At 43.2% G+C, this 57671-nt stretch carries 51 protein-coding genes; 24 read left to right on the top strand and 27 right to left on the bottom strand.

Features of this window, described 5'->3' with window-relative positions; genetic code table 11:
- The first annotated feature begins 48 nt into the window (after nucleotides 1-48).
- Both ACESQI_RS08400 and folE read left to right on the top strand, forming a co-directional pair.
- A complete protein-coding gene (locus ACESQI_RS08400) occupies nucleotides 49-495 on the top strand; it encodes an SPOR domain-containing protein (RefSeq protein WP_251237336.1) in 447 nt (148 codons plus the stop codon).
- 7 nt (nucleotides 496-502) lie between these two features.
- Entirely contained in the window at nucleotides 503-1084 is a 582-nt protein-coding gene (gene folE / locus ACESQI_RS08395; RefSeq protein ID WP_002562578.1) for a GTP cyclohydrolase I FolE, read from the top strand.
- Nucleotides 1085-1172: 88 nt separating this feature from the next.
- Here the strand turns inward: folE and dnaG are convergent, their stop codons facing one another.
- The 9 genes from dnaG to ACESQI_RS08350 form a co-directional block, all read right to left on the bottom strand.
- Complete coding sequence (gene dnaG / locus ACESQI_RS08390; RefSeq protein WP_002562577.1) at nucleotides 1173-3188, bottom strand: DNA primase; 2016 nt, start codon at nucleotides 3186-3188, stop codon at nucleotides 1173-1175.
- Between the two features lie 109 nt (nucleotides 3189-3297).
- Entirely contained in the window at nucleotides 3298-4071 is a 774-nt protein-coding gene (locus ACESQI_RS08385) for a prephenate dehydrogenase/arogenate dehydrogenase family protein (RefSeq protein WP_002562576.1), read from the bottom strand.
- A gap of 118 nt (nucleotides 4072-4189) precedes the next feature.
- Nucleotides 4190-5251, bottom strand: a complete 1062-nt coding sequence (locus ACESQI_RS08380; protein WP_044166762.1) for a bifunctional 3-deoxy-7-phosphoheptulonate synthase/chorismate mutase type II — start codon at nucleotides 5249-5251, stop codon at nucleotides 4190-4192.
- A 283-nt stretch (nucleotides 5252-5534) separates the two neighbouring features.
- Nucleotides 5535-6725, bottom strand: a complete 1191-nt coding sequence (locus ACESQI_RS08375; RefSeq protein WP_320908675.1) for an aminotransferase class I/II-fold pyridoxal phosphate-dependent enzyme — start codon at nucleotides 6723-6725, stop codon at nucleotides 5535-5537.
- A complete protein-coding gene (locus ACESQI_RS08370) occupies nucleotides 6700-7548 on the bottom strand; it encodes a prephenate dehydratase (protein WP_002562573.1) in 849 nt (282 codons plus the stop codon). Before ACESQI_RS08370 ends, ACESQI_RS08375 begins: the two co-directional genes overlap by 26 nt.
- 480 nt (nucleotides 7549-8028) lie before the next feature.
- Entirely contained in the window at nucleotides 8029-8988 is a 960-nt protein-coding gene (locus tag ACESQI_RS08365; RefSeq protein WP_195571830.1) for a tetratricopeptide repeat protein, read from the bottom strand.
- Nucleotides 8989-9144: 156 nt separating this feature from the next.
- The gene (locus ACESQI_RS08360; RefSeq protein WP_002562571.1) at nucleotides 9145-11055 is read right to left on the bottom strand and encodes an ATP-dependent DNA helicase RecQ; all 1911 of its coding nucleotides are present in this window, start codon (nucleotides 11053-11055) and stop codon (nucleotides 9145-9147) included.
- Nucleotides 11056-11175: 120 nt separating this feature from the next.
- Nucleotides 11176-12894 (bottom strand): single-stranded-DNA-specific exonuclease RecJ, encoded by a 1719-nt coding sequence (recJ, locus tag ACESQI_RS08355; RefSeq protein ID WP_002562570.1) that lies wholly within the window; start codon nucleotides 12892-12894, stop codon nucleotides 11176-11178.
- Nucleotides 12895-13689: 795 nt separating this feature from the next.
- Nucleotides 13690-14139, bottom strand: coding sequence for a thioesterase family protein (locus tag ACESQI_RS08350; RefSeq protein ID WP_195350739.1), 450 nt, complete (start codon nucleotides 14137-14139; stop codon nucleotides 13690-13692).
- Between the two features lie 79 nt (nucleotides 14140-14218).
- On the opposite strand from ACESQI_RS08350, the gene ACESQI_RS08345 reads away from it, so the two are divergent.
- The 12 genes from ACESQI_RS08345 to ACESQI_RS08290 all read left to right on the top strand — a co-directional run bounded on the left by ACESQI_RS08345 (nucleotide 14219) and on the right by ACESQI_RS08290 (nucleotide 26855).
- Entirely contained in the window at nucleotides 14219-14782 is a 564-nt protein-coding gene (locus ACESQI_RS08345) for an L-threonylcarbamoyladenylate synthase (protein ID WP_373125750.1), read from the top strand.
- Nucleotides 14783-15352 (top strand): sugar transferase, encoded by a 570-nt coding sequence (locus ACESQI_RS08340; RefSeq protein ID WP_195350741.1) that lies wholly within the window; start codon nucleotides 14783-14785, stop codon nucleotides 15350-15352.
- 8 nt (nucleotides 15353-15360) lie between these two features.
- Nucleotides 15361-17151 (top strand): chloride channel protein, encoded by a 1791-nt coding sequence (locus ACESQI_RS08335; RefSeq protein ID WP_007486904.1) that lies wholly within the window; start codon nucleotides 15361-15363, stop codon nucleotides 17149-17151.
- 142 nt (nucleotides 17152-17293) lie between these two features.
- Nucleotides 17294-18262 carry a methionyl-tRNA formyltransferase gene (fmt, locus tag ACESQI_RS08330; protein WP_081504756.1) on the top strand — a complete coding sequence of 323 codons (969 nt, stop codon included), beginning with the start codon at nucleotides 17294-17296 and terminating at the stop codon, nucleotides 18260-18262.
- A gap of 351 nt (nucleotides 18263-18613) precedes the next feature.
- Nucleotides 18614-19207, top strand: coding sequence for an RNA polymerase sigma factor (locus ACESQI_RS08325; RefSeq protein WP_007486906.1), 594 nt, complete (start codon nucleotides 18614-18616; stop codon nucleotides 19205-19207).
- A gap of 78 nt (nucleotides 19208-19285) precedes the next feature.
- On the top strand, nucleotides 19286-19459 hold the full coding sequence (locus ACESQI_RS08320; protein ID WP_002562562.1) for a hypothetical protein: 174 nt from the start codon (nucleotides 19286-19288) through the stop codon (nucleotides 19457-19459).
- A gap of 68 nt (nucleotides 19460-19527) precedes the next feature.
- Nucleotides 19528-20178, top strand: a complete 651-nt coding sequence (rpe, locus tag ACESQI_RS08315; RefSeq protein WP_007486907.1) for a ribulose-phosphate 3-epimerase — start codon at nucleotides 19528-19530, stop codon at nucleotides 20176-20178.
- A 3-nt stretch (nucleotides 20179-20181) separates the two neighbouring features.
- Nucleotides 20182-22290, top strand: coding sequence for a ComEC/Rec2 family competence protein (locus ACESQI_RS08310; RefSeq protein WP_373125747.1), 2109 nt, complete (start codon nucleotides 20182-20184; stop codon nucleotides 22288-22290).
- 161 nt (nucleotides 22291-22451) lie between these two features.
- Nucleotides 22452-23489, top strand: a complete 1038-nt coding sequence (locus ACESQI_RS08305) for a bifunctional oligoribonuclease/PAP phosphatase NrnA (RefSeq protein ID WP_007486910.1) — start codon at nucleotides 22452-22454, stop codon at nucleotides 23487-23489.
- A gap of 218 nt (nucleotides 23490-23707) precedes the next feature.
- On the top strand, nucleotides 23708-24418 hold the full coding sequence (locus ACESQI_RS08300) for a DUF4827 domain-containing protein (RefSeq protein WP_373125745.1): 711 nt from the start codon (nucleotides 23708-23710) through the stop codon (nucleotides 24416-24418).
- A 46-nt stretch (nucleotides 24419-24464) separates the two neighbouring features.
- The gene (gene glmM / locus ACESQI_RS08295) at nucleotides 24465-25853 is read left to right on the top strand and encodes a phosphoglucosamine mutase (RefSeq protein WP_002562557.1); all 1389 of its coding nucleotides are present in this window, start codon (nucleotides 24465-24467) and stop codon (nucleotides 25851-25853) included.
- Between the two features lie 459 nt (nucleotides 25854-26312).
- Complete coding sequence (locus ACESQI_RS08290) at nucleotides 26313-26855, top strand: glutathione peroxidase (RefSeq protein WP_373125743.1); 543 nt, start codon at nucleotides 26313-26315, stop codon at nucleotides 26853-26855.
- Nucleotides 26856-26858: 3 nt separating this feature from the next.
- Here the strand turns inward: ACESQI_RS08290 and ACESQI_RS08285 are convergent, their stop codons facing one another.
- Both ACESQI_RS08285 and ACESQI_RS08280 read right to left on the bottom strand, forming a co-directional pair.
- Nucleotides 26859-27368, bottom strand: coding sequence for an NUDIX domain-containing protein (locus tag ACESQI_RS08285; protein ID WP_195660218.1), 510 nt, complete (start codon nucleotides 27366-27368; stop codon nucleotides 26859-26861).
- Nucleotides 27369-27388: 20 nt separating this feature from the next.
- On the bottom strand, nucleotides 27389-28609 hold the full coding sequence (locus tag ACESQI_RS08280; RefSeq protein WP_373125741.1) for an S-adenosylmethionine:tRNA ribosyltransferase-isomerase: 1221 nt from the start codon (nucleotides 28607-28609) through the stop codon (nucleotides 27389-27391).
- Between the two features lie 80 nt (nucleotides 28610-28689).
- Between ACESQI_RS08280 and ACESQI_RS08275 the strand changes: the two genes are divergently transcribed.
- A complete protein-coding gene (locus tag ACESQI_RS08275; protein ID WP_195660219.1) occupies nucleotides 28690-29742 on the top strand; it encodes a DUF2027 domain-containing protein in 1053 nt (350 codons plus the stop codon).
- Between the two features lie 89 nt (nucleotides 29743-29831).
- Here the strand turns inward: ACESQI_RS08275 and ACESQI_RS08270 are convergent, their stop codons facing one another.
- The 10 genes from ACESQI_RS08270 to hemW form a co-directional block, all read right to left on the bottom strand.
- Nucleotides 29832-30188: a hypothetical protein gene (locus ACESQI_RS08270; RefSeq protein ID WP_002562552.1), complete on the bottom strand. Its 357-nt coding sequence runs from the start codon at nucleotides 30186-30188 to the stop codon at nucleotides 29832-29834.
- Between the two features lie 248 nt (nucleotides 30189-30436).
- A complete protein-coding gene (locus ACESQI_RS08265; protein ID WP_007486937.1) occupies nucleotides 30437-31039 on the bottom strand; it encodes a lysine exporter LysO family protein in 603 nt (200 codons plus the stop codon).
- Nucleotides 31036-31320 carry a LysO family transporter gene (locus ACESQI_RS08260; protein ID WP_002562550.1) on the bottom strand — a complete coding sequence of 95 codons (285 nt, stop codon included), beginning with the start codon at nucleotides 31318-31320 and terminating at the stop codon, nucleotides 31036-31038. Before ACESQI_RS08260 ends, ACESQI_RS08265 begins: the two co-directional genes overlap by 4 nt.
- Nucleotides 31321-31357: 37 nt before the next feature.
- Nucleotides 31358-32161 carry a hypothetical protein gene (locus tag ACESQI_RS08255; RefSeq protein ID WP_195660220.1) on the bottom strand — a complete coding sequence of 268 codons (804 nt, stop codon included), beginning with the start codon at nucleotides 32159-32161 and terminating at the stop codon, nucleotides 31358-31360.
- A 5-nt stretch (nucleotides 32162-32166) separates the two neighbouring features.
- Complete coding sequence (locus ACESQI_RS08250) at nucleotides 32167-33222, bottom strand: DUF4249 domain-containing protein (RefSeq protein ID WP_007486939.1); 1056 nt, start codon at nucleotides 33220-33222, stop codon at nucleotides 32167-32169.
- A 5-nt stretch (nucleotides 33223-33227) separates the two neighbouring features.
- The gene (locus ACESQI_RS08245; protein ID WP_373125738.1) at nucleotides 33228-35909 is read right to left on the bottom strand and encodes a TonB-dependent receptor domain-containing protein; all 2682 of its coding nucleotides are present in this window, start codon (nucleotides 35907-35909) and stop codon (nucleotides 33228-33230) included.
- 212 nt (nucleotides 35910-36121) lie between these two features.
- On the bottom strand, nucleotides 36122-37003 hold the full coding sequence (locus tag ACESQI_RS08240; protein ID WP_195660222.1) for a FecR family protein: 882 nt from the start codon (nucleotides 37001-37003) through the stop codon (nucleotides 36122-36124).
- A 67-nt stretch (nucleotides 37004-37070) separates the two neighbouring features.
- Nucleotides 37071-37496, bottom strand: a complete 426-nt coding sequence (locus ACESQI_RS08235; RefSeq protein WP_002562545.1) for a hypothetical protein — start codon at nucleotides 37494-37496, stop codon at nucleotides 37071-37073.
- 89 nt (nucleotides 37497-37585) lie between these two features.
- Complete coding sequence (locus ACESQI_RS08230; protein WP_002562544.1) at nucleotides 37586-38143, bottom strand: RNA polymerase sigma-70 factor; 558 nt, start codon at nucleotides 38141-38143, stop codon at nucleotides 37586-37588.
- A gap of 16 nt (nucleotides 38144-38159) precedes the next feature.
- On the bottom strand, nucleotides 38160-39293 hold the full coding sequence (gene hemW / locus ACESQI_RS08225) for a radical SAM family heme chaperone HemW (protein ID WP_007486946.1): 1134 nt from the start codon (nucleotides 39291-39293) through the stop codon (nucleotides 38160-38162).
- A 1138-nt stretch (nucleotides 39294-40431) separates the two neighbouring features.
- Between hemW and ACESQI_RS08220 the strand changes: the two genes are divergently transcribed.
- The 3 genes from ACESQI_RS08220 to ACESQI_RS08210 all read left to right on the top strand — a co-directional run bounded on the left by ACESQI_RS08220 (nucleotide 40432) and on the right by ACESQI_RS08210 (nucleotide 45107).
- Complete coding sequence (locus ACESQI_RS08220; RefSeq protein ID WP_002562542.1) at nucleotides 40432-42588, top strand: translation factor GTPase family protein; 2157 nt, start codon at nucleotides 40432-40434, stop codon at nucleotides 42586-42588.
- A 262-nt stretch (nucleotides 42589-42850) separates the two neighbouring features.
- Nucleotides 42851-44404 (top strand): sensor histidine kinase KdpD, encoded by a 1554-nt coding sequence (locus tag ACESQI_RS08215; protein WP_002562541.1) that lies wholly within the window; start codon nucleotides 42851-42853, stop codon nucleotides 44402-44404.
- Nucleotide 44405: 1 nt separating this feature from the next.
- Entirely contained in the window at nucleotides 44406-45107 is a 702-nt protein-coding gene (locus ACESQI_RS08210) for a response regulator transcription factor (protein WP_002562540.1), read from the top strand.
- 383 nt (nucleotides 45108-45490) lie between these two features.
- Here the strand turns inward: ACESQI_RS08210 and ACESQI_RS08205 are convergent, their stop codons facing one another.
- Nucleotides 45491-45937, bottom strand: coding sequence for a MarR family winged helix-turn-helix transcriptional regulator (locus ACESQI_RS08205; RefSeq protein ID WP_002562538.1), 447 nt, complete (start codon nucleotides 45935-45937; stop codon nucleotides 45491-45493).
- 160 nt (nucleotides 45938-46097) lie between these two features.
- Between ACESQI_RS08205 and rpsF the strand changes: the two genes are divergently transcribed.
- The 3 genes from rpsF to rplI are packed head-to-tail and all read left to right on the top strand — an operon-like array spanning nucleotide 46098 to nucleotide 47175.
- A complete protein-coding gene (gene rpsF, locus ACESQI_RS08200) occupies nucleotides 46098-46442 on the top strand; it encodes a 30S ribosomal protein S6 (protein WP_002562537.1) in 345 nt (114 codons plus the stop codon).
- A 2-nt stretch (nucleotides 46443-46444) separates the two neighbouring features.
- Nucleotides 46445-46717, top strand: coding sequence for a 30S ribosomal protein S18 (rpsR, locus tag ACESQI_RS08195; RefSeq protein ID WP_002562536.1), 273 nt, complete (start codon nucleotides 46445-46447; stop codon nucleotides 46715-46717).
- 14 nt (nucleotides 46718-46731) lie between these two features.
- Entirely contained in the window at nucleotides 46732-47175 is a 444-nt protein-coding gene (gene rplI / locus ACESQI_RS08190; protein ID WP_002562535.1) for a 50S ribosomal protein L9, read from the top strand.
- 470 nt (nucleotides 47176-47645) lie between these two features.
- On the opposite strand, the gene ACESQI_RS08185 is transcribed toward rplI, so the two are convergent.
- Nucleotides 47646-47861, bottom strand: coding sequence for a hypothetical protein (locus tag ACESQI_RS08185; protein ID WP_002562533.1), 216 nt, complete (start codon nucleotides 47859-47861; stop codon nucleotides 47646-47648).
- 158 nt (nucleotides 47862-48019) lie between these two features.
- On the bottom strand, nucleotides 48020-49693 hold the full coding sequence (locus ACESQI_RS08180) for a long-chain fatty acid--CoA ligase (protein ID WP_221649516.1): 1674 nt from the start codon (nucleotides 49691-49693) through the stop codon (nucleotides 48020-48022).
- Between the two features lie 174 nt (nucleotides 49694-49867).
- Here ACESQI_RS08180 and mtaB point away from each other — a divergent pair, with 174 nt between their 5' ends.
- The 3 genes from mtaB to ACESQI_RS08165 are packed head-to-tail and all read left to right on the top strand — an operon-like array spanning nucleotide 49868 to nucleotide 52748.
- Nucleotides 49868-51184: a tRNA (N(6)-L-threonylcarbamoyladenosine(37)-C(2))-methylthiotransferase MtaB gene (mtaB, locus tag ACESQI_RS08175; protein ID WP_025866705.1), complete on the top strand. Its 1317-nt coding sequence runs from the start codon at nucleotides 49868-49870 to the stop codon at nucleotides 51182-51184.
- Between the two features lie 5 nt (nucleotides 51185-51189).
- Nucleotides 51190-52221 carry a glycosyltransferase family 2 protein gene (locus ACESQI_RS08170; RefSeq protein WP_373125732.1) on the top strand — a complete coding sequence of 344 codons (1032 nt, stop codon included), beginning with the start codon at nucleotides 51190-51192 and terminating at the stop codon, nucleotides 52219-52221.
- Nucleotides 52222-52226: 5 nt separating this feature from the next.
- On the top strand, nucleotides 52227-52748 hold the full coding sequence (locus ACESQI_RS08165) for a methylglyoxal synthase (protein WP_122201878.1): 522 nt from the start codon (nucleotides 52227-52229) through the stop codon (nucleotides 52746-52748).
- 227 nt (nucleotides 52749-52975) lie between these two features.
- On the opposite strand, the gene folB is transcribed toward ACESQI_RS08165, so the two are convergent.
- The 3 genes from folB to ACESQI_RS08150 all read right to left on the bottom strand — a co-directional run bounded on the left by folB (nucleotide 52976) and on the right by ACESQI_RS08150 (nucleotide 57245).
- A complete protein-coding gene (gene folB / locus ACESQI_RS08160; protein WP_373125730.1) occupies nucleotides 52976-53347 on the bottom strand; it encodes a dihydroneopterin aldolase in 372 nt (123 codons plus the stop codon).
- Between the two features lie 63 nt (nucleotides 53348-53410).
- Nucleotides 53411-54421, bottom strand: a complete 1011-nt coding sequence (locus tag ACESQI_RS08155) for an acyltransferase family protein (RefSeq protein WP_195660228.1) — start codon at nucleotides 54419-54421, stop codon at nucleotides 53411-53413.
- Between the two features lie 121 nt (nucleotides 54422-54542).
- Entirely contained in the window at nucleotides 54543-57245 is a 2703-nt protein-coding gene (locus ACESQI_RS08150; RefSeq protein ID WP_025866708.1) for a 4-alpha-glucanotransferase, read from the bottom strand.
- Nucleotides 57246-57671 lie beyond the last annotated feature (426 nt).

The following is a 57671-nucleotide window of genomic DNA, read 5'->3' as shown; positions in this document are numbered from 1 at the left end:
AACTTTATCACCTTACCACCTTATCACCCTATAACTTTATATTGCCTTATGAGAAAACTTGGTTTACTTTTGTTGTTGTTTGCTTTTGCCGGTGCAATGCAAGCCCAGAATATAGTGAAGAGCCTGGAACGAAATGTTCCCGGACAGGGCAAGGTGACTATCCACCAGGATCCTCGTATTGAGGCATTGTTGGGAACGGAACATACTGCTACCGGAGAGCAGAAAGTACTTAAAGCTTCTGGTTTTCGTGTGCAGACGTATGCCGGTAATAACACCCGTCAGGCAAAGACTGAGGCCCATAATGTGGCAGCGAAGATAAAAGAGTTCTTCCCGGAATTGCCTGTTTACACCCCTTTTAATCCTCCCCGCTGGCTATGTCGTGTCGGAGATTTCCGTAGTATTGAAGAAGCAGACGCCATGATGCGCAAATTGAAAGCAACCGGCGTATTCAAGGAAGTTTCTATTGTTAAAGATCAAATAAATATCCCTTTATAATCTCATTATGTTAGGAAAAGAAGAAATTGTCTCTCCGGCTTTGGAGGATTTGAAAAGTCACTATCGCAGTATTATTACTTTATTGGGCGAAGATGCCGAAAGGGAAGGGCTTTTGAAAACTCCCGAGCGTGTAGCCAAAGCCATGCTCAGTTTAACAAAAGGATATCATCTGGATCCTCATGAAGTGCTTCGTTCTGCTAAGTTCAAGGAAGAATATAGCCAGATGGTGATAGTGAAAGACATTGATTTCTTCTCTCTCTGTGAACACCATATGCTTCCGTTTTATGGAAAGGCACATGTGGCTTATATTCCCAATGGCTACATCACGGGGTTGAGTAAGATTGCCCGTGTAGTCGATATCTTCTCTCATCGTCTGCAGGTGCAGGAGCGTATGACATTGCAAATTAAAGAATGTATTCAGGAAACTCTCAACCCATTGGGAGTAATGGTTGTGGTAGAAGCCCAGCATATGTGTATGCAAATGCGTGGTGTGGAGAAACAAAACTCAATAACAACTACATCTGATTTTACCGGAGCTTTCAATCAGGCTAAAACCCGGGAGGAATTTATGAATCTGATAAACAGGTAAGCAGTGATTAGCGGGGTAGTGATTAGTACCATGCGGTATAATAGCGCAGCCACTAATCGTTAATCATTAATCACTACTGCACTGATCCCTATCTTAACACCACTCTATCTCCAAGTCTTTTTGCCATCAGACTTTGGATTTCTTTCATCTCTTTGTAGCGTTGCATAAGGGCAGCGCATTTCTCATCATCGTCTTCGTTGGCAGGATCTTGCAGGGCATACATGATGTGCTTTAACTCTGCTGCTACAATTGCATTCTTAAAGTTTATCATCAATGTAGGAACCAGTTCAAAGAGGCGTTCCTCGTCTGTAACTATTTTCTGTGTTTTGGAGTGAAATTTACTCAGTTGATACCGGTCACTTGCCAGTTCGGTAGCAATGGAACTGATTTCTGGATCGGAGTGGGCTATAAAATAGCGTTCGGCTATAAATCCGGGATTATGGATATGGGATGCTGCTTCTGTAAGGATACGTCGGTGCAAGGGATTGTGAAATGCGAGTTCATCTTCTTTTAAGTCATGAACGATGTATTCAATCACACTGACCGGAGTTTCCTGTCCCTCTTCATCCTCCATGTTGCACATTATCTTTTCCCCATAGCGCACTATTGCCTGAAGAATCAGCCGTTCGTACCGATAAAACTCCTGGCCTTCTTTTCCTTCCTGGGGGATGTAAGACTGATAAGAATCTTCCAATTCGTCAGGTGGGAAAGGAGGAGGGAAATCTCCATTTTGCATTTCTGCCGGAGCGCCGGATGAATTGTTAGCGTTGAGTATCGGTTTATTCTCTTTTTCGGCTTGTATTTCTCTTCGTTTGGCAACTTCCGAAACGAGCAGTTTATCTTCTACCCGCAACAATTGTCCGCACTCTTTGATATACACATCGCGTACAATTGCTTCCGGAATCACTGAGATACTTTGTACGATGTTATTAATGAGTTCCGCCCGTTTGATCGGGTCTTTACCGGCATCTTCCAGCAGTAGGTTGGTCTTGAAACGAATAAAGTCGGTTTCATGTTCCTTGATGAACGCCTGAAATTCTGTAGCATTGTGTTTCCGGGCAAAGGAGTCAGGGTCGTCACCATCGGGTAGAAGGCAGACCTTAATATTCATTCCTTCTTCCAGCAACATATCAATACCACGGATGGAAGCCTTGATACCGGCCATGTCGCCATCATAAAGTACGGTAATGTTGTTGGTAAAGCGATGGATCAAACGGATTTGCCCGGGAGTTAATGAGGTTCCTGATGAAGCAACAACATTTTCCACTCCCGACTGATGCATGGAGATAACGTCCGTATATCCTTCTACAAGAAAACAGCGGTCTTGTTTTACAATGGCCTGCTTTGCAAAATAGATACCGTATAGTTCATTACTTTTATGATAGATTTCGGACTCCGGAGAGTTGACATATTTGGCGAGCTTTTTGTTTTCTGTACTGAGTACGCGCCCTCCAAAAGCTACGACTTTTCCCGAAAGTGTATGTACGGGAAACATTACACGCCCCCAAAAGCGGTCACGCAGACGCCCATCATCTGTTTCGTAACAAAGCCCGGTCTTGACAAGGTATTCCTTTTTGAATCCTTTGCGTATAGCCTCTTGTACCAATGCGTCATGACTCTCGGTACTGAAACCAAGCTGAAATTTTTCAATGATATCATCCCGGAATCCACGCTGGCGGAAGTAAGCCATACCGATGCTTCTCCCATCTACATGGTTTTTCAATATATTCTGGAAATAGTCGCGGGCGAAGTTATTAACGATAAACATACTTTCGCGTGTACTTTGCGCCTGCTTCTCTTCATTGGTCAGTTCCCGTTCTTTTATTTCGATGTTATACTTCTTAGCCAGGTATTTTAGTGCTTCGTAGTATGACATTTGTTCGTGTTCCATGACGAAATGCACTGAATTACCACCTTTGCCACAGCTAAAGCATTTGCATAGCCCTTTTGAGGGGGAAACACTGAAAGAGGGGGTCTTTTCGTTATGGAACGGGCACAAGCCTACATAGTTCACACCACGTTTTCGTAGCGTGACGAATTCGGATACCACATCAACGATTTGTGCAGCATCGAGTATACGGTCTATGGTTGCCTGATCTATCATGGATTCTCCTTTGTTTTTTAGCGGATACAAAGTTACTATAAAATTAGCCCTTATCAAAAACTTATTTGATAAGGGCTGATTAATTTTTCTCTAAGATCTCTTTTACAGGTTATTTGATCTTTTCTCGTATCTTAGTCAGATACTTTTTCATGCCTTCGGCGTCTTTATTCTCTATTATCTCTAAAAGATTTTTTAGTTCTGTCCGTATATTGGCCACTTGTGCCGGAGTGCGGGGATTGAAAAGAATCTCTTGCAGCAGATAATCGTCTTCACTCAAAAGTCCTTTGGCAATAGCCATATGTTTCTTGAAAGTGGTTCCCGGAGCTTCCTGATGCTTCATAACGGCAGCGAACACAAATGTTGAAACAAATGGTATGGAAAGTGAATAAGCCACTGTCTCATCGTGTTCGTCGAATGTATATTCAAAGATATTCAATCGAAGACTGTTGTACAGATCCTTGAAGAATACTTTTCCCAAATGGTCGCTTTCGCTGATGATAATAGCGCTTTCGCTACTCAGATTGCTGAGGCTGGCGAAGGTCGGTCCAAACATCGGATGGGTGGATACATAGCGGAAACCACTCTCTTCGTAGAACTTTTTCAGTCCGGTTTTTACGGAAGCGATATCACTAAGTATACAGTCTTTAGGTAGTGCAGGCAGGATTTTGCGAAAAGCATCCAGCGTATACTTCACTGTTGCTGCGTTGATAACCAGTTCCGGTTCAAAGTCTTTAATCTCTTCCAGCGTAGTGAAACGATAGGTGTTATAAACAAAACGCAACTGGTGTGGGTTGACGTCAAACACGGCCGTCTCGTGCTGAAAACTCAGTATATCAGTGAAAAAAGAGCCCATCTTGCCGGCTCCGAGAATTAAAATTCGCATGTGATTAGTGATTAGCGATTAGTGATTAGTGATTAGTGATTAGTGATTAGTGAGGGGGTAGTAGTGATTAATCATTAGCTGCTAATCATCAATCACTATCCCGCTAATCACTCACTAATCATTTATTAATAATTTCCATTTGCTGGCGAACCGATTCTTCGTGTATCGCTTCGAATATTCTTTTCATGAATTCTCCGTCCATACCGCATTGTTCACCTTGTGCACCGCGTTTCTCAAGAATTTCATTGTAACGTCCTCTTTGAAGCACCGTGATATCGTGCTCTTTTTTGTACGTACCAATTTCGCGGGCTACACGCATACGTTTTGCCAGTTCCTGAATGATGTTATCATCACATTCGTCAATCTGTTTGCGGAGCTGGCTCAGGTTTTCGGTAGTCTGAGTCTCTTTACGGATAACGAGTAAGTTCAGGATATAATCCAATACGTCTGGTGTCACTTGTTGTGAAGCATCACTCCAGGCACAATCCGGATTGCAGTGACTTTCTACAATTAGTCCGTCGAAATTGAGGTCCATTGCTTGTTGGCAGAGCGGAGCTATCAGTTCGCGTTTACCTCCAATGTGACTTGGATCGCAGAAGATGGGCAATTCCGGCAGACGACGGCGCAGCTCAATGGGGATATGCCATTGCGGCAAGTTGCGGTAGAGTTTTTTGTCATAGCTGCTGAAACCGCGATGAATAGCTCCCAAGCGTTTCAAGCCCGCATTATTGATACGTTCCAAAGCACCAATCCAAAGTTCAAGATCGGGGTTCACCGGATTCTTTATCAATACAGGGACGTCCACACCTTTCAGTGCATCGGCTATTTCCTGTACGGCAAATGGGTTGGCAGTCGTACGGGCACCTACCCATAGCATGTCAATGCCTGCTTTCAGGCACTCGTATACATGTTTGGCTGTAGCTACTTCGGTAGATACATACATGCCTGTTTCTTTTTTTACTTCTTTCAACCATGCCAGTCCGTCAACACCTACACCTTCGAAACCACCCGGTTTGGTACGGGGTTTCCAGATTCCGGCACGAAATATTTTCATTCCTTTGGCTGCCAACTCTTTGGCGGTAGTCATCACTTGTTCTTCTGTTTCTGCACTACATGGGCCGGCTATGACAACGGGTCTTTTTGCTTCGATGCCCGGCAGTAAAATTGATTCGAGTTCCATAATTGAATAGTGTGCCAATATGCCAATGTGCTGATATGCCAATTGGCTGGCGCTTTAATTGGGTTATTATTTATTTTTCTATTAAGTAGTACTTCAAATTTAGTTCATATAATGACAGTGCTTTATTGAAACGCAAATGATCGCAGATTTTCGCAGATTAAATGGCTGCGCTATACTTGAGCGATGATATGCTTTGCGTGAATCTGCGATAATCTGCGTTTCAATAATGGCATCATCTAATTTTGAACGATTACTTATTCTCTTTAATTGGCACATTGGCATATTAGCACATTGAGCCATTATTTTTAATTCGTTCCAGCGCTTCCGCCAGTTTTACATCTTTGCAACAAAGAGAGATACGGATGTATCTTGCTCCGTTACTTCCGAAGATGAATCCCGGAGTGATAAATACACGCGCCTCGTGAAGTATTTTTTCTGTCAGTTCTTCTACATCGGCATATGTATCGGGTATTTTTCCCCAAAGGAACATGCCCACTTGTTGGTCGTCATAAGTACATCCCAGCGTTTTCATGATTTCCCCTGCCAGGTGGCGGCGGTTACGATAGTTGTGGTTGTTCCCTTCGTACCATTCGGTATCGGCTTCCAGCGCTTTGGCAGCAGCCAGTTGCATGGCGCGGAACATTCCGCTGTCTATATTACTCTTCACTTTCAGTATCCACTGTACAAATTGTGCATTGGATGCGAGCATACCGATACGCCAGCCCGGCATATTGTGGCTCTTACTCATGGAGTTGAATTCGATGCAACAATCTTTAGCTCCCGGTACGCTGAGAATACTCAAAGGACGATCATTCAGGATGAAGCTGTAAGGGTTGTCGTTCACTATAACAATACCTTTACGACGGGCGAAATCTACCAGACGTTCATACATCTCCATGGTGGCATTGGCTCCTGTCGGCATGTTGGGATAGTTGGTCCACATCAGTTTTACGCGACTCAGATCCATCTTTTCCAGTTCATCGAAGTCGGGCATCCAGCCGGCATCTTCTTTCAGATTGTAATTTACGACTTCTGCACCCAGGATTTTGCTGAGTGAAGTATAGGTAGGATAGCCCGGATTCGGTACTAACACCTGTTCACCCGGATTAACGAAAGTCAGGGTTACGTGTAAGATACCCTCTTTTGAACCTATCAGTGGCTGTATTTCCGTAGCGGGATCCAGTTCAACGTTGTACCATTTCTTATACCAGCCGGCAAAACCTTTGCGCAATTCCGGGATACCTACGTAAGGTTGGTAACCGTGTCCGTTCGGGTTTTGTGCTTCGTTGCACAGTGTTTGGATCGTCTCTTCGGAAGGAGGCATATCAGGACTTCCGATCCCTAAGCTGATCACATCTTTACCTTCTGCATTCATCTGCGCTACTTCTTTCAGCTTTTTAGAGAAGTAGTATTCGCTTACGCTGGCCAGCCGATCGGCGGGAGCAATGTTATATGTTTGATTTACCTTCTGCATATTCGCCTAATATTTTAAGTTCTTTGGTTAGTGGTGTGATTGCGGTGATTGATTGTTTATATCTCAGATAGTCGTTGAATGATACATCTACATAAAACTGATATTCCCATTCCCTTCCGATGATGGGGAGTGATTGTATTTTAGTCAGGTTGATGTTGTAGAATGACAGGATAGAGAGCACTTGTGACAGACTGCCTTCTGTGTGTGGCAAAGTGAATACCATGCTTGCCTTATTGATTACTACTGAGTGGTGGCGGCTGAGTTCGTCTACTTGCCAGGGATCGGCTACTATCAGGAAACGGGTGAAGTTGTGTTTGTTTGTCTCAATACTTTCTTGTAGAATTTTCATTCCATAACGCTCGGCGGCTACTTTGGAACAGATGGCGGCATGTCCTTTCAGATCCCCTTCTTTTATCATTTCGGCACTGCGGGCGGTGTCTTCGCCTTCTACCACTTTGATATTGGGATGTTGTTGCAGGAATTCGCGGCACTGCATAAGCGCGATGGGGTGGGAGTTGACTTCTGTGATGTCACTCCAATCTTCCTCGGGCAGGCAGACGAAGCAATGTGAAATACGCAGTTTATGTTCGCCGATAATCTGTGTACCACTTTGACGCAGTAATTCGTTGTTGTGCAGCAGGCTTCCTGCTATGGTATTTTCAATAGCTAACATGCCGATTACCTGGCTGTCTTTGCGGATGGCCTTAAACACGTCTTCAAAAGTAGTGCAGCAGATTAATTCTATTTCTTCTCCTTCGAAGTACTTGTGAGCGGCGATATCGTGATACGAGCCGAGTGTTCCTTGAATTGCTATCTTTTTCATTCCTTCTTAATGTGTATTATATAAAAAAATCCCGCGTCCATAATGGAGCGGGATTCATATGATTGATTCTTTCCTTTCAGTCCTTAAGCATCACTGTCACTTGATACATACAAACTCCCGCTCTACTTTCTGGCTAAAGTAAAAGTAAAAAAAGAAGTAATATGTAAAATTAAATACGTTCATACTAACAGTGCTTTTGTTTTAATTCGGGGACAAATGTAATACTTTTCTTTTAAATGCAAGCAAAAAGAGACTTTTTTTTGCATTGTAAAGGCTAATATTAAGAATTTGTTATGATTCGCTGTGTTTTGGTTACTGTTAATCCGGATATAAATCTATTTACGATTAGACGATTTACGATGTACGATTGGGATTACTCTGTCTCTATCAGCGCTGAAACAGGCTTTTAAAAGAGTAACTTCAATCGTACATCGTAAATCGTCTAATTGTAAATAGATTCATTATTGATCAGAAAGCACACTATAATCCCAATACATTGGTTGATGAGGCTGACTGGTTATTAAATTGTCCGTTCAGATTTTCTCCCTCTTTCGGATTGATCTCAAGCGCTTTCTTCATATCTTCTATTGAACCATCTTTGTCGCCATTCAGCAATTTGGCACGGCCGCGTTCGTGATAGGCTGCTCCGAAGTTCGGATTCAGTTCTATGGCTTCGTCGAAAAGACTGATAGCTTCGGTTAGTTTTTTCTGAGTGATAAAGAGTTGACCCAGATAGAGGTATGCCTGTTCATTAAAGGGGTTCATCTCGGTGACTTTCAAGTAATCGGTTTCTGCCTCTTCGGGAGCTCCTTCTGCTTCTTTTAGTTTACCATGCAGCAGGATAGCTGCCTCTTCATCCGGGCTCTGAGTCAGAATTGCGGCTATATCTTCAGCAGATTCTTTGAGCTGATTCATCTTTAGCAAAGCTTCGGCGCGTAACAGGCGTGCTTCGGTGAAATCGTCTTTTAACACAATGGCTTTTGTCAGGTGGGCAATGGTCATGAGGTCATCATTCATACCCATCATAGCTTTTCCCAGCAAGAAATGGGCAACTGCATTACCTTCCTCTATCTGAATAGCTTTGTTTGCCGCAGCCTGCATTGCCTGATAGTCTTCTTGCATATAGCATATGTTGGCTATAGTAAGATATGTACTGGTCAGTTCGGGTTCAAGTTCCACCATGCGATTCAGTATTTCACGGGCTTTGTCCAGTTCGGCAGATTGTATGTAGAGCTGGCTGAGGTATCCCAATGTTTCGAAGTCTTCCTCGATAGCAAGGGCTTCGGTAAAGCATTTTATGGCATAGTCCGGTCTGCCCATACGTTGAGCACGCAATCCGTCATATTTGAATATCTCAAAGTTCTTTTGTGCAGCTTTCTGCTTTTCGCTTTCCGGGCTTTCGGACTTTCCCGAAAAGAAAGATTTAAAGAAGTTCGGCATGATTTATGATGTTATAATGTTATAAAGTTATAGGGTTATAATGTTATAGAGTTATAAAGTTATAGTAGCTATAATCCGCAACACTATAATTTGCAAATTTATAACTTTTATAACTCTATCGCTTTATAGTCCTGTAATTTTTACAACTCTATAACATTATAACCCTATAACCTTACTCAACATTCCATCCTCTGTTTTTATTATTTCCTCTTCCAATAAATATTGAATGACTTGTGCCAGTATGTCTTTATCTTCTTCCATTCGTTTGCTGACTTCTGCGGGAGTCAGAGGGCGCTCTTTCAGTAAATCCAGCAGTTTTTCCTTTACTTCTTCGAAGGTATTGTCTGACAAGTCTTTACTGGCTTTCCCGCTGAGGCATACGTCACACTGCCCACAGTTATGTTCATTTTTCTCACCGAAGTAACGGAGAAGCATACGGCTACGGCAGGCAGTTTCGGAGGTGACGTATTCTACCATTGCTTCGATACGGGCTACGTATCGTTTCTTACGTTCTTCGTATACGGATGGCGGGATATGCAGGCGGTCAGGTTCTACCCGTTCGCGCGTGTATATTATATAAGGTGTTTTCTTACGAGGAATATAATCAATAATGCGACGTTTGGACAGCATCATTAGCAGATTGTATATCTGCGAACGTGTCAACCCGGTACGCAGGCTCAATGCTGTTTCGCTGATGTAAGCGTAATCCGTGAAGATCCCGGTATACGAACGAAGGACGGTTTGCATCAGTGCTTCTGCCTCTTTACCCATTTCGCGAAGCTTATACAGTTCATCGCGACGGATGGTAAAGAGGATACGTGAGGCGTTGTCCTGTTCATCGGTATATTCTATGTACCCTGCCTGGGTCAGTATTTTCAAAGCACTGTCTGCCGGAACCGGAAAATGCTTGAACTTGCGGCAGAATTCCTCCAGGTTGAATTCCTTTGTACAGTCGAGTCCGTCTCCCATTGCCATCTGATAATAATATTGCAGATGTTCATATACCTTTATGATATAATCCTTATCAGGGAAGGTGTCCGGGACCCGTTTGTGGAGGGCCGTTTTGTCCAATGAGGTGTGGAGAATAACGGCGTATGCCTTTTCTCCATCGCGTCCGGCACGTCCTGCTTCTTGAAAATAGGCTTCGGGAGAGTCGGGCAGATCGAGATGGATTACCAGACGTACATCGGGTTTGTCAATGCCCATTCCGAAGGCATTGGTTGCTACCATCACACGGCATTCGCCGCTTTGCCAGCGTTTCTGGCGGATATCTTTGACGGCATTGTCCAGTCCGGCATGATAGAAGTCGGCGGTGATACCTTCGTTGATAAGCAATTCGGTGATTTCTTTGGTACGGCGACGGCTACGAACGTAGACGATAGCGCTTCCCTGCATCCGTTGAAGAATATGTAGTAGTTCGGCCGTTTTGTTATCTACCTTGCGTACGATATAGGCAAGATTCTTTCGCTCGAAGCTCATCCGGAAAACGTTTTCTTCCTTAAACTTCAACCGGCTTTGGATGTCTTTTACTACTTCCGGTGTGGCTGTGGCAGTCAGTGCCAGTACGGCTACTCCGGGCAATAGTTCGCGTATATCGGCTATTTTCAGATAGGCAGGCCGGAAGTCATATCCCCATTGGGAGATGCAATGGCTTTCGTCTACCGTAATCATGCTGATCTTCATGGCACGGAGTTTCTGTTTGAAGATGTCCGTGTCCAGTCGTTCCGGTGAGATATAGAGGAATTTATAATCGCCGAAGATACAGTTTTCCAGCGCAATAAGAATTTCCTGCCGCGTCATGCCCGAGTAGATGGCTACAGCTTTGATCCCCCTTTGACGGAGATTCTGCACCTGGTCCTTCATCAGGGCGATGAGTGGAGTGATAACGATGCACAAACCCTCTTTGGCGAGTGCCGGGACCTGGAATGTAATGGATTTCCCACCGCCGGTAGGCATTAATCCCAGTGTATCACGCCCTTCGCCAATACTATTGATAATCTCCTCCTGTACACCACGGAAGGAGTCATAACCCCAGTATTGTTTGAGTATATCGCGGTAAAACACCATTTTGATTTACGATTAGACGATTTACGATTAGACGATTTACGATTAGACGATTTACGATTGAGTAATCTTAGAGAATTAAGAGTAATTTCAATCGTAAATTGTCAATCGTCTAATCGTAAATCATTCAATGGGTTTAATATCCTCAATCTGCAACTGTACTTCGCCACGCTTGTGCGTGTTTTCTTCGATTGTGTAGCAGATGTCGAATGAACGCTTTGTCTTGATATAGCGTACGTGTGAACTTTGACCAAAGGCGATGCCGTTCATTACGTTGTTCGATTTGTTATCTACCAACTCGAGTTTGATATGCTCCTGGTCGCGTCCCACCACTTTACTTGTACCATAGTCATAAACATGGTGCGTGCAGAATATGGGTTTTTGGTTGTCCGGGCCGAAGGGATTGAATTTCTTCAGATCACTAAAGAATTTCGGAGTGATGTCTCTGAAGTCTATTTCAGCATCGATATCTATTACGGCACTGGTTTGTTCCGGCAGGATGTGTTGTGATACGAATGTTTCAAAACGCTCGGTAAATGCCGGTACATTTTCCACTTTCATTGACAATCCCGCAGCATACGTGTGTCCGCCGAAGTTCTCAAGCAAGTCACGGCAATGTTCTATGGCTTTATATACGTCAAAACCCGAAACCGAGCGGGCCGATCCCGTTGCCATATCATCTGTACGTGTCAATACTACGGCCGGCCGGTAATATATTTCCGTCAGCCGGGAAGCCACAATTCCGATCACACCTTTGTGCCATTCCTCATTGTAGATGACGATAGAACGGCGGTCTGCCAGTCCTTCAAGATTGGCTACAATCTGGTTGGCCTCTTCGGTCATGCTCTTATCCAGATCTTTGCGGGTCTCGTTGTACTGATTTATCTGATTGGCCTTTTCAAGAGCTACGGAGAAATCTTTCTCTGTCAACAGATCCACAGCTTCCTTACCGTTCTGAATACGTCCGGAGGCATTGATACGGGGGCCTATTTTGAACACGATATCGCTCACGGTGATATCCTTCTCTGCCAATCCGCACACATCGATGATGGCTTTCATTCCTATGCTGGGATTACTGTTCAGTTGTTTCAGCCCATGATGTGCTAAGATGCGGTTCTCCCCCATAATGGGCACAATGTCCGAAGCTATGCTGACGGCCACAAGGTCGAGCAGAGGAATGAGGTGGTGAAATTCAATGCCGTTGTTGATTGCAAATGCCTGCATAAACTTGAAGCCGACACCGCAGCCTGAGAGGTGTTCATAAGGGTAGGTGTTATCCGGACGCTTGGCATTGAGAATAGCTACGGCGGGTGGCAGTATATCGTCCGGTACATGGTGGTCGCAGATGATAAAGTCAATTCCCCGTTCGCGGGCATAGGCTATTTCATCTACGGCTTTTATACCGCAGTCGAGCACAATAATCAGGCCTACACCGGTTTCGGCAGCATAGTCTACTCCTTTTCGTGAAATACCGTAACCTTCGTTGTAACGGTCAGGAATGTAATAGTCCAGGTTTGAATAAAACTGCTGGATGAACTTATAGACCAGTGCCACGGCTGTGGTACCGTCTACATCATAATCTCCATAAATCAGAATGCGCTCTTTCTTTCCCATCGCCTTGTTCAGACGTTCCACTGCTATGTCCATGTCCTTCATCAGGAATGGGTCATGCAGGTCGGGCAGTTGCGGACGGAAGAATTTCCGGGCATCATGTACCCGTGTGATTCCCCGCTGCACCAGGAGCCGTCCCAGGATAGGACTAATGCCTAATTCCTGAACCAATGTCTGGCTTATCTCTGCCTGTTCTGATGTGATGGGTTGATAATTCCATTTGTGATTCATTTTATATATTGTTTTTTCTTTTTCGTATCTCGGGATGGGAGAGAATGACATTTTCCCCCAAGAAGCTGTAAAAGTACGAAAAAAAGATGAAGCATGGCTGTAATCAGATGAAAATATTTCAGAGGGATTACTTCGGTATGAAAAGGATATTTACAAAGAGAACGGGGCATTTCTTGCTTGGGAGGGTGGATAATGTGGCAATTGGGATATGTTATACCGATAAGTATTCAAACCTGTTCAGACATGAATCAGTTCACCACAGAGGACAAGGAGGGCACAGAGATCTTGTTTTCTCTGATGAAACGCGGATGATCGCAGAACGCAGATTAAAAAACAGTAGTTCTTTATTTTATCGTTATTTCCCTTTGCGAGAATTTGCGTTCATCTGCGTTTCAATAAAGATTTAAACTCTGTGCCCTCTGCGACCTCTGTGGTGAAATACCGATAAAGAATAAACACCCTGCAATAGAAATATGCTGTTTGAATAATTATTACATCAGAGTAAATGCTTCCCGTTGTCAACTCTGCTTCTCTAACCCCCGGCAGACTTTCGGCTGTCCCGGCTCCGGGGAGCAACGTCCTCGGCTCCGGGGAGCAACGTCCTCGGCTCCGGGGAGCGCACCCTTCGGCTCCGGGGAGCAGTCTCCTCCCCGGAGCCGGGAAATATGTTTTGTAATACGTTGATAAATAGCGGTTTAAAAAGATCGGTTTTTACCTGTTTTCTCACTTCTTTACTCTGTCCGCCTCCTGCTTTTCAGAACTTGTATGTATTAAAATATTAACAAATGCGGTCCTCTAATCCTTGCTCTCCTGTCTCTTTTTCCTCACATCTCTGCCCTCATATTTGCAAATCGCATCGATCCACTCTTCGGTGAGCGCTTTCGATTCGTGCTTATCCAGATCGAATGCTACCATCACGGATGTGCAGATGCACTTTACCTCTCCGGTTTCTACATCGATCACCCGCTGAATGAGGTGAAAACTCTTTGTTCCGATCTCCGAAACAGCCGTTTGTACGGCAATGTGGTCTGATGCAAAGATCTGAGCCAGGAAGTCAGCCTCTATATGGACAACGACAATTCCATCCTTTTCCCAGTCCACTCCGGGGCAGACAGAGGCAAAATATTCTGTTTTGCCAAGATCATAGAATGAGAAGTAAACCGTGTTGTTGACATGACCGAATTTATCTACGTCATTGAATCGTAGTTGTATAGGCAGGGTGTGGCGAAACTTAATTTCTTCCATTTGTTTTCTCTTAAACTTTGTTATTACCATGCAAAAGTAGTATTTTTGCGCGTTACTCTTATCAGATATAAATCAAGAAATGATAGAAGATATTAAAAAAGCCTGTCAGGTGATGCAGGAGGGGGGGGTTATCCTTTATCCTACCGATACGATTTGGGGACTGGGCTGCGATGCGACCAATCCTGATGCAGTGCGCCGTGTGTACGAAATCAAGAAACGTGCAGACAGTAAGGCGATGTTGGTTCTGGTTGACTCATCCGTAAAGGTGGATTTTTATGTACAGGATGTGCCCGAAGTGGCATGGGACTTAATAGAACTGGCCGACAAACCACTTACTATAATTTATTCGGGAGCCCGCAATCTGGCTCCGAACCTGCTTGCCGAAGATGGTAGCGTAGGTATCCGTGTGACCAGTGAGGACTTTTCCCGTCGTCTTTGCCAGCAATTCCGCAAGGCGATTGTGTCGACATCGGCCAACATCAGCGGACAGCCTTCGCCGGTCAATTTCAGTGAAATAAGTGATGACGTTAAATCACAGGTAGATTATATTGTAGGCTTTCGCCAGGATGACATCAGTCGTCCCAAACCATCGAGCATTATTAAACTTGATAAAGGCGGAGTGATAAAGATTATCCGTGAATAGATGAAGCAGTTGGTGGATTATATGGTGGCAGCGTTGGTGTTGTTGCTATGTTGCCCATTACTGCTCTATATTGCTATCCGCATTCGCATACAGGGAGCGGGTAGCGTTTTTTACCAGCAAGAGCGGTTGGGAAAGGGAGGTGTCCCCTTTCGGATGGTGAAATTTCGTACCATGGTGACAGGTGCGGAAGATGGGACGCCGTTGCTTGCTGTTTCTGATGATCAGCGGGTGACAGCTTTTGGCCGGACACTGCGTAAACATCATTTGGATGAACTGCCGCAGTTCTGGAATGTTTTGAAGGGAGATATGTCCATTGTCGGACCACGCCCCGAACGCGCCTGGTTTGTACAACAAATATTGGAGAAGACCCCGGACTATAAACGGATATTTAACCTGAAACCAGGGATTACCTCTTTAGGAATGGTGAAATTCGGGTATGCTAACACGATAGAGAAAATGATTGAACGTTCCCGTTACGACCTTTATTATTTAGAACACTATAGCTTTTGGCTCGACGTGAAAATTCTACTGGCAACCGTCAGAGAAGTGTGGATCGGCAAAGGCATTTAGACAGAAATATGGAAAAAGAAAAGATTAGTCTGCTACAGCATTTTATTCATTGGCGTGAAAACAATATTAAGGAAAAGCAATTCATTCTTATCCTTAGTTTTTTAGTGGGCATTTTCACAGCGATTGCTGCATTGATATTGAAGTTCCTGATCCACTCGATACAGAATTTCCTTACCGACAACTTTAGTGCAACGGGGGTGAATTACCTCTATCTGGTATATCCGGTAGTAGGTATCTTTCTGGCCGGATGGTTTGTGCGGAACATTGTGAAAGATGATATCAGTCATGGAGTTACCAAGATCCTCTATGCCATCTCCCGGAGGCAGGGACGTATCAAACGGCACAACGTGTGGTCGTCCACCATTGCCAGCGCCATCACCATCGGCTTTGGCGGGTCGGTTGGAGCGGAGGCACCTATTGTGCTGACAGGATCGGCCATTGGTTCCAATCTGGGAAGCGTGTTTAAGATGGAACACCGCACGCTGATGCTGCTTGTGGGATGTGGTGCTGCCGGTGCCATTGCCGGTATCTTCAAAGCGCCTATTGCCGGGTTGGTATTCACGCTGGAGGTACTCATGATCGATCTGACGATGTCCTCACTGCTACCCCTGCTCATCTCCGCAGTGACGGCTGCTACGGTCTCTTATATCACCACCGGCACGGAAGCGATGTTCAAATTCCACCTCGATCAGGCGTTTGAACTGGAACGTATCCCTTTTGTCATTCTGCTGGGCATCTTCTGTGGGTTAATCTCGTTGTATTTCACCCGTGCCATGAATTCGGTGGAAGGTGTCTTTGGCAAACTCAACAATCCTTATAAGAAGCTGGCCCTGGGAGGGGTGATGCTGAGCGTACTCATCTTTCTTTTCCCACCGCTTTATGGCGAAGGCTACGATACGATCAACCTTTTGCTGAACGGTACGAGCAATGCCGACTGGGATACGGTGATGAACAACTCCCTGTTTTATGGATACGGCAATCTGCTGCAAGTCTATCTGATACTGATTATCCTGTTGAAAGTCTTTGCCTCCAGTGCAACGAACGGAGGCGGGGGGTGCGGTGGTATCTTCGCACCTTCGCTCTACTTAGGTTGTATTGCAGGATTTGTCTTTTCGCACTTCAGCAATGACTTTGCATTCTCAGCCTATCTGCCCGAGAAGAACTTTGCATTGATGGGGATGGCTGGCGTGATGAGCGGAGTGATGCATGCCCCGTTGACGGGGGTATTCCTCATCGCCGAGCTGACGGGTGGATATGACCTCTTTCTGCCATTGATGATTGTCTCCGTCAGTTCCTATCTGACTATCATTGTTTTCGAACCGCACAGTATCTATTCCATGCGTTTGGCAAAGAGGGGGCAGCTATTGACCCATCATAAGGACAGAGCTGTACTGACGCTGATGAAGATGGAGAATGTGGTGGAGAATGATTTCGTAACCGTCCATCCGGAGATGGATTTGGGTGAACTGGTTAAAGCCATTGCTGCTTCGCATCGTAATATCTTTCCTGTGACAGATAAGAACGGTGTATTGCTCGGCATTGTCTTGCTGGACGATATCCGTAACATCATGTTCCGGCAAGAACTTTATCATCGTTTCACGGTGAATAAACTGATGACATCGGCCCCTGCCAAACTGTTTGACACGGATGGTATGGAGCAGGTGATGCAGACCTTTGATGATACAAAGGCCTGGAATCTGCCTGTGGTGAACGAAGAAGGCAAGTATCTGGGCTTCGTTTCGAAATCGAAGATATTTAATTCGTACCGGCAGGTACTGGTACATTTCTCGGAAGACTAGAATAATTATTCAATGTGCCAATTGGCTGCGTTATAATAGAGTTGTAATATAACTGGCCTATTGCCACATTGTCGTATTGTCACATTATTGTTTTCACTTAATTGACTTATTGCTACATTAGCCTATTGTCACATTATTATTTATGAAGAAAGAAGATTTAAGAATCGTTTATATGGGAACTCCCGATTTTGCAGTGGAGAGTTTGCGTTGCCTCGTCGAAGGTGGTTACAATGTGGTGGGTGTGATTACCATGCCCGATAAACCGGCAGGCCGTGGTCATAAAATCCAGTTCTCCCCTGTCAAACAGTTTGCATTAGACCATAATCTGCCTTTGTTGCAGCCTGAGAAACTGAAGGATGAAAGCTTTGTGCAAGCTTTGCGTGAATGGAAAGCCGACCTGCAAATCGTAGTTGCTTTCCGCATGCTGCCGGAAGTTGTCTGGAATATGCCCCGTTTGGGAACATTTAACCTGCATGCTTCTCTGCTTCCCCAATATCGTGGTGCTGCCCCTATCAATTGGGCGGTTATCAACGGCGATACGGAAACAGGTATTACCACTTTCTTCTTGAAGCACGAAATCGACACGGGAGAAGTCATCCAGCAAGTTCGCGTTCCGATTGCAGATACGGATAATGTAGAAGTCGTGCATGATAAACTAATGATGTTAGGTGGCAGGCTTATAGTAGAGACAGTAGATGCCATTTTAGCGGGTACTGTGAAACCTATTCCACAGGAAGAAATGGCTGTAGTAGGAGAATTACGTCCAGCTCCTAAAATCTTTAAAGAAACCTGTAGGATCGACTGGAATCAGCCTGTAAAACGTATCTATGATTTCATTCGTGGCCTTTCCCCCTATCCGGCAGCATGGACCGAACTCATAAATCCTTCAGGAGACTCCGTTGTAGTGAAGATCTTCGAGAGCGAAAAGCGAATCGAAACTCATCAATTGCTTCCGGGTACGATTGTGACAGACGGAAAGAAATCTCTCAAAGTAGCTGTTACGGATGGTTTTATAGGAATTCTTGCTTTGCAGCTCCCCGGCAAGAAACGGCTTAGGACAGAAGAACTGTTGCGTGGTTACAAAATTACCGGGGATATGAGGATGAAGTGATTCGTAATGGAACAATAATGAAGGGATTTACGATTAGACGATTTACGATGTACGATTGGGATTAGTCTGCTTAACATCACTGAAACAGGCTATTAAAAGGTAACTTCAATCGTACATCGTAAATCGTCTAATCGTAAATCATCTAATCGTCTAATCGTAAATCCCTTCATTAATTAGTCTTCCGCAGTAGAAACTGCACGTCAATGAGTTAATAATATGGCTCCCATTAAAAATATTTCTCTTTTCTTTTGGCTCTTTCACTAAGATTCCTTTTCTTTGCCCATTATTAACTCTTTAAATGTGAATGCCTATAGAAACACGTTACGCTAATTATATCTAATCGCATACGTAATGAACACATGGAACAACAAGGCTGACGAAACGTTAGTCTCTCTCTATGCCGAAGGAGAGAATCAGGCATTTAATGTACTTCTAAATAGGTATAAGGATAAGTTGTACTCTTATATTTATTATATTGTACGCAACTCCGAGATGACAGAAGACATCTTTCAAGAAACTTTTATGAAGGCAATTATAACTATCCGTCAGGGACGTTACAATGAAAATGGTAAGTTCTCTGCCTGGTTGCGGCGTATTGCCCATAACTTGATTATAGACTCTTTCCGTCAGGAGAAATCAGAGAATTTAGTGTCCTGTGATGAGCCGGAAGTGAATATTCTGAATAATATCGGTCTGGCAGAAGGGACGATAGAGAATGCGATCGTAAACCGGCAGATATTGTCTGACGTACGTCGTTTGATGGAATTCTTGCCGGATGAACAACGCGAAGTGGTATATATGCGTTTCTATCAGGACCTCAGTTTCAAGGAGATAGCAGAACAGACAGGGGTAAGTATCAATACTTCACTGGGGCGTATGCGTTATGCTATCCTTAATCTTCGCCGTATGGCCGAAAAGAACGGAGTCGTTCTTACCGTTGATTAAATTTAACTAACTTGTTATATACTAAAAGGTTTGTTTCCTACGTTCTAAAGGAAACAAACCTTTTAGTGTATAAGGCCTATGAATAAAAAAACTACTCCCTCTCATCAGCAGTGTCCCAAAGAAAAGAACTCGGTGGAAAGTAAGAGGCCCCGGGTCAGTGAACAAACGCTGGCTTTTCTACGTTCTTTTGCCGGTAACTATTATGTGGAACAGCAATTGCCACAAGGGTTACAAGGGATTATATTGGGATAAATTTGTTACTTCCGTTTATTCCCTCTACTTTTGTATCATTGTATTAAATTTGTAATAAAGACAAGCTCATGAAACCAATGATATCTCCTTCTATTCTCTCTGCGGATTTTGCTTATTTGGCGAAAGATGTTGAGATGTTAAACCGTAGCGAAGCCGACTGGGTTCATATTGATATTATGGATGGCGTATTTGTGCCTAATATCTCTTTTGGATTTCCGGTATTGAAGTATGTGGCTAAGCTAAGTGAGAAACCACTTGATGTACATCTGATGATTGTACAACCGGAGAAGTTTATTCAGGAGGTGAAAGCGTTAGGAGCTCATGTGATGAATGTGCATTATGAAGCATGTCCGCACCTCCACAGGGTGGTGCAGCAAATCCGGGAAGCAGGTATGCAGCCGGCAGTGACCATAAATCCGGCCACGCCCGTCGCAATGCTCCAGGATATTATTTGTGATGTATATATGGTGCTCATCATGAGTGTTAACCCAGGTTTCGGGGGGCAGAAATTTATTGAACATTCCGTAGAGAAGGTTCGTGAGCTACGTGCATTGATAGAACGTACGGGCTCAAAAGCTTTGATTGAAGTAGATGGTGGGGTAAACCTTGAAACCGGTGCACGTCTGGTGGCTGCCGGTGCCGATGTATTGGTGGCAGGAAACGCAGTATTTGCTGCCGAAAACCCTGAAGAGATGATCCACCGGCTGAAAGAGCTATAATTAATGCTCTTTGCCTGGCTGCATCGCTATCCTTTTTTACGCCTGTTATGCCCTTTAGTTGTGGGTATTTATTGTGGCGACGAACTTTTTTTCCAGAGGCAGTCCGGAAGGATTGCCTCTGGCGTTTCTTTACTTTTCCTTCTGTCTTTCGGAGGGCTGATTTTCTTCTTTAACCGGAAGCATTACTCCGGACGTTGGCTCTTTGGGAGCTGCCTCCTTCTCTTCTGCTTTACTTTGGGTGCCGGATTGATGAACCGGGAATTACGCCAAGCTGAATCTGTGTTTCCACAAAGAGAGACGGCTTATAGGCTGATTGTTACGGAGCAACCGCAGGTGAAAGAGAAAAGTGTACTTTGCCGCGTACTGTTGATAGAACAGATTGATTCTGTTTCCGGGCGACTTGCTTTGGATCATAAAGCTCTCCTTTATTTCACTAAAGATTCCTTGAGCGAGCACTTGCGTAGTGGGGATGAACTATTGGTTTATACCAAACTTTCTCCTCCGGTGAATAATGGCAATCCGGATGAGTTTGATTATGCCCGTTTCTTGTTCCGCAGACAGGTGGCTGCTATTGGATTTGCTTACGCAGATAACTGGAAAGTGATTTCACGGGGTACCATGCGCTCATTTCGTCAGCAAGCAATGGATTGCCGGGAGTCTGTTTTGTCTGTTTATCGTCGCCTTGGGTTTCGGGGAGATGATTTAGCTGTGCTTTCGGCTCTTACCATCGGTTATAAGGAGGAGTTAAGTGAAGATATCCGCGAAACTTATTCCATATCCGGTGCAAGTCATGTGCTTGCTTTGTCCGGTTTGCATATCGGTTTTCTATATTTGCTGCTTTGTTTCTGTCTGCGATGGTTACCTGAGCGATGGCGGATAGTGGCTTTACTACGTACCTTAGTGATCCTTTTGTCTCTTTGGACCTTTGCCTTTTTTACAGGGCTGTCTGCTTCAGTAGTCCGGTCAGTAGTTATGTTTTCTCTGTTTGCTTTGGCGAGGTTGTCCGGGCGAACTAATTTTTCGCTGAATACTCTTCTGATAGCAGCTTTCTTTATGTTGCTTTGTCGGCCATCCTGGTTGTTTGATGTTGGTTTCCAACTCTCATTTTGTGCAGTGGCCGCTATTTTGCTGATACAACCTTGCATATACAGATTGATTCCTGTGGCGGGTTCCCGCATCGGGCGGTACATTTGGGGATTGATGAGCGTTTCTATTGCTGCGCAGATTGGCACAGCTCCACTGGTGCTCCTCTACTTTTCCCGTTTCTCTACCCATTTTCTGCTGACCAACTTATTGGTGATACCGTTGGTGTCACTTATAATGTATGTAGCCGTCATTATGTTGCTGCTGAATCCTCTGCCTTTCCTGCAAGAACTTGCGGCGGCAGCATTGAGAAGACTGGTTGGGGCATTGAACAATTGTGTCCGTTGGATAGAGCAGCTCCCATGGGCGTCTGTTGATGGGGTATGGGTGTATATTCCGGAGGTTTTCGGATTCTATCTGGCTTTGATTTTGGGAGGATGGTATCTGTTCTCACGTACGGGAAAGCGTCTTGCTGTCTGTCTTTCCTGTATATTTCTTGTTTGTATTTATCATGTGTCGATGAGAGTAATCGACCGTCCCCGGCAAAGCATTGTATTTTATAATGTCCGCAATTGTCCGGTGGTTCATTGTGTTGCGTCCAACGGATCTTCCTGGCTGGCTTATGCCGATAGTTTGCCGGATGAATCCCGGTTGCGCAGGGCTGTTTCAAAGCGATGGAATCGCCAGGGGTTGAAGCCCCCTCAACCTGTTACTACCGATTATACCTGCCCTGCATTGGTTTATGATCATCACCTTCTTTCCTTTTCCGGTTGCAGGGTTTGTGTGTTGAATGATAATTACTGGCGAAACAAAACGACCCTACAGCCGTTATCTATTGATTATCTTTACGTATGCAAAGGCTATGACGGACATTTGTGTGAATTGGCCGACTTGTTTGTCATTCATAATGTGATTCTTGATGCCTCTCTTTCCGACCGTCGTTTGCAGGCATATAAAATGGAGTGTCAGCAGCAAGGTGTTCATTTTATATCACTCTCAGATGAAGGTTCTACTGAGTTTTTGCTTTAAGTACGAAGAATTATCGTAATTTTGCCGGACGGTAATATGGCAATTGTACTGATATGCCATGTGCCTAATTTACGAAAGATAAGCAAATAGAATATTAATCCATAAACAAACGTGTCTGGCCATCGGCACATTGCCCATTGGCGTATTGACACATAATTATTATGCTGACTAAAGTAATAGAACAAGCTAAGATAGATCATTTCACAAAATGGTTTGAACGTGCTGATAAAATAGTGATTGTATCCCATGTATCTCCTGATGGCGATGCAATAGGATCTTCTTTGGGGCTTGCCCATTTTCTGGATTCACAGGATAAGACTGTAAACGTGATTGTACCCAATGTCTTTCCCGATTTTCTGAGATGGATGCCGGGTAGCAAGGATATCTTGTTGTACGACCGTTACAAGGAATTTGCTGATAAGCTGATAGCTGAGGCAGATGTGATTTGCTGTCTGGACTTTAATGCTTTGAAACGGATCGAGAAAATGGGAGATGCCGTAGCCGCTTCGCCTGCCCGCAAAATAATGATCGATCATCATCTATATCCCGAAGAATTCTGTCAGATTATTATCTCACATCCGGAAATATCTTCTACCTCCGAATTGGTATTCCGGTTAATCTGCCGTATGGGATACTTCAGTGATATCTCTTTGGAAGGAGCCGAATGTATTTATACAGGTATGATGACAGATACCGGAGGGTTTACTTATAATTCCAATAATCGTGAAATATACTTTATTATCAGTGAACTTCTGTCGAAAGGGATTGATAAGGATGATATCTATAGAAAAGTATACAACACTTATTCGGAGAGTCGTCTGAGGCTGATGGGATATGTTTTGTCAAATATGAGGGTTTATCGTGAGTATAACTCTGCGTTGATTTCTTTGACAAGAGATGAACAAAGCCAGTTTGATTATATCAAAGGTGATAGCGAAGGCTTTGTCAATATACCTCTTTCCATTAAGAATGTCTGCTTTTCTTGTTTTTTGCGTGAAGATACGGAAACTAAGATGATTAAGATATCCTTACGTTCTGTAGGTACATTTCCCTGTAACAAAGTGGCTGCCGAATTCTTTAATGGCGGTGGTCATCTGAATGCTTCGGGTGGTGAGTTTTATGGTACGATGGACGAGGCAAAGGAAGTATTTGAACGAGCTTTGGAAAAATACTCAGAGCAGTTGACAATTGATAATTGACAATTGACAGTTGACAATTGACAGTTACTATGTAGTGTGATAGCGCAGCTAATTGTCAATTGTCAATTGTCCACTGTCCACTGTCAATTAAATAGCCACCGTCAACTGTCAATTAAATAACTAAATAAGTTAAAAGACTTGAACTTTCAACTTTTAACTCTCAATTTTCAACTAAATTACGGTACATTTGTACGGACATATAGTTAAGATACAGACGAATGAAGAAACTTATATTATTATTTATTTCCCTGTTGGCTCTTGGAGCCTTTTTTCAGGCATGTGATGACACGAAAACCTATGCTGAGATGCTCGAAGAAGAGCGGGATGGTGTCAATGATTTCATTAAAAAGAATAATATTGAAGTAATCACTGTAGAGGAATTCGAAAAGGATACGATTACAGAATGTGAAGACGGATATCCGGTTCAGTATCCGGGCAGGAATCAGTATGTTGCTTTCTCTAATGGTATTTATATGCAGATTGTGCAACGTTACGGAACTCCGCGTGCCGCGTCCGAGCCTTATCCCAATCTTGAAGCGGCTCTTCCGTTTGAAACCGGTAACCTGATCCTTACCCGCTTTAAAGAAGTCGATATCTTGACCGGAGAACCAACTTCTGTTTCTAATGTGGATAATCAATATTATCCGCCTATGAATAATTATCCTACAGGTTTTCGTTACACGATAGATGGAACAAGTATATACGGGCAGTTTATTCAAGAACCGGGACTTGATTCCGAATATTATTGGGATGTAACGATTGGTGGTCAGTATGGAACCTCAGTTCCTGCCGGCTGGCTGATGGCTTTGCAGTATGTTAAAGATGGAGCGCATGTCAGACTGATTGTGCCATCGAAGAGCGGACACTCTTATGCACAACAGAAGGTATATCCTTATTTCTATGATATATATAGATTCTCTATCTATTGATACTACACTGATAGAACTAACTTTAATTACCGATATTTAAATCCTTATGACTCTAATCAAATCTATCTCTGGAATCCGCGGAACAATTGGCGGAGGTGCAGGCGAGGGATTGAACCCGCTTGACATTGTGAAATTCACATCGGCGTATGCTACGCTGATTCGTAGAACATGTAAATCTACAAGCAATAAAATCGTAGTAGGCCGTGATGCACGTATCTCCGGCGAAATGGTGAAAAACGTGGTAGTCGGCACTCTTATGGGCATGGGCTGGGATGTAGTAGATATTGATCTTGCTTCTACTCCGACAACTGAGCTGGCCGTGACGATGGAAGGCGCTTGTGGAGGTATCATTCTGACAGCTTCGCACAATCCCAAGCAATGGAATGCGCTGAAACTGCTTAACGAACATGGTGAATTTCTGAATGCAGCTGAAGGCAACGAAGTGCTTCGTATTGCCGAAGCTGAAGAGTTTGACTTTGCAGATGTAGATCATCTCGGCTCTTATCGTAAAGATCTTACTTACAATCAAAAACATATTGACAGTGTTCTAGCACTTGATCTGGTGGACGTGGAAGCTATCAGGAAAGCTGATTTCCGCGTGGCTATCGACTGTGTGAATTCTGTCGGAGGTATTATTCTTCCCGAATTGCTCGAACGCCTCGGTGTAAAGCATGTGGAGAAACTTTATTGCGAACCTACCGGTAATTTTGCCCATAACCCCGAACCGCTTGAGAAGAATCTGGGTGATATTATGAACCTTATGAAAGGTGGTAAGGCAGACGTGGCTTTTGTGGTAGACCCTGATGTTGACCGCCTGGCTATGATTTGTGAGAACGGTGTGATGTATGGTGAAGAATATACGTTGGTGACTGTGGCCGATTATGTGTTGAAACATACTCCGGGTAATACTGTTTCTAATTTGAGCTCTACCCGTGCATTGCGCGACGTGACTCGCAAATATGGAATGGAATACAGTGCTTCGGCTGTGGGCGAAGTTAATGTGGTGACTAAGATGAAGGCTACCAATGCCGTGATTGGTGGTGAAGGTAATGGTGGAGTGATTTATCCTGCCAGCCACTATGGGCGCGATGCTTTGGTAGGTATTGCTCTTTTCCTGAGTCATCTGGCTCATGAAGGAAAGACGGTGAGTGAGTTGCGTGCTACTTATCCTCCTTATTTTATCGCAAAGAACCGTGTGGATCTTACCCCGGAAATTGATGTAGATGCCATCCTTTCCAAAGTGAAAGAGATCTATAAGAATGAAGAAATCAATGATATCGACGGTGTAAAGATTGATTTTGCCGATAAGTGGGTACATTTGCGTAAGAGCAATACAGAGCCGATAATCCGTGTGTATAGCGAGGCTTCAACTATGGAAGCCGCCGAAGAAATCGGACAAAAGATTATGGATGTAATCAATGAACTGGCTAAATGATAATTCTTTTCTAAGATTATAACTTGAAGTGTAAATAAGTAGAGGCTGTTGCAAAGTAATATTTGTAGCAGCCTCTCTTTCTTCTTTTCATTTTTCATTGGATTTTAAAAGCAAAAGAAGGAGGTGACTTTTATTGAGACAAGTATTACAATTCTCTTACTCATATGTTGTAAAAACAGATAAATGTTATAGGACGATTGCGGAAAAACGTTGGTTGTATGGAGTGATTGCAAGGTATGAAATATGGAATAATTGATGTGGAGTCATTGGTTGGTGAGGATGATTACATTATTACAAATATTTCTCTGGGACTATCCTATGCATTTAAATATCGAATTGTTACAACTTTGTGTCTCTTTTATTTGTTATAATTGTAAGTCCTAACATTAGCTTTCCACTGATAGTCGTTATTGTCGTTTAGCATAACTTCCGGTGTGGGAAGCATAAATAGAAACAAGTATGAAAACCATTTCTTCTCTCATCGTAGCTCTTGTGCTTTCAATCGCTGCCGCTGCGCAGAGCAACTCTTTCTATGACTTCGCCGTAACCACTATTGATGGTAAACCCTACAATCTCTCTCAGCTGAAAGGGAAAAAAGTTCTGGTCGTAAATGTTGCTTCAAAGTGTGGACTCACCCCGCAATATACAGAGCTACAGGAGTTATACGATCAATATAAAGACGATGGCTTTGTTATCATCGGCTTTCCTGCCAATAACTTTATGGGGCAGGAACCAGGAACTAATGAAGAGATTGCTACATTCTGTACGCTGAACTATGATGTCACCTTTCCGATGATGGCGAAGATCTCAGTGAAAGGTAAAAACATAGCTCCCCTCTATCAATGGTTGACAGAAAAGAAACTGAACGGAGTGCAAGATGCCCCCGTGCAATGGAACTTTCAGAAGTTCATGATTGATGAGAACGGAAATTGGGTAGGAATGGTACCTCCCAAAGAAAGTCCGTTCTCAGAAACTATCGTTCAGTGGATAGAAAAGAAATAACGATCATAACTTGTCGAAAGAGACGCGCTTGAATTCTCCTTCAAAGTTAGGAGTAAATATCCCTTTTCCTATATGCTCTTTTATCTCTTCTAAGGTCCAGAAGCGTCCGCCATCCAGCTCATCGCTGGGGTGGATGTCTCCGTCATATACCGTTTTGTATACAAAAACCAGTTCGCGTTCGCGGGCGGATTCAAAAACATAACTGGTCAGGTGTTCCGGTCTAAAATCTGTAATACCTAACTCTTCCCGAACCTCACGTTTCAGCGCGATGTCTACGCTTTCACCCAAATCTACATGGCCACCTACGGCCGTATCCCACTTGCCCGGTTGGATATCCTTCCATTCGGGACGTTTCTGTAAGTACAAATCTCCTTTACTGTTGAATACGTGCAGGTGCACTACCGGATGAAGCAGTTTACTACCATTGTGGCACTCGCCGCGGGTAGCGGCTCCGGTGATATTTCCTTCCTCATCAACGATGGGAAACATCTCCTGATTATTATTGCTTTGCATGATTAAATGAATTAACTTTTTCAGGGTATCAGTAACGATGAATCTCCGTAACTAAGGAAACGGAAGTCATGATCTAAGGCATAGTCATAAATCGTCCGCCAGTTTCCTTTTACAAAAGCCGAAACCAACAACAACAGTGTGCTTTGTGGCTGGTGGAAATTGGTGACCATTGCTTTTACTATCTTATAGCTGTATCCGGGTGCAATAATGATTTGAGTACTGGTGTGCAGAGCTTCCATACCGTTGCGATCTAAATATCCTAAAATCTTTTGCAGGGCAACTGTTGACGGAATTTCGTCGTACTTTTCATAAGGTTGCCACTGACGTACGTGCAGTTCTTCTTCCGTAGCTCGTGGGTTGGCAGCCAATGTCACTCCGATGTGGTATAGACTCTCTAAAGTTCGCACAGAAGTGGTTCCTACAGCGATGGCACAACCGTTATGATCGATAAGCTTTTTGATGGTTGAGCGGGATACCGATATGTATTCCGTATGCATCTCGTGCCCCTCGATTTCTTCACTTTTCACCGGCTTGAAAGTCCCGGCACCCACATGCAATGTCAGTTCTTCAAGGTCTATACCCTTTTCGCAAAGGGCATCCAGTACCCGCGGTGTGAAGTGGAGCCCTGCTGTTGGTGCGGCCACAGAACCTTTAATCTTTGAATATACCGTTTGGTAGGTCTCTTTGTCACTCTCCTGTGTCTCTCTGTTCAGATATGGGGGGATCGGCAATTCTCCGAATACCTCTAAGATATCAGCAAAAGTAACTTCCGGATTGTCCCATGAGAAGTCTATCCAGTGGCTTGTACCATGACATTCGCCACGTGTAGCGGTAAGCATAAGTGTTTGTCCCTTTACAGTCATTTCCCGATGTAATGCACCCTCTTTCCATTTCTTCAGATTGCCAATCATGCAAAGCCATGCGGCATGCCGGGTCTGCTGGAAGTTTAATGCATAGTCATTCGGCTGGATCGGTTCAAGGCAGAATACCTCTATCAGCGCTCCTGTTTCTTTACGAAAATGCAGGCGGGCCTGGATAACTTTCGTATTATTGAATACCATCAGACTGCCTTCTGTCAGATATTCAGGGAGGGATGTAAAGACATCTTCTGTGACTTCGCCACGGCGGTAGACAAGTAGCTTGGATTGATCGCGCACCGGGAGAGGGAATTTGGCAATACGTTCATCCGGCAAAGGATAGTTGTATTCGCTAATACGGATATGTTTTGGGTTTTCTTTCATCTTTTCTTTCATTGCGACCGCAAAAGTAACTATATTTGCCCTAATTTGTAGATTGTAAATGGTAAATTGTAAATATAAAGATGAAAATAGGTGATAAAGTACGTTTCCTTAGCGAAGTAGGCGGAGGAATTGTGAAAGGTTTCCAGGGAAAAGACATCGTTTTGGTAGAAGATGCAGACGGGTTTGATATCCCGATGCCGATGCGTGAATGTGTGGTGATTGATACGGACGATTATAATATGAAAAGGAAAGCGGCTCCTGCTCCCTCAAAAGCCGAGGGACCTGCTAAGCCGATGAAGCCGGAGATGCCCGCGGTGCAACGTCAACCCGAAACTCGTGGTGGCGATATGCTTAATGTGATGCTGGCTTTTGTGCCCGAAGATGTGAAAGCTATCAGCAGTACTTCCTTTGAGGCTTATCTGGTGAATGATAGCAATTACTATCTCTATTATACATACCTCAGTGCCGAAGGAAAGGCATGGAAAGTTCGTTCACACGGGTTAGTAGATCCTAATACAAAGCTCTTTCTGGAAGATTTTGCTAAAGATGTGTTGAATGAGATGGAACGTGTTGCCGTACAATTCATTGCTTTTAAAGATGGTAAGACTTTTGCAATGAAACCCGCCGTTAGTGTGGAATTACGTATTGATACGGTGAAATTCTATAAACTGCATACTTTCCGCGAGTCAGATTTCTTTGAAGAACCGGCTCTGGTGTATGATATCGTAACGAATGATGTGCCTGTCAAACAGGTCTATGTTTCTGCAGAAGATATTCAAGTGGCTTTATTGCAGAAAAAAGAGGTGGAGAAACCCAGATCACAACCGATAGTCAAACGTAGCAGCTCGAATGGTATTATAGAAATAGATCTCCATATTAATGAATTGTTGGATGATGCACATGGTATGAGTAACAGTGAAATCTTGAATTATCAGCTGGATAAATTCCGTGAGGTAATGGAGAAGTATAAGGGTAAACGCGAACAGAAAATCGTTTTCATTCACGGTAAGGGTGATGGAGTGCTCCGGAAAGCTTTGCTTGACGAATTGAAACGTAAATACAGTACCTGCCGTTATCAGGATGCTTCCTTTCAGGAATATGGTTTCGGGGCGACATTGGTGACTATCCGATGATGAAGGTAACAGCACCTGAAGATAGATAAAAAAAGAGTGCCGACAGATAAAACTGTTGACACTCTTTTTACATTTATATAATAATCATTTTACTTGTTCAGCTCGATACCTTTATTCTTCAAGGTGATGTTCAGTAATGCTGCATATTTGCTATACTGTTCATTTGTGAGCGTTCTTTTCATCAATTTCAAGTTTCCGTAAATTGCATTGTGCAATTTGGCTTCCTTATTCTTTTTGGCTGAAGCGGCCCGGCCCATTTGTTCTGTGAAATATTCACAGATATTAGAGACCTCTTCGCTCTGCATTGAATTCAGATTCAAATATTGACTTAACTTATTTACATTGATGTTACCTTCCCATTTTGCAGTAGTAGGTTGGTTTCCTGCTGCAAAAGTAGTCGCAGCCAGGCAGAGTGCTGCCACTAATGTTAATCCTAATCTTTTCATAATACCTACTTTTTAATTGTTATACCTAAAAACTAATCCTAATAACTAAATCTAATACCTATTGAAAACCGACTTAAGCGCTTAGTCTTTCTTTTTACCTATGCAAATATAAGGATATGTTTTAGAACATAAAAGAGGTTGGGGAGAAAAGTGTACTGTATAGCATCATTTCTTGATGTAGATCAAGAATATGCTAATAAAAAGAGTGGAATAGAGGTAGATTTGTAATCTAATTGTAATATGTTTGCCTACACGGAACAGAATAATGTTACGAGAAAGGGCACGCTGAAGTCTACTATAAAACCATGAAATATGGAAACGATCACAAATTCTTTTCCGCAGCAGCGGGTTATGATCGGGAGGGTAGTATCCATTGTGGTGGCACCACCAGCAGAAATGGGTGCGAGGCGTCCAAAGTATCTGACTAATAATGGGGCACAGAGTAGAGCGATAATTTCGCGTATGATGTTTGATAAGAGTGCGATAGTACCTAACTCCGGGCCTTTGTATTCAGTGATAAAGATACTGGAAAGAGAGTAATAACCAAATCCTGCGCCTACTGCCATGCAATCGGTCGGTGAACGATGGCTCAGGAACAGGCTGACTACAGCACAGCCGGCTAATGTTCCTAATATGGTCATGATGGGAAGAAACACCAGTCTTGGGTTGAGCGAACGGAAGCTTTTCAGTGTATTAGGATCATTGCCAATGCTGACGCCTACACAAAACATAAGTGCGCACAAGGCGTAATAACTTAGTTTGCTATGTATGAAATCAGATGGAATCAGGTGGTATAAGCCACAAAGGGTGCCCACAACGAAGAATGAGACAATGATGAGGCTACCTTTCATTGTTTTATCTCCTTTCTATACCTTATGTATATAAAGTACCACAATGCCCATGCTGCCAATACACTTCCTGCAACAGCACCCAGTGTGATAATGATGGCTTCCAGCCCGATGGTATGCAATCCTTTGATGATGGTTTCATTTCCTCCTACATCAATGCCCAGTAGAAAAAGCAGTAACCATATCAATAGTGTGATAACTTTATGAATCCATGAAAGCTTTTTACTGCGTAGCAGATAGCCGGTGAGCATCCCGGTGAGCATTATTCCTATGATAGTGAACATATCTTTTACATTATTAGGCTGCAAAGATACTATTTTCTCAGGATGCAGCCAGTATCAGGTTTAGTTCCTGACAGATATTTTCTACTATTTCTTGGGTTGCTATTGAAAGACATTCGGTCATGGTACGCAGACAAATTTCGTTGGCCTGAACGGAGTTTTCGTATCCACGGTCGGGGGCTTGTTGCCGGTGATGGACGGTATAGGTTTTGTCCAGTAGGCAATCGTCTCCCCTTGATAAACGTACGGCAATGGATAAGTCGGTATTGGCATCATTGGCACGGTGATTGGGGAAAGTGATGTATTCGCCGCCGAACCACAGGTAACTGCTTTCTTTCAGTTTCACTCCGGAGTAGGTTTCGTTATGAAGTATTTTCACTTTCAGGCTTAACGCAGAGTCGGGTAGGGCAGTTGGAATGCTGTCTCCTAATAGTTCTCTGGGCATTCGGCGTGCATTTTTCCTGACGGGGCGCACAGGAGAAGGTTTCAGAATGAAATCGGGAGTATTACATTCGGTCAGCAAAGCTTCGGTGAGAAATTCACGATAAGTTTGTGTCAGTGAGCCTTCGCCTAACCGGACGTTGAAGCGGTTGGTTTCGTAGATATAGAGGAGTAGAGGAATTGCAAATCCACCTCTCTTTTTCACTGTGGTATAGTAGTCCAGATTGGAGTAGTCAATAAAGTCCAGATATACGGTTCGTTTGGCTTCTCCCTGATAAGCGGGGGAGGTGAGTTCGTAAAACAGATCGGACTTCATTGGGTTTATCTCCTTCTGCATGCTCCGGCTACTACGGCAGGAACAGAGGAGAAGGCTGGTCAGGAGTAATAGATAGATGGTTTTCATGGCTTTTAATAGGGATTATATGGGTCATATTTCTCGTCGGATATGTTGATTTTTACACTTGTTTCTGTACTGATACTTACAATGCCAAGTCCTCCATGAACATTGCTGGCAAAAGTGACAGGTTCCATAGTCACGTCATCTGCAAAGTCCGATTCGCTAAGATTCAGTGCTTTTAAATACTGGAAATCTGTTTCACTGATACTAAGTATCCGGACGTAAGTATCCAGTGTTCTCCGCGTGACATCGTGGGATTCAAAGAGATAGGGCCAGCTATCTGAACCGGATGGATACACCGTCATTGTATACGACTGTCCGGAGAAGCGGCTGTCATCGAATACCCCATATGTGTTCTGGGCTTGTTCAAACATACCGTTTTCATCATCTTCAGAGGTGGTGGGATGTCCGTCTGTCAAGACTACATCTTCACGAGGGAGCATTCGGAAATTTTGTTGTGTAAGTACTGTATCTTTTAGTGCCAGGCTGCCACTTATTGTACCCCGTCTGTACATGGTTGCATACAGTGTGTAGCGACGTTCCAGAACGAGACGATAGTAGTTCTTTTCGTCCGGACGGTCTGAGAAGGTGATACGGTAGCGAAGCAACCGGTTGTAATAGTTGCCATATTCGCAGACAAGAGCAGTAGCGGTATCTACTTTTTCTATAGGTATTGGTGGTTGTGGCACTACTACTTCTGCCCAGGCATGAAATTCTCCGTCTCCGGTGCGGGCATCAATACGTACTTTGTCTCCCGGATGAAATTTAGTGGTGATGAGGAAACGTTTCTGTAAGGATACAAAATCTCCGGTGGGGATAGGTATTGCTTTGGGTGTTTCCACCAATACATCGTTTACCCGCACTTCTACACTGGCATTGGTGACGTCGCTTATTACATATTGCCCTGTTTTATTTAGGTAGAGTATATTGTTTGTGCTGTCGGCATTGATCAATGCGTTCATTATCAGTTTGGGCGGACGGGCGGCTTTGTTGAAGTCTATTTCGTTTTCGCAACTGCAGATGAATATCATTAGCATGAGGAGTGGAAGTATGTATCTTGTTGTCATAATGCTCAAAATTTATAGGTGTAAGTTACTGAAGGCACACAGGGTAATAACGTTAATTTGGTGATCTTTCGTTTGGCTGGTATGTATTGAAGATATACCTTTCCATCTTCCTGGTTTTTGATATAAGAGGCATATCCTCCGGAGTTGTTACTGTATATCATTGTTGGATTCATGGCATTGTAAGCATTATAAAGGCTTATATTCCAGGTGCGTACTCCATGTTTGGTCTTTTTGTTGAAGTTTACTCCTATGTTCAACCGGTGGCTGGCAGGCAATCTGTAGTTATTCCGTTTCTCTATGTAATCTTTTTGCTGTATGGCATCCTCTCCCGGACGGATGATGGCGGTAACTTCTTCGGCAATCGTAGCTGTGCCGCCTGTAGAGAATATCCATGAAGCGCCTATATCAATCCGGTTGCTGAACTTATGATTTACCACCAGGCTCAGGTTGTGGCGGCGGTCGTATTTATAGGGAAACCGTTCTCCGTTGTTGATGCCTCCTATGGCAAACTTCCGGTCACTTTTGGCCAGTGTGTAGGCTATCCAGCCGGTTGTTTTTCCGGTAGTTTTCTGTGCCATGAACTCTATTCCCATGGAACGTCCTTTACCCATCTCTACTTTGTTTTCCCATCCGGAAGAAGAGCCAAGGAAACTGACTCCTTCTTTGTATTCCAGTACGTTACGCATCTGTTTATAATATCCTTCTACAGAAAATTCCCAACCGGTAAGTCCCGTGTAGTAGCTTCCCAATGAATATTGGTGGGCCTGCATCGGCTTTATTTTGCTGGTTACAGGCACCCAAAGATCTGTGGGCATAGAGATGGGAGTGGAGGAGAGCAGATGTATGTATTGGCTCATTTTAGTATAAGAAGCTTTCAGAGCGGTATGCTTGGTCAGTTGATACCGGGCTGAAACACGTGGTTGAACCGAGAAATAGTTTCTCCTCTGTACCCGGAACATCGATAAGTGCAGCCCTACATTCATACGTAACCGTGAACCTATGTCGAAATTATCTTCTATATAGGCGGATACTTCGTGTGCCTGGATTGTACTGTTGGAGATACTGTTGTAGAGGGTATCCTGTTTGGTTATTCCATCTTCCTTTTCCTGTATTTTGGAGGTAGCTACTTCCGGGCGGAAATCGTGATGGAGATATCCGGCACCGAATTTGATATGATGGGCGGGCGTGGGGTTATAATCGAAATCTATCAGATAGCTCCAGTCGCAGATGCCCGAGTGGTAGTTGGAGTGGTAATTACTCTCACTTATGCTTTCGATGAGATTTGTTTTTGTGTATACCGTAGAGTTGGCGTCCATCCGGTATTTGTTGTAAGCCACGGTGGTGTTACTGAACAGCTTCTGGTTGAATATATAGTTCCAGCGGGCCGTAGCGATGGTGTTTCCCCAGTTGAGTGACATCTTGTCTTTGTACATTGATGAAGAAGAATCCGTCGTTTTAAAATAGTAGCTGTCCTTTCCGTTGTAGAAGTTCAGAAACAGGCGGCTTCGGTCTGAGAATTTGTGGTTGATTTTAGCATTTATATCGTAGAAGTAGTAGCTTATTTTATCATCTTTCGGCATGAAAGGTTTCGCTATCAGATCTATATAAGAACGGCGTGCCGAAATATTAAAGGATGTTTTATCCCGGATGATTGGCCCTTCCAGTTGGATTTTACTGGAAAGAAGTCCTACGCTGAGCGTACCGTGATATTTCTTCATATCTCCGTCATTGCTACGTACATCTACCACTGACGAAAGCCGCCCACCGAAGCGGGCGGGAAAGGAACTCTTGAAAAGTGTTACTTTTTTCACTGCTTCCGGCGTAAAAACAGAGAAGAAACCGAACAGGTGGTCTACATTGTATACCGGTACACCGTCCAGCAGGATAAGATTCTGGTCTGGGCCGCCACCACGTACATACAGTCCGGCAGATCCTTCTACGCCAGCCTGTACGCCAGGCATCAGTTGAATGGTTTTCATCACATCGGCCTCTCCCAGAATGCTGGGAGTATTCTTGATTTGTGCAATAGGTATTTCCTGGGCTCCCATTTGCGTGGCGGTTATGCCTGCTTCTGCTTTGTCGGATACAATGACCACCTCTTCCAGCTGGTTGTTGTCTTGCATGAGCACGTTGATCAGAGTATCTTTACTCAATTCGAGTCTGTACTGTCGGGTGGTGTATCCTAAATACGAAAAACTTAGTTCTGTCTCTCCTGCAGGTAAAGTGATGCTATAAAAACCGTAAGGATTGGTAGTAGTGCCTTGCTGTTGACGACTCTCAAGGATGTTAGCGCCAATCAACGTCTCGGAGGACGTTCCGTCTGTCACATATCCGCTGATAGTGAACTTGCGGCTTACAGGTTTTTGTTTTTTCTTTTGCAAAAGGATGTGCCGTCCGGTTATCTGGTATTTTACGGGTTCATTGGCAAAGGCCAGATCGAGTATCTCCGGTATTGTTTTCTGTTTGACATCGAGTGTGAGACGGTGGTTCATTTTCACCTCTTCTCCATAAATGAAAGAGAAACCGGTGGAGTTTTCTATTCGTTTGACGAACTCTTCCAGTGTGGCATTGCGAATGCTGAACGAAAGTTTTGTTTCAGCTTTCTGTGCCTGTGTCTGTAATGCGAAAAGAAGTACTCCGCCTATCAGCATCAGGCTTCTTATGAGAGATGTATGTATATGTTTCATGATTGATCAGTTTTGAATGTATTTCACCACAGAGTAACACAGAGTTCCACCGAGTTTAAATCTTTGATGAAACGCGGATGATCGCAGATAAACGCAGATTAAAAGACTGTGGATCTTTATTATCTATTTGTTTCCCTTTGCGAAAATCTGCATTCATCTGCGTTTTAATAAATCATCGCTAGTCGTACCTCCCCGTGTGGGAAACACTCCAACTATTTTGCATTGATAATTATTCCTTTTTCGTTTCGTTTGTACTCAAAGTCTCTTCCTTGTTGCAGCAGATGCAGGATTTCTTCCAGACTTTCTCCGTTGCTGAATCGTGCTGTAAGGTGGTAGTTGTACAATGCTTCATCTTCAATTTTTATTTCTACCCCGAATGAATTACTGAGTTCCCGTACTATTTCCTGTAAAGGCAGATGGTTGAAAATGAATGATCCGCTCCGCCAGGCTATTTCTTCGGCAGCATTTTGGGGCGTTTCAAGGGTCAGGTTTCCGTTCTCCTTATTATATATAGCACTTTCGTTAGGGCGTAATATAATACGTTTGGGGTTGTTGGCAATGGTTACAGCTACAGAACCTTCAAACAGGGTTGTTTTTACTTCCGGATCATTGGGGTAGGATTCTATATTGAAGTGAGTGCCCAACACTTGCACTCTGACGGCTTCGGCCTGTACGATGAACGGATGTTTCGCGTTCTTACTTACCTCAAAATAGGCTTCGCCATTTAGTGTTACCTCGCGTCGTTTTCCACGAAAACGTTCCGGATAGGTCAGTGAAGAGAAGTGGTTGAGCATCACCTTCGTTCCGTCCGGGAGCTGTATGCTCCTGCATTCGGCAAGAGTGGAGACGGTTTGCATGTCCACCGGACCCATATAGTCATATGCCAGCCAACTCATCACACAAAGTAAGATAACTGCTGCCGCTGCTGAGAATATTCGTATGCTTCTCGTCCTGAAGGTACGTTTATTAAGGGCAGGCAGCCGTCTTTCCAACAATTTGTAACTCTCTTCTGCCGAAAACCGTCCTCTTGGAGAACGGGTAGAGGCTATGAGCTTTTCGAGTATTTTCTCTGCTTCTGTTTCTGTATATTTCATTCTGTTTTTGAATAATATGCCAATGCCTAAATATCGCTTGGCGTACCTCCCCGTGCGGGAAGTACCTTTATTTGGGCATCAGCTCAATAGCCAGTTTGGATGTTTGTCCACCTTCCCACAGCGGTGTACAACTTATCTGGATAACTTGCCCTCTGATAGCCTTCTTCGGAGAGAGTACGATGGTTGTCTTTGCTTCTTTCTTTCCGGCTTTTATAGTCAGCCGGTCGTTGGTCAGTTTATAAATCGTACCTATTCCTGGTATGTTGGACTGGTGAATGTTTAGTTTAACTTCTCTGTCTTCTTTCTTTTTATCAACGGCAATTACTTTTACTTCCAGCGTTTCTTCCTGATTGGCCGGGTTGTAATAGTAGGTTTGTGTTGAGCGCTCAAACCCTACATAGTCTGTAGGATAGTCTTTTTTCTTGTTGTCGCATGCCAGCAACAAGAGGCTTGCCAACAGTGTCATGGCTGCCTGAGAATAGAATCTTTTCATACGTCAGTCTATTTTTGATTAAAAACATTATTCACTTATAAAGACAGGCGTCTTTGACGGATTCCCTATGCCGTTCTGGTGAATAAATGTTAATCTATCTCGGCACGTATGATCATCTCTTTCAGGCGTCCGGTTGCTTTCTGTAGCTGGGCGTCTACGGTTTTGGTGCTGATGCCCAATTCTTCTGCCACCTGAGCATAACTTTGTTTCTCTTCACGTATGCGTATAAACACTTCCCGGCAGCGTTGAGGCAGGCGATCCAGTGCTTTCACGTAACGGGCAAAAAGCTCTTCGCCGATCATTTCTTCTTCAGGCGAACGGGAAGCACCTTCCGTTTCGTCGGGTAGTTCATGGCTCGTGAGGGTATCCCGTCTCATCTCCTTCTCCAGATAATTGAGGGATGCATTTTTGACAAGTATAAAGCTATAGTCTTCAATGTTTCTCACTTCAGGGAGTGTACTACGTTGCTCCCAAAGTTTTAGAAACACATCGAGCACAATCTCCTGTGCCCACTCTTCCCGCTTCACGTAATAATAGGCAATGCGGAACAGGCGGTCGTACGTCAGGTCATAAAAACGGCGGAAGGCGGTTTGAGAACTCCATTCCTTCATCTGCCGTAGTAGTTTTCGTACTTCTGATTCGGTCATGGTGAGAGTCTTTGTGTTATTCTTCTACTTTAAGTAAGTCGCTCATGATACTGTCGGATATGAATATCCCTTTGCGGGTGAGGCGTAGATTGCCTTCCCTTTCTTCCAGCATGCCGTTTTTAATAGAAGGGGCGGCCATGTTGAGGCAATATTGCCACAGTTCCGTACCGAACTCTTCTTTTAACTTTGTTAGTGAAAGCCCCTGGCTGGTACGTATGGAAGTGATGATACATTCATTGTATCGTGTGGTAGTATCCAGAATCTCCGTTTCGTAAACTCGTTCTCCGCTTTCAATTCCCAGGAGATATTTATTGAGGGAAGCTATGTTCCATTCTCGTTCACGACGGTTGAATGAGTGTGCCGACGGGCCACAACCTAAATACGGAATTCCCTGCCAATATGAGGTGTTGTGCCGTGAAGGGTATCCCGGGCGGCAGAAGTTGGATATCTCATAATGCTCATATCCGGCTACCGTGAGCCGGTCGATGAGGCTGGAGAAGAAGTGCACGCTACTTTCCTCGTCTACTTCGCTGACGCGGTGTTGTTGCAACATCTTATATATAGGTGTACCTTCTTCATAGATCAGGTGGTAGGCAGAGATATGTTCCGGGTTCAGTGCGATAGCCTGCGTCAGATCATGTTCCCAGCGTTCTGCCGTTTCTCCGGGCAGTCCATAGATGAGGTCAATGCTGATGTTTCGGAATCCTGCTTCCCGGCAGCGTTCTATGGCAGTGATCGCTTGTGCCGCTGTGTGCCGGCGATTGAGCAGGCGCAGAGTAGCCTCGTCGAAAGTCTGTAATCCCATACTGATACGGTTGAATGGCAGCTTGGCAAGCGTTTGCACATATTGCGGAGTGAGATCGTCCGGATTGGCTTCTAAAGTGATTTCTTGCACTTGCTTCATTCCGTAAGTCTTTTCAATGGTGTCAAATACTTGTTGAAAATCTTCTCCGGAAAGCTGCGATGGAGTACCACCGCCAAAGTAGATCGTCTCTATGGGTTCCCCTTGCAGGTATTGCCGGCGTATCTCCAATTCGCGGCAAAGGGCGTGGATGTATCTCTCTTTGAGTTCACTGTGTGTGGTGGAGTAGAAATCACAGTAGATACAACGGGTTTTACAAAAAGGAATATGAATGTAGATACCTGCCATAGTCTGGTTATGTTGTTTAGTCCGCAAAAGTAAGATTTTAGGTTCATAAAGTGGTTATCGTGTGTGAGGATTTAACTATTTACTATACCTGTTAGTGGAATTGATTCAAATCAGATCGGAAATGAATCAGTTCACCACAGAGGACACGGAGGGCGCAGAGATATTATTTTCTCTGATGAAACGCGGATGATCGCAGATGAACGCAGATTAAAAAACTGTAGTTCTTTATTTTATCGTTATTTCCCTTTGCGAAAATCTGCGTTCATCTGCGTTTCAATAAAGATTTAAAACTCTGTGTCCTCTGTGGTGAAATATATTCAAAACCGTACAGTGACGAAGATTATGACCCTATCTTTTCGATAGCGGAAGTACCTGTAGACGGCATCGATCCCCTTGTTCGGTGTTGTACTTTGTCTTTCTCAGAAAGGAATGTTCCTTTCCCCGGTGTGCAGTCTTGTTTTAGATGTACATGTAAAGCAGCATGAGATGCACATGTCGTGCTGTCCCACATGCACATGTCGTACCGCTTTACATGTACATCTAAAACAACGTTACACACCGAGGCTTCATACGTTACTCTACGAGATAGAACTTTATCAATACCGGAGAAAGAGACTGATAGCAATGACAAACACCATTAAGTTCAAAACTGAATAGTAATGAGCAAAACTCACTACAGAGTTTCACAGAGCATTATTTATCTAATAAAACGCGGATTAACACAAATAAACACAGATTAAAAGATTGTAGTTCTTTATCATCTATTTGTTTCCCTTTGCGAAAATTTGCGTTCATCTGCGTTTCAATAAAGATTTAAACTCTGTGGAACTCCGTGTTACTCTGTGGTGAAATACATCCAAATCCATACAGAAAGGAATCAAACTTTTCCCCAGCGTATTTATCTGTATTTTAATAATTACCCATCGCCTGTCGCACCTCCCCGTACGGGAAGCACTCGGCTCCGGGTAGGAGGTTGTTCCTCGGAGCCGAGGAAGAAGATTTACGCAATGTGTTGCATAACATTGTTTAGTAACACTGTGTCCTTTGTTGCTTTTCCCCTTATTAATTCCTAATTTGCGACACTTAAATAAATGGTATGCGAGAACATACTGAGTAATTCATTTAAATCTTATTGATTATGAAGGTATATCAGACGAACGAAATTAAGAACATAGCCCTCTTGGGAAGTTCTGGATCTGGGAAAACCACTCTCGTGGAAGCAATGCTTTTCGAGAGTGGTGTTATAAAACGTCGCGGAACTATTGCCGCAAAAAATACAGTTAGTGACTATTTCCCCGTTGAACAAGAGTATGGCTACTCCGTTTTCTCCACCGTATTCCATGTAGAATGGAACAATAAAAAGCTGAATATGATAGACTGTCCGGGTTCGGACGACTTTGTAGGAGGCACAGTTACCGCACTGAATGTGACCGACACCGCAATTATTCTTCTCAATGGCCAATACGGCGTTGAAGTTGGTACACAGAATCATTTCCGCTACACCGAAAAATTGAATAAACCCGTCATTTTCCTTGTCAACCAGCTTGATAATGATAAATGCGATTATGATAATATCCTTGAACAATTAAAAGAAGCTTATGGCTCAAAAGTGGTTCCTATCCAGTATCCGATCAATACAGGTCCCGAGTTTAATTCGCTGATCGATGTCCTGTTGATGAAAAAGTACTCCTGGAAACCAGAAGGGGGAGCCCCTATCATCGAAGATATTCCTGCCGAAGAGATGGATAAGGCTATGGAATGGCATAAGGCACTTGTAGAGGCTGCTGCTGAAAATGACGAAGAACTCATGGAAAAGTTCTTTGAGCAAGACTCGCTGACAGAAGACGAAATGCGCGATGGTATCCGCAAAGGACTTGCCGCCCGCGGAATGTTCCCCGTATTTTGTGTATGTGCAGGCAAAGACATGGGAGTACGCCGCTTGATGGAGTTCTTAGGCAACGTTGTTCCGTTTGTTTCTCAAATGCCAAAAGTAACTAATACGGCCGGAAAAGAAATAGCTCCTGATGTAAATGGTCCTACCTCTCTTTATTTCTTCAAAACGAGTGTTGAACCCCATATCGGTGAAGTATCCTACTTTAAAGTAATGAGTGGAAAAGTACACGAAGGTGACGATTTGCTCAATGCCGACCGTGGCTCAAAAGAGCGTATGGCGCAACTTTACGTAGTGGCCGGCTCCAACCGTGTCAAAGTAGAAGAGCTTTGCGCAGGTGATATTGGCGCTACCGTAAAACTGAAAGACGTAAAAACAGGCAATACACTGAATGGAAAAGACTGCGATAACAAATTTAACTTTATTAAGTATCCTAATTCAAAATACTCGCGTGCCATTAAACCTGTCAATGAAGCAGATGTGGAAAAGATGATGAGTATCTTGAACCGTATGCGTGAAGAAGATCCGACGTGGGTTATTGAACAGTCTAAAGAATTGAAACAGACACTGGTGCATGGACAGGGAGAATTCCACCTCCGTACTTTGAAGTGGCGTCTGGAAAACAATGAAAAGCTACAAGTGAAATACGAGGAACCGAAAATTCCCTACCGTGAAACAATCACAAAAGCTGCCCGTGCCGATTATCGTCATAAAAAACAATCGGGTGGAGCCGGACAGTTCGGTGAAGTACACCTCATTGTCGAACCTTATAAAGAAGGCATGCCCGTGCCCGATACTTATAAGTTCAACGGACAGGAGTTCAAGATCAATGTAAAAGGAACAGAAGAAGTCCCATTGGAATGGGGAGGAAAATTGGTATTTGTTAACAGTATCGTAGGTGGTTCTATTGATACACGTTTCCTGCCTGCTATTTTGAAAGGTATCATGTCTCGGATGGAACAAGGTCCGTTGACGGGGTCCTATGCCCGTGATGTACGCGTTATTGTTTACGACGGAAAGATGCACCCGGTAGACTCCAATGAAATCTCATTCATGCTGGCAGGACGTAATGCTTTCAGCGAAGCCTTCAAGAATGCCGGTCCGAAGATTCTGGAACCTATTTATGACGTAGAGGTGTTTGTACCGTCGGATAAGATGGGCGATGTGATGGGTGATCTTCAGGGACGTCGTGCCATGATTATGGGTATGAATAGCGAGAAAGGGTTTGAAAAACTAATAGCTAAAGTACCTCTTAAAGAAATGTCTTCTTATTCAACAGCGCTTAGCTCACTCACCGGAGGGCGTGCTTCGTTCATTATGAAATTCGCAAGTTATGAACTTGTGCCTTCTGATGTACAGGATAAGTTAATAAAAGACTTCGAAGCCAAACAGGTGGAGGAGTAATTATTCGTTTATAATGCTTTAGCCGTCCTTCTTTCGTTCGAAAGGGGGGCGGCTTTTTCACTTAACAATGATTAAGAAAAGTAGAAATTCCTAAGAGAAAGATTTAATTTTTTATTAAATTTGCAAACCAAAGGATATATTGTTTTGTTATAGTCGTCAGAACATGAGCTAAATATTACCTTTCGGTTAATTTACGAGAATGTACGATTAAAATAGGTTAATGTGTTAGGTATGTTAATTAGGGAGTGTTAATTTTGTTGCTATGAAAAAGTCAACAATCTGGATATTAGGTATTGTAATGGGTCTTTCCTTCCTCGGATTACTTTACTTACAGGTAAGTTATATAGAGGCAATGGTGAAGATGCGCAAAGAACAATTTGATAACTCTGTGCGTAATAGCTTGTATCAGGTATCAAAAGATGTGGAATTTGCGGAAACCGACCGTTGGCTGAGGGAAGATATTACTGAAGCGGAACGGAAAGCGCTGACCGCTTCCTCTTCTATGCAAGGGGATGATTTGGTGCAGCAAACACAGCGATTTACGGTGAAATCACCGGATGGAAGAATAATGACGGACTTTGAATTAAAAGTAATGACTAACAAACCGTCAGAGTTGCCCAAGATGATGATTTCGCGCAGACATGGTGGAAATACGATTCCAAAAACATCGAAATCTTTGCTCGATGCAGTTAAGAATCGGTATATGTATCAGCGGGTTCTGCTCGATGAAGTTGCACTGCAAATGGTTTACCGTGCCAGTGACAAGTCGATAGGCGAACGCGTAAGATTTAAAGATCTGGACGACTACCTGAAGTCGGCACTTCTTAATAATGGAATAGAATTGCCTTATCACTTTACGGTGGTCGATAAAGATGGGCGGGAAGTATACCGCTGTGCGGACTACGAAGGGAAAGGAAATGAGGATTCATATACTCAGCCGCTTTTCCAGAATGACCCGCCGGCTAAAATGAGTATTGTAAAGATACACTTTCCCGGGAAAAAGGATTATATCTTTGATTCGGTGAGTTTTATGATCCCGTCAATGATATTCACTTTAGTACTGTTGATAACGTTCATCTTTACTATATATATAGTATTCCGTCAGAAGAAGCTGACAGAAATGAAGAATGACTTTATCAATAATATGACGCATGAGTTCAAGACACCGATATCAACCATCTCATTGGCGGCACAGATGTTGAAGGACCCTGCGGTGGGTAAGTCACCACAGATGTTCCAGCATATATCGGGAGTGATCAATGACGAAACGAAACGGCTCCGCTTCCAGGTGGAGAAAGTGCTTCAGATGTCAATGTTCGACCGTCAAAAGGCGACGCTCAAGATGAAGGAAATTGATGCTAACGAACTGATAACAGGGGTGATTAATACGTTCACTTTGAAAGTGGAACGATATAATGGTAAGATTACATCGAACCTTGAGGCCACCGATCCTGTTATATTTGCAGATGAAATGCATCTCACGAATGTGATCTTCAATCTGATGGACAATGCGGTGAAATACAAGAAACCGGAAGAAGAACTGTTGCTGAACGTCAAAACCTGGAATGAACCGGGTAAGCTGATGATTTCTATACAGGACAACGGTATTGGTATAAAGAAAGAAAACCTTAAAAAGGTGTTCGATAAGTTCTATCGCGTGCATACAGGTAATCTGCACGATGTAAAGGGCTTCGGATTGGGATTGGCCTATGTGAAGAAGATTATTCAGGACCATAAAGGAACCATTCGGGCAGAGAGCGAATTGAATGTAGGAACTAAATTTATAATTGCATTACCTTTATTAAAAAATGATTGATATGGACGAGAAACTGCGTATTTTATTGTGCGAAGATGATGAAAATCTTGGCATGCTTTTAAGAGAATATTTACAGGCAAAAGGTTATTCTGCTGAGTTGTATCCCGATGGGGAAGCTGGTTATAAGGCTTTCCTGAAGAATAAATATGACTTGTGTGTGTTTGACGTAATGATGCCTAAAAAAGACGGATTTACTTTGGCACAGGATGTGCGTGCTGCCAATGCCGAAATTCCTATTATCTTCCTGACTGCAAAAACACTGAAAGAAGATATTCTGGAAGGATTCAAAATCGGTGCGGACGATTATATCACCAAGCCGTTTAGTATGGAAGAACTTACTTTCAGAATCGAAGCTATTCTGAGACGTGTACGCGGAAAGAAAAATAAAGAAAGTAACATCTATAAGATTGGTAAGTTTACCTTTGATACTCAGAAGCAGATTCTTGCTTCAGAAGGAAAGCAGACGAAACTGACTACCAAAGAATCTGAGTTACTTGGCTTGCTTTGTGCACATGCCAACGAAATCCTGCAACGTGACTTCGCTTTAAAGACTATCTGGATTGATGATAACTACTTCAATGCACGTAGTATGGATGTGTACATCACTAAATTGCGTAAACACCTGAAAGAAGATGACTCTATTGAGATTATCAACATTCATGGAAAAGGATATAAATTGATTACTCCCGAAGTTGAAAACTAAGGAAGGAGAAAAAACGAAACTAAAAAAAGGGCCGGAAATATTCATTTCCGGCCCTTTTTTTAGTTTCGTTAAATATTAATCTGCTATTTTCTTATTAATGATAATATAAGAAACAAGACCTAATACTACCAAGAGTATCGAAGTTCCCAAAATAGTATTGTTATTTACATTACCAGTCAGGGAGCAGGCGATCAGAATAATTACTCCGACCAAAATTAATATTAATCCTAAATTCTTTAATAAGACTTTCATGTGTGTGTATTTTAATAGATTATTTTATTCCTGGTCACAAATTAAAGCATAATTCTTTAACGGGCGAAATTATTTATGCAAAAAAACTATTAATCAGCGTAAATAGTCTGTTTTTACATACTTGCCAATACTTAATCTTTCGTATTGAAGAATATTTTTCTTAAGACTTCCTGACTTACGCTTAACTCTTCTACAGTGATGCCCTGTAGAGCCTCCATAAGGGTACGATTAGCTATAATACGTGCTTTTTCCTCTAACTCCTTACCGGTTTTGGTTAAGTGGATGAGATTGGTACGGCGGTCTTTTTTGTCTGAAATGCGGACAACCAAATGTTGGCGTTCCATATTATCTATCAATCGGGTCATACTGGGTTTATCTTTAAAAGTTGCATTACACAACTCTTGTTGTGTAACTCCGTCTTTTTCCCAAAGAAAAATGAGCACGGTCCACTGTTCGGGACTGATTTCCAAACCGCCCTGACGGAAGTTACGATACAGTTTCCGGTTTATAGCCGCGGAAACCTTACCATTGAGAATGGCAAAAATAAGCCGGATGTCAAAGTTAAATTGTTCTATCATGAAATTATTGTTTCAACAACTTTGCAAAGGTATAGCTCTTCTGTGTAAATTCCTATCTTGTGATACAAAAAAAGATTAAATGTTTGTAGTTCACAATAAAATGCCTAACTTTGCACCCGCATTTTTAAATCAAATAATTTATTTATTTAATTAAACGAGTATGAATCAATACGAAACCGTTTTCATTTTAACTCCCGTTTTATCTGATGTTCAGATGAAGGAAGCGGTAGAAAAATTCAAAGGTATCCTTCAGGCTGAGGGTGCTGAGATTATCAATGAAGAGAACTGGGGACTGAAGAAATTGGCTTATCCTATTCAGAAGAAGTCTACAGGTTTCTATCAGTTAATCGAGTTCAACGCAGACCCGACTGTTATCGACAAGTTGGAGTTGAACTTCCGTCGTGACGAACGTGTTATCCGTTTCTTGACTTTCAAGATGGATAAGTACGCTGCAGAATATGCTGCAAAAAGAAGAAGTGTTAAATCAAGCAAAAAGGAGGATTAATCATGGCACAACAAGTTCAATCAGAAATCAGATATTTGACTCCGCCTTCAGTAGACGTTAAGAAGAAAAAATACTGCCGTTTCAAAAAGAGTGGTATTCGTTATATCGACTACAAAGATCCTGAATTCTTGAAGAAATTCTTGAATGAACAGGGTAAAATCCTTCCGCGCCGTATCACAGGTACTTCTTTGAAGTTCCAACGTCGTATTGCGCAGGCTGTGAAGAGAGCACGTCACTTGGCATTGTTGCCTTATGTAACTGACATGATGAAATAAGAAGGAGGAAAAGTATGGAAATTATATTGAAAGAAGACGTAGTAAACTTGGGTTATAAGAATGACATCGTAACTGTTAAGTCTGGTTATGGTCGTAATTATTTGATCCCGACTGGAAAAGCTATCATCGCTTCTCCTTCCGCAAAGAAAATGTTGGCTGAAGACCTGAAACAGCGTGCTCACAAACTTGAGAAAATCAAGAAAGATGCTGAAGCAATGGCTGCTAAATTGGAAGGTGTTTCTTTGACTATTGCAACTAAGGTTAGCTCTACAGGAACTATTTTCGGTTCTGTAAGTAACATTCAGATTGCTGAAGCGTTGGCTAAATTGGGTCATGAAATTGACAGAAAGACAATCGTTGTAAAAGACGCAGTAAAAGAAGTTGGTTCTTATAAAGCTATCGTAAAATTGCATAAGGAAGTTTCTGTAGAAATTCCTTTTGAAGTAGTTGCTGAATAAGATTTAGAACTTACTAAATATAGAAAAGCTTGATCTCGAAAGAGATTAGGCTTTTTTTTATGTGTCAAGGTCAGGGGGGGATGTTTGCTTAAAAAGCAACTATCTCTTTTAAAGATTTGCAGGATGGGGTGGAAGAAAAGTGTTGTTTATCTGTAATTACTTGATATTCAATTTGAAAACAATCTAATGTATCCGATATAAAGAATAGTATTTAATAGGGTGTTAAATAGGTACTTTTGTGTACCCAAAAAACGTACTTTTAAGTATGAAAAGTACGTTTTCTTATAATGAAGAGTTTCTATATCTTGGGGAATTGTTAATGGTGTTAATATGGAATGCTTAATATGGGGTTGCGCATTTGATTGAGTGTTTGTTGAATGTGTTTTTTAAGTGTCAGATGGAAGTATAAGGTACAAAAAAAGTCTGTTCGTGTTTTACACGCCAGACTTTCAATTCTCTCAGAGCTAAAATTATTCAGCTACTACAGTTTCTGTTACTGTTACGCTATCAACAGTTACTGTATCCATTGCCGCTGCTGCTTCAGCTGCTGCTGCTTCTACTGCTGCGATTGAGTCAGCGATACGGATAGAATCTGCTTCTGCTTTTGCTGCTTCAGCTGCTTTGTTTCCACAAGATGCGAATGATACTGCTGCGATAGCTGCGAATACTAAAACTAATTTTTTCATTTTCTTTGCTTTTAAAATCTGTAATACAATCAATTGCTTATTAAAACGCTGCAAAGATATGTACTTTTAGAATACGTTGTTCTCGAAAAGCCAACTTTTTTTATATTTTTTTTTGAAGTATACTTTCTATTTGTCTCACAACATGTTTTAAAACATACCTAATTCACTGCTATACTATTATATAGATAGCGTTTAATACTTCTCTTAGGTGTTTTTTCAAATTCTGTTGGGTAGAGTTGTATTTGACTTATCTTCTCATAGTTGGCTACAGTTGCATTCAGATTCTTTAGATTTTCATCCATGATGGTCTTTAAATTGTCCGGTTGATTGAGGCCTAATGAATCTAAAGACTCGTAATCTGCATATACAAGGGCTACCAACTTCTTATTTCTTTCAATAACAAGACTTTCGAGAATGAAAGGCAGGTTATTTAGTTTGGCTTCGATTTCCTCCGGAAATATATTTTGTCCGCTCGAACTTAAAATCATCGTTTTCAATCGTCCGCGAATGAAGATATTGCCATTGGCATCCATGGTTCCCAAGTCACCTGTGCGCAGCCAGCCGTCTTCGGTGAATACTTCCTTGGTAGCATCCGGATTTTTGTAATAACCGGTCATAACATTCTCACCCCGTACTTGGATTTCTCCTGTTTCAGCTTCGGGATTTTCTTTGTAAATGCGTGCTTCCATAATGTCAAGTATCTTACCGGAAGAGGTAGGGATAAATTCATTCCATGGGGCATAACTGATGAGCGGACCGCATTCTGTCATTCCGTAACCAATAGTAAATGGGAATTTGATCTTGTGAAAGAATTCTTCTACTTCCGGGTTCATAGCGGCTCCGCCAATGATAATTTCTTTGAAACGTCCTCCTAATGCATCGATCAGCTTTTTGCGAATCTGACCATAAATCTGGCTATCAAGTAAGGGGATACTTAATGCCCATTTCATACCTTTTTTATTGATAAGAGGCTGGATCGTGTTTTTGTATATCTTTTCGATAACGAGCGGAACAGTGATTATCAGATTGGGTTTTACTTCCTCGAATGCTTTCATTATGATCTTCGGAGAAGGGGTTTTGCCGAGCAGGGTAACGTGCGTACCTACAGCCGTGGCCGTCAGAAAATCGAACGCACAGCCATAAGCATGTGCTAACGGAAGGAAGGAGAGTACTTTATCTCCTTTTTTCAGTAGTTCGGTGCGGATTCCGAAGGTGACATTTCCTGCAAGATTGTTTCCTGTCAACATGACACCTTTACTGAAACCTGTGGTACCGGAGGTATAGTTCAGCAACATGACTTTATCGTTGGAAAGCGTGGTATATTGCACATCTTCCCGGTGGAATCCTTTGGGGTATGCACGGTGCATTTCATTGTCCAGATGTTTGATGAATTTCTGTATCGTTTCACCGTCACGCTGATACAGACAACGGAAGTCAGTAAGCGAGAATACACCGCGGAGTCCGGTCAGTTTTTCTTCTTCGAGATTGTCCCAAATGGTATCGCTGGTAAAGAGAAAAACAGATTCCGAATGGTTCACAATATGATGTACGTCGTTCGGGTTGAAGTCCTGAAGAATCGGCACGATGATGGCGCCATAGGTGATTGTTGCCATATAAGCGATGCACCATCGGGCATTATTTTTTCCGATAACGGCTATTTTGTCACCACGTCGGAGGCTACAATGTCTGAATAATAGATGGAGGCGGGCTATCTCTTCGGCCACTTGCCCGTATGTGTAACCAGAGTCCTCGTCATAGTCGGTATAACAAGGCAGGTCCCAGTTTTCTTGAAAGCTATTCTCGTATAGCTTAATAAAATTCTCTTTTATCATTGCACGTTTTTTAGTGAATTGTGCAAAAATAGGAATAATAATTTAATTAGGAATCAAAAAATAGTAATTAAAGTCTATGAAGAGGTTAAATCCTTTAGTTGTTAATTCCTAATTTTTAATACTTAATTCTCATAGATTGTGTAACTTTGCATCCAATATGCGTTTGTTAAAATTATGATAGATACCACTGTATTTCAGGATAAGACAGCTGTTTACTATACTTTAGGCTGCAAATTGAATTTCTCAGAGACCTCGACTATTGGTAAAATCCTGCGTGAAGCAGGTGTGCGTACGGTGCGTAAAGGCGAGCGTGCGGATATTTGTGTGGTTAATACATGTTCGGTGACGGAGATGGCAGATAAGAAATGTCGGCAGGCCATTCATCGGTTGGTGAAACAGCATCCGGGAGCTTTTGTTGTGGTGACGGGATGTTATGCGCAGCTTAAACCGGGCGATGTGGCGAAGATTGAGGGAGTTGATGTAGTGTTAGGTGCTGAGCAAAAGAAGGATCTGCTTCAGTATTTGGGCGATTTGCAAAAGCATGAAGCCGGAGAAGCGCATACAACGGCTGCAAAAGATATTCGTTCGTTTGCACCTTCATGCTCACGCGGAGATCGTACCCGCTTTTTCTTGAAGGTACAGGATGGCTGTGATTATTTCTGTTCTTATTGTACGATTCCCTTTGCCCGTGGGCGGAGCCGGAACGGAACGGTTGCTTCTATGGTAGAACAAGCCCGTCAGGCTGTTGCCGAAGGTGGAAAAGAGATTGTACTTACAGGTGTGAATATTGGTGATTTTGGTAAGACTACCGGAGAGACTTTTTTTGATCTGGTGAAAGCACTGGATGAAGTGGAAGGCATTGAGCGTTATCGGATTTCTTCCATAGAACCCAATTTGCTGACGGATGAAATTATTGAGTTCGTATCCCATTCCCGCAGATTCATGCCACATTTCCATATACCCTTACAGTCCGGATCGGATGATGTACTGAAGTTAATGCGGCGTCGTTATGACACGGCTTTGTTTGCTTCCAAAATAAAGAAGATCAAGGAAGTGATGCCCGATGCCTTTATTGGAGTAGATGTAATTGTGGGTACACGTGGTGAAACGGATGAATATTTTGAAGATGCCTACCGCTTTATTGCCGGATTGGATGTGACTCAGCTGCATGTATTCAGTTATTCGGAACGTCCCGGTACACAGGCTTTGAAGATAGATCATGTGGTGGCTCCCGAAGAAAAACATAAGCGTAGCCAAAGATTGCTAACTCTTTCGGATGAAAAAACGCAGGCTTTTTATGTCCGTCACATCGGGCAGACAATGCCTGTACTTATGGAAAAGACCAAGGCGGGCATGCCGATGCATGGTTTTACGGCCAATTATATCCGGGTAGAAGTGGAAAATGATCCTTCGTTGGATAATAAAATGGTCGATGTGTTGTTGGGAGAGCTTAATGAAGATGGTACAGCGTTGAAAGGCACTATTCTATAAAGACTATGAAAAAGATATCTGTTGTTATATTAAACTGGAACGGTTGTGACATGCTCCGCTCTTTTCTTCCGTCGGTGCTTTGCCATTCCGATAGGGATGATATAGAGGTTTGTGTGGCCGATAATGGCTCTACGGATTCTTCGGTCGCCATGCTTCGGGATGATTTCCCAATGGCTCGTTTGATCTTGTTGGAAGAGAATCACGGCTTTGCAGAAGGATACAATCTTGCTTTACAAAAGGTGGATGCGGAGTATGTGGTTCTGCTTAATTCGGATGTAGAAGTAACGGAGAATTGGCTCGAACCACTTGTCAGTTATATGGATGCTCATCCTGAAGTAGCTGCCTGCCAGCCCAAAATACGTAGTTGGCGACAGAAGCAGATGTTTGAATATGCCGGTGCAGCCGGTGGATACATAGACCGTTACGGCTATCCTTTTTGCCGGGGACGTGTGATGAATGAAGTGGAAGAGGACCGGGGACAGTATGATACGATTACTCCGGTATTTTGGGCTACGGGAGCAGCTTTGTTTATCCGCCGGGCGGATTATATGGATGCAGGTGGACTCGATGCCCGCTTTTTTGCCCATATGGAAGAGATAGATCTTTGCTGGCGGCTTCGCTCACGCGGGAGGAGTATTGTTTGTATCCCTCAAAGTGTTGTCTATCATGTGGGGGCGGCAACGCTGAAAAAAGAGAGCCCGCGGAAGACTTATCTCAATTTTCGTAATAATCTTGTCATGCTTTATAAAAATCTTCCTCCACAGGAGTTGAATAAGGTGATGCGCGTACGGGCTTTTCTCGACTATGTAGCCGCCCTTCAGTACTTACTGAAAGGGCAGTTGGATAATGTAAAGGCAGTGTTTCATGCACGGAGTGAATATAAACGGCTTCGTTCTTATTTCCTGAAAGCCCGTGAAGAAAATCTGAGAAAAACTTATGTCGATTCTATTCCCGAACGAATAAAAAGCAGTATCTTGTGGCAGTTTTATGTGAAGGGACGGAAACGTTTCTCCCAATTGTCTGACTTTAAAGGATAACGCAAATGGAAAAAAAGTTAGTAAGAAAAATAGGTCTTGTGGCACATGATGCCATGAAAAGAGATCTGATTGAATGGGTGCTCTGGAATTCAGAACTGTTGATGGGACATAAGTTCTATTGTACGGGAACGACCGGTACGCTGATTCTTGAAGCATTGAAAGAGAAACATCCCGATGTTGAATGGGATTTTACGATTCTGAAATCCGGTCCGTTGGGAGGTGACCAACAGATGGGTTCGCGTATTGTGGACGGAGAGATCGATTATCTGTTCTTCTTTACCGATCCGATGACGCTGCAACCACACGACACGGATGTGAAAGCATTGACCCGTCTGGCCGGTGTGGAGAATATTGTATTCTGCTGCAACCGCTCTACAGCTGACCATATCATATCAAGTCCTTTGTTTATGGATCCCGATTATGAACGGACTCATCCCGATTATTCCGGCTATACCAAGCGGTTTGAAAACAAACCGGTAGTGACCGAAGCGGTAGCATCGGTAAACAAACGAAAGAAAAAGAAATAGTGCTTCCCGCACGGGGAGGTTCGGCAGGCGATGGGGGGAGTCAAAAATGAGTTCCCTTCTGCGTTATCCCCGTGCTGAATTCAATCGATTCTCGACTGACATTCCCGGCTCCGGGGAACAGCTTCCTCCCCGGAGCCGAGGACACTCCTCCCCGGAGCCGAGGATATTCCTCCCCGGAGCCGGGGAAAAGTACTCAATGATGGGGTGAAATTCTTCCTCATCATCTCTCATGCTCTGGTGCAAAACATCTCCACACCTGCTGCATCAATATCTGCTCCCATGGGTGGATTCCGTTTGGACAACTTTATTTCTACTTCTTCAATGGCAGGAAAATCCCGGAATAATCTTTCTGCAATACGTCCGCATACATGTTCCAACAGTTTGGAGGGGATTCCCATTTCTTCTTTCAATAGGGTATATACGTCGGCATAACTCACCGTATCCTCTACTGCATCTGTCTCAATGGCGTGTGCGAAACCGACTTTTAATCTCAGGTTGATATAAAACTCATTCCCCACAATCGTTTCTTGTGTAGCTACTCCGTGATGGGCAAAGAAGAGTATATTCTCTAAATGTATATAACTGGCGTTTATATTCATGACTGTATTTTGGCTTGAAAAGATGAATACTTTTACAAAGATACAACAAACCGGATAGAACTCTTACCTGATTCTTATCAAATCTTTCTGCGCCACCACCTGGGGCATTACTTTCAGGAAGAAGGGCGTTACGGCAATGCAGATGCCCAATGTTATGAATAGCAGTGTGAAGGCTAATGCCCATTCGTTATGAATATACCGTGATGCGAACTGACCGGAAAAATGAAGTATCGGTGCATGAATACCAAGCGTGATTACCGAATAACGTCCTAAGTAAGAGACTACAGGTATGTGTTTTACCCTCTTGCACAGCAACATAATCATAAAGATACCCGCAAAAGCGGCTATATAGAACTGGAAGATATTGCCATGATAACTGTTGGTACGCATCCCCGGGGTGAAAGCAACGAAATACATGATGGCAAGTGCGGCAATGATAAACAGAGGGATCAGCTTGTCGAGCCGATGCGGAAAGAGAAAGAAATTGTAACGGCGTATCCAGAAACCTGCAACGTAGAATGGCAGAGCTGTCATGGCCACATCTACATACAGTGGCAGCTCAAAACGGTATTTCCCCATGAAGAAACCGATTGCTCCGATGAGCAGAGTGAGGGCGAATACAAGTTTCAGATGTCTGTCTCGTAAGAAATGGAGTAAATAGAATAGAATATTACAATTGAACAGTGCAATCAGAAACCAGATAGGAGGGTTGAACTTGATTAAATCGTGCCCGTGAAACACAACAAGTAATTCACTCCATTGTACCGGCAGATGAAATACACCGGGGGCTATTTTCCATACGACATACTTTAGCAGAAAAGCTCCGACATAAAAAAAAGTGAATGGGATAAGTAGCTTGTTGATTTTACGAAGGAAGAACCCTAAGAAGCCTTCATAAGATTTAAAGAAGATACCGGATATGAAGAAATAAAGCGGCATGCGGAAACAAGATACCATGGAGTCTTCATCAAACCTGGTAAATGCTCCGCCAATGTGGGCCATAACTACCAGAATGATGCAAACGCCCTTGGTGAGGTCTACAAAGTCAATGCGTTTGCTTTTGTTATCTTCCATTGTTGTGTTTGTCTCATTTTATGGCCGCAAAGATACAGGATATCTTGATAATAACAACGCCTCTCCCGGTTGATTTAATAGGGAGAGGCGCTTTTTATGAAAATCAGGAGATGACAGGAGCTTATTTTTCCGGCTTTCTTCCTGTCTGTTTAATCAACTCTTTTATTTTCTCGTTCAGGCTTTCTGCTTTCATCAGCTGTTCCAGCGTCAGATGCATGCGATAGCGCCAATAGTGCCGTGGGTTGGCAGGTATATTGATACGTTCTTCCTGTACGTTTGGATTACGCCATTTTCCATCTATTGCCAACCAGTCCTGCAAAGAGAGGATGCAGAGGATGGAATTACTGTACAGATGGTTGCGGACTACTTCTTCGCACAATTCCGGAGTAGCTACTGCCGGAGCAGCACCGTAATGACCAAGCATGGTGTTGTAGTAACGCTGTGTCTGCTGATAATCTTCTTCCCACCAGCCACGTAAAGTAGACATGTCGTGTGTTGAGATGGTACAGACAGAACGGTACGGATATTCATTCAAATGACCGAATTCATAAGTTGGATTCTTTGGCATGCGCTGTATCTCAAGACTGAGAATGCGCAGGTCGTTCATTACCCACGGGACGCAGTCGGGGATCATGCCGAGATCTTCACCGCATACCAACATACGGGTAGATTGTGTCAACTGTGGCAACTTGTTCATTGCTTGCTGCTGCCAGAACTGGTTATGGCGATGATAGTAATACTGATCGTACAAACGGTTGAAGGCAGCTTTTTCCCAGTCGTTCAGCGAACGGTAGATAAAGTCGTGTTGTACGCTGATACGCGGGTGGTATTTATCTGCTTCCTGACGGTCGGGGACAAACAATACATCACTGATCAGTGCGTACAGTCCGTCACGAATCCATATACTATCCTCGTCTGTTTTTCCGGCAAAGAAGGCTTCTACTTTACGTTGCGTGTCAAACTCATCACGCATACGGTATACCTCCCAGGTATCAGTTGGCTCGATAAATGTCTGTTTCACATAATCGGTGTGTGGTCCGAACACTTGTCCTAAGAAATATTCGTGTATATAAGGTTTCAGGAATTCTTCACGGAAAGGAAGTCCATAACTTTCTATCTCTTCCCGGCTCATTGGCAGGGCGGGTACAAACTGTCCTAATAGTCCGTGAACGGCATGCATCGGTATTTCCCAGATACGGAAGAAACCTAAAATGTGGTCGATACGGTAGGCATCGAAGTATTCCGCCATTTTACGGAAACGTTTCATCCACCAGCTGTAACCATCTTGTTCCATAACATCCCAGTTATAGGTTGGGAATCCCCAGTTTTGGCCGTTTACAGAGAAGTCATCGGGTGGGGCACCGGCTTGACCGTTGAGGTTGAAATAGTAGGGCTCCGTCCAGGCTTCCACACTGTTACGGCTGATACCGATAGGAATGTCACCTTTCAGTACTACCCCGTTTTCGCGGGCATATGTAGTCGCTTCAAGCAATTGCAGATGTAGGTTGAATTGGATATAGAAATAGATTGAGATAAAGGGATAATCGACAGCTCCCGGTTGGCACATCTTTTCTATCTCCTCTGCGTTGTATACGTTATGGCGGGGCCATTCGCGGAAGTTAGGCGTTTTGAAAGCATCGCGCAGATAACTGAATACAGCGTATGGTTGCAACCACTCTTTGTTGGCTTCAAAGAATTTCTTGAATGCCTTGGAAGCTAACACCTTTTCACCTTCCTGGCAGAAGATAAGACGGAAGTATTCCCACTTTGTCTGATTCACTGCTTCGTAGTCAATTGTAGAAAGTGCATTCAGCTCTTTCTGCTTTTGATTAAAGGCGGCAGCTGCTTCTTTGTCTTTCAGTGTACCCATCTTTTTGAGATCGGCATACATGGGGTGAAAAGCATAGATAGAGATACTGTTGTACGGATAAGAGTCCGTCCAGGTGTGAGTCATCGTCGTATCGTTAATTGGCAGGATCTGTACTATTTTCTGGTTCGTACTTACAGCCCAGTCAACCATGCGTTTCAGGTCTCCGAAGTCTCCTACGCCAAAGCTCTTATCTGATTTTAACGAGAATACGGGCACAGCAACGCCGGCACCTTTCCATGCGGGGATATTAAAATAGACGTACCGGTCGGAGATGACAAGCGTTTCGTTCGCTTTCAATTCCGGGTTAGCCATATAGCGATTTGGATTATTTTCCCATGTTTCGGCACGTTTCTCCTTTTTATTGTAGAGAATGAATTTGTATTCCAGCGGGAATTTAAGTTTGCTTGCATCCATCTCAGCCTGCCATTCTGGGAAATTGATATCACTCATTAACAATGCTTTGTCAGGATTCCAATCGCCCAATACTTTCTGATTGCCGCAGATAGCCACACAATAGTCTTCGTTGATGCGTGGAGCATATGCTTTTATCACTAAGCTTTTTTTGTAACTTTGAGGTACGCCTGCTCTACTGTGATGTGCCAGCAATGATTCGGTAAAAGCTGAACTATAGAAGTACTGCTGTTCCGGAAGATTCTTCCAACAGTCATTGATGCAGTATCTTTTCTTACTGTCATCTGTTAGATATAGGCGGCGGGGAAAACTGTTCCACTCATTGCGGACCACTTTTCCGTCTTGCCAGATGAGATAACTATAGTTCACAAATTTTTCATTAGGGACTTGTATTTCAGTCTCTGCTGTCCAGTGAATTCCATCTACAGTGCGAAGGGGAATGGAGTATTCGGGATTGTCTTCTCCCAATTCGGGGATGGAGCCCGTGACTCTTACTTCTTCTCCCCAGCTGGTACGATATTCAATATTAAATGATACTATCATATATATTAGATTTTGATTATGAACGATTGATTATGCAAGTATAAGACATTCTTTTTATATATTGTGTATCTGAATTCTTAGAAGTAATTTAAAATGTTATGCAAACGTTTGTGTTGGGATGTACTTTTCTTTTGCCTTGATGCAAAAGAAAAGATCAAGGCTGCATTTTTTCTCCTACTCACTTCCTTCGTTTCGCTAAAGGGGCTCGAACTCGCTTCGCTCAGACAATCGCCCCTTTTTAACGCTCCGCTACGGGCATTCGCTTAACGGAGAAAAAATGAGGCCGCAGCGGTTATGGCAGGACCGGGGGGATTTGGGTTATGTTTTGAGATCCTATTTACATATAGAACTTTAGAACCTATTTATCTTTTATTCTGTAACAGATAGCAAATAAATCGCTCCATAATTTAATCTCATTCATACTAT

It is taken from the genome of Bacteroides sp. HPS0048, assembly GCF_964240755.1.
GTDB classification, from domain to species: Bacteria; Bacteroidota; Bacteroidia; order Bacteroidales; family Bacteroidaceae; genus Bacteroides; species Bacteroides nordii.
This window is presented reverse-complemented; position numbering and strand designations above follow the sequence as displayed.

Coding starts and splice junctions, on each gene's coding strand:
- ACESQI_RS08400 (WP_251237336.1), top strand. CDS start 49: ATGAGAAAACTTGGTTTACTTTTGTTGTTGTTTGCTTTTGCCGGTGCA.
- folE (WP_002562578.1), top strand. CDS start 503: ATGTTAGGAAAAGAAGAAATTGTCTCTCCGGCTTTGGAGGATTTGAAA.
- dnaG (WP_002562577.1), bottom strand. CDS start 3,188: ATGATAGATCAGGCAACCATAGACCGTATACTCGATGCTGCACAAATC.
- ACESQI_RS08385 (WP_002562576.1), bottom strand. CDS start 4,071: ATGCGAATTTTAATTCTCGGAGCCGGCAAGATGGGCTCTTTTTTCACT.
- ACESQI_RS08380 (WP_044166762.1), bottom strand. CDS start 5,251: ATGGAACTCGAATCAATTTTACTGCCGGGCATCGAAGCAAAAAGACCC.
- ACESQI_RS08375 (WP_320908675.1), bottom strand. CDS start 6,725: ATGCAGAAGGTAAATCAAACATATAACATTGCTCCCGCCGATCGGCTG.
- ACESQI_RS08370 (WP_002562573.1), bottom strand. CDS start 7,548: ATGAAAAAGATAGCAATTCAAGGAACACTCGGCTCGTATCACGATATC.
- ACESQI_RS08365 (WP_195571830.1), bottom strand. CDS start 8,988: ATGCCGAACTTCTTTAAATCTTTCTTTTCGGGAAAGTCCGAAAGCCCG.
- ACESQI_RS08360 (WP_002562571.1), bottom strand. CDS start 11,055: ATGGTGTTTTACCGCGATATACTCAAACAATACTGGGGTTATGACTCC.
- recJ (WP_002562570.1), bottom strand. CDS start 12,894: ATGAATCACAAATGGAATTATCAACCCATCACATCAGAACAGGCAGAG.
- ACESQI_RS08350 (WP_195350739.1), bottom strand. CDS start 14,139: ATGGAAGAAATTAAGTTTCGCCACACCCTGCCTATACAACTACGATTC.
- ACESQI_RS08345 (WP_373125750.1), top strand. CDS start 14,219: ATGATAGAAGATATTAAAAAAGCCTGTCAGGTGATGCAGGAGGGGGGG.
- ACESQI_RS08340 (WP_195350741.1), top strand. CDS start 14,783: ATGAAGCAGTTGGTGGATTATATGGTGGCAGCGTTGGTGTTGTTGCTA.
- ACESQI_RS08335 (WP_007486904.1), top strand. CDS start 15,361: ATGGAAAAAGAAAAGATTAGTCTGCTACAGCATTTTATTCATTGGCGT.
- fmt (WP_081504756.1), top strand. CDS start 17,294: ATGAAGAAAGAAGATTTAAGAATCGTTTATATGGGAACTCCCGATTTT.
- ACESQI_RS08325 (WP_007486906.1), top strand. CDS start 18,614: ATGAACACATGGAACAACAAGGCTGACGAAACGTTAGTCTCTCTCTAT.
- ACESQI_RS08320 (WP_002562562.1), top strand. CDS start 19,286: ATGAATAAAAAAACTACTCCCTCTCATCAGCAGTGTCCCAAAGAAAAG.
- rpe (WP_007486907.1), top strand. CDS start 19,528: ATGAAACCAATGATATCTCCTTCTATTCTCTCTGCGGATTTTGCTTAT.
- ACESQI_RS08310 (WP_373125747.1), top strand. CDS start 20,182: ATGCTCTTTGCCTGGCTGCATCGCTATCCTTTTTTACGCCTGTTATGC.
- ACESQI_RS08305 (WP_007486910.1), top strand. CDS start 22,452: ATGCTGACTAAAGTAATAGAACAAGCTAAGATAGATCATTTCACAAAA.
- ACESQI_RS08300 (WP_373125745.1), top strand. CDS start 23,708: ATGAAGAAACTTATATTATTATTTATTTCCCTGTTGGCTCTTGGAGCC.
- glmM (WP_002562557.1), top strand. CDS start 24,465: ATGACTCTAATCAAATCTATCTCTGGAATCCGCGGAACAATTGGCGGA.
- ACESQI_RS08290 (WP_373125743.1), top strand. CDS start 26,313: ATGAAAACCATTTCTTCTCTCATCGTAGCTCTTGTGCTTTCAATCGCT.
- ACESQI_RS08285 (WP_195660218.1), bottom strand. CDS start 27,368: ATGCAAAGCAATAATAATCAGGAGATGTTTCCCATCGTTGATGAGGAA.
- ACESQI_RS08280 (WP_373125741.1), bottom strand. CDS start 28,609: ATGAAAGAAAACCCAAAACATATCCGTATTAGCGAATACAACTATCCT.
- ACESQI_RS08275 (WP_195660219.1), top strand. CDS start 28,690: ATGAAAATAGGTGATAAAGTACGTTTCCTTAGCGAAGTAGGCGGAGGA.
- ACESQI_RS08270 (WP_002562552.1), bottom strand. CDS start 30,188: ATGAAAAGATTAGGATTAACATTAGTGGCAGCACTCTGCCTGGCTGCG.
- ACESQI_RS08265 (WP_007486937.1), bottom strand. CDS start 31,039: ATGAAAGGTAGCCTCATCATTGTCTCATTCTTCGTTGTGGGCACCCTT.
- ACESQI_RS08260 (WP_002562550.1), bottom strand. CDS start 31,320: ATGTTCACTATCATAGGAATAATGCTCACCGGGATGCTCACCGGCTAT.
- ACESQI_RS08255 (WP_195660220.1), bottom strand. CDS start 32,161: ATGAAAACCATCTATCTATTACTCCTGACCAGCCTTCTCCTCTGTTCC.
- ACESQI_RS08250 (WP_007486939.1), bottom strand. CDS start 33,222: ATGACAACAAGATACATACTTCCACTCCTCATGCTAATGATATTCATC.
- ACESQI_RS08245 (WP_373125738.1), bottom strand. CDS start 35,909: ATGAAACATATACATACATCTCTCATAAGAAGCCTGATGCTGATAGGC.
- ACESQI_RS08240 (WP_195660222.1), bottom strand. CDS start 37,003: ATGAAATATACAGAAACAGAAGCAGAGAAAATACTCGAAAAGCTCATA.
- ACESQI_RS08235 (WP_002562545.1), bottom strand. CDS start 37,496: ATGAAAAGATTCTATTCTCAGGCAGCCATGACACTGTTGGCAAGCCTC.
- ACESQI_RS08230 (WP_002562544.1), bottom strand. CDS start 38,143: ATGACCGAATCAGAAGTACGAAAACTACTACGGCAGATGAAGGAATGG.
- hemW (WP_007486946.1), bottom strand. CDS start 39,293: ATGGCAGGTATCTACATTCATATTCCTTTTTGTAAAACCCGTTGTATC.
- ACESQI_RS08220 (WP_002562542.1), top strand. CDS start 40,432: ATGAAGGTATATCAGACGAACGAAATTAAGAACATAGCCCTCTTGGGA.
- ACESQI_RS08215 (WP_002562541.1), top strand. CDS start 42,851: ATGAAAAAGTCAACAATCTGGATATTAGGTATTGTAATGGGTCTTTCC.
- ACESQI_RS08210 (WP_002562540.1), top strand. CDS start 44,406: ATGGACGAGAAACTGCGTATTTTATTGTGCGAAGATGATGAAAATCTT.
- ACESQI_RS08205 (WP_002562538.1), bottom strand. CDS start 45,937: ATGATAGAACAATTTAACTTTGACATCCGGCTTATTTTTGCCATTCTC.
- rpsF (WP_002562537.1), top strand. CDS start 46,098: ATGAATCAATACGAAACCGTTTTCATTTTAACTCCCGTTTTATCTGAT.
- rpsR (WP_002562536.1), top strand. CDS start 46,445: ATGGCACAACAAGTTCAATCAGAAATCAGATATTTGACTCCGCCTTCA.
- rplI (WP_002562535.1), top strand. CDS start 46,732: ATGGAAATTATATTGAAAGAAGACGTAGTAAACTTGGGTTATAAGAAT.
- ACESQI_RS08185 (WP_002562533.1), bottom strand. CDS start 47,861: ATGAAAAAATTAGTTTTAGTATTCGCAGCTATCGCAGCAGTATCATTC.
- ACESQI_RS08180 (WP_221649516.1), bottom strand. CDS start 49,693: ATGATAAAAGAGAATTTTATTAAGCTATACGAGAATAGCTTTCAAGAA.
- mtaB (WP_025866705.1), top strand. CDS start 49,868: ATGATAGATACCACTGTATTTCAGGATAAGACAGCTGTTTACTATACT.
- ACESQI_RS08170 (WP_373125732.1), top strand. CDS start 51,190: ATGAAAAAGATATCTGTTGTTATATTAAACTGGAACGGTTGTGACATG.
- ACESQI_RS08165 (WP_122201878.1), top strand. CDS start 52,227: ATGGAAAAAAAGTTAGTAAGAAAAATAGGTCTTGTGGCACATGATGCC.
- folB (WP_373125730.1), bottom strand. CDS start 53,347: ATGAATATAAACGCCAGTTATATACATTTAGAGAATATACTCTTCTTT.
- ACESQI_RS08155 (WP_195660228.1), bottom strand. CDS start 54,421: ATGGAAGATAACAAAAGCAAACGCATTGACTTTGTAGACCTCACCAAG.
- ACESQI_RS08150 (WP_025866708.1), bottom strand. CDS start 57,245: ATGATAGTATCATTTAATATTGAATATCGTACCAGCTGGGGAGAAGAA.